The 43,976-nt window shown below is 46.0% G+C and carries 43 protein-coding genes and 2 pseudogenes; 29 read left to right on the forward strand and 16 right to left on the reverse strand.

Features of this window, described 5'->3' with window-relative positions:
• Positions 1 to 194 precede the first annotated feature (194 nt).
• Entirely contained in the window at positions 195 to 2,090 is a 1,896-nt protein-coding gene (gene lnt / locus QT990_RS26800; RefSeq protein WP_445252030.1) for an apolipoprotein N-acyltransferase, read from the forward strand.
• A 231-nt stretch (positions 2,091 to 2,321) separates the two neighbouring features.
• Here the strand turns inward: lnt and QT990_RS26805 are convergent, their stop codons facing one another.
• Complete coding sequence (locus QT990_RS26805) at positions 2,322 to 3,227, reverse strand: bestrophin family ion channel (protein ID WP_333141722.1); 906 nt, start codon at positions 3,225 to 3,227, stop codon at positions 2,322 to 2,324.
• Positions 3,228 to 3,605: 378 nt separating this feature from the next.
• On the opposite strand from QT990_RS26805, the gene QT990_RS26810 reads away from it, so the two are divergent.
• Positions 3,606 to 5,753, forward strand: a complete 2,148-nt coding sequence (locus tag QT990_RS26810) for a DHH family phosphoesterase (RefSeq protein ID WP_333141720.1) — start codon at positions 3,606 to 3,608, stop codon at positions 5,751 to 5,753.
• Here the strand turns inward: QT990_RS26810 and QT990_RS35900 are convergent.
• On the reverse strand, positions 5,700 to 5,819 hold the full coding sequence (locus QT990_RS35900) for a pentapeptide repeat-containing protein (protein WP_445252029.1): 120 nt from the start codon (positions 5,817 to 5,819) through the stop codon (positions 5,700 to 5,702). The two genes, QT990_RS26810 and QT990_RS35900, sit on opposite strands and share 54 nt — an antisense overlap.
• Positions 5,820 to 5,919: 100 nt before the next feature.
• Positions 5,920 to 6,060 carry a photosystem II reaction center protein Ycf12/Psb30 gene (psb30, locus tag QT990_RS26815; RefSeq protein ID WP_333054512.1) on the reverse strand — a complete coding sequence of 47 codons (141 nt, stop codon included), beginning with the start codon at positions 6,058 to 6,060 and terminating at the stop codon, positions 5,920 to 5,922.
• Between the two features lie 349 nt (positions 6,061 to 6,409).
• On the opposite strand from psb30, the gene QT990_RS26820 reads away from it, so the two are divergent.
• The 3 genes from QT990_RS26820 to QT990_RS26830 all read left to right on the forward strand — a co-directional run bounded on the left by QT990_RS26820 (position 6,410) and on the right by QT990_RS26830 (position 7,783).
• On the forward strand, positions 6,410 to 6,778 hold the full coding sequence (locus QT990_RS26820; RefSeq protein WP_333141717.1) for a YkgJ family cysteine cluster protein: 369 nt from the start codon (positions 6,410 to 6,412) through the stop codon (positions 6,776 to 6,778).
• A gap of 163 nt (positions 6,779 to 6,941) precedes the next feature.
• Positions 6,942 to 7,265, forward strand: a complete 324-nt coding sequence (locus tag QT990_RS26825) for a hypothetical protein (protein ID WP_333141715.1) — start codon at positions 6,942 to 6,944, stop codon at positions 7,263 to 7,265.
• Positions 7,266 to 7,495: 230 nt separating this feature from the next.
• On the forward strand, positions 7,496 to 7,783 hold the full coding sequence (locus QT990_RS26830) for a YggT family protein (protein WP_333102770.1): 288 nt from the start codon (positions 7,496 to 7,498) through the stop codon (positions 7,781 to 7,783).
• Between the two features lie 253 nt (positions 7,784 to 8,036).
• Here the strand turns inward: QT990_RS26830 and QT990_RS26835 are convergent, their stop codons facing one another.
• From QT990_RS26835 to QT990_RS26845, 3 genes are all read right to left on the reverse strand, one after another.
• Complete coding sequence (locus QT990_RS26835; RefSeq protein WP_190657424.1) at positions 8,037 to 8,468, reverse strand: hypothetical protein; 432 nt, start codon at positions 8,466 to 8,468, stop codon at positions 8,037 to 8,039.
• A gap of 107 nt (positions 8,469 to 8,575) precedes the next feature.
• Complete coding sequence (locus QT990_RS26840; RefSeq protein ID WP_333141713.1) at positions 8,576 to 9,625, reverse strand: shikimate dehydrogenase; 1,050 nt, start codon at positions 9,623 to 9,625, stop codon at positions 8,576 to 8,578.
• A 226-nt stretch (positions 9,626 to 9,851) separates the two neighbouring features.
• Positions 9,852 to 11,216 (reverse strand): P-loop NTPase fold protein, encoded by a 1,365-nt coding sequence (locus QT990_RS26845; protein WP_333141711.1) that lies wholly within the window; start codon positions 11,214 to 11,216, stop codon positions 9,852 to 9,854.
• Positions 11,217 to 12,251: 1,035 nt separating this feature from the next.
• On the opposite strand from QT990_RS26845, the gene QT990_RS26850 reads away from it, so the two are divergent.
• Positions 12,252 to 12,407 (forward strand): hypothetical protein, encoded by a 156-nt coding sequence (locus tag QT990_RS26850; RefSeq protein ID WP_333465953.1) that lies wholly within the window; start codon positions 12,252 to 12,254, stop codon positions 12,405 to 12,407.
• Between the two features lie 222 nt (positions 12,408 to 12,629).
• Here the strand turns inward: QT990_RS26850 and QT990_RS26855 are convergent.
• A pseudogene (locus QT990_RS26855) lies at positions 12,630 to 13,268 on the reverse strand (phycobilisome rod-core linker polypeptide); the annotation flags it as partial.
• 166 nt (positions 13,269 to 13,434) lie between these two features.
• The gene (locus QT990_RS26860; protein ID WP_333141706.1) at positions 13,435 to 17,142 is read right to left on the reverse strand and encodes a WD40 domain-containing protein; all 3,708 of its coding nucleotides are present in this window, start codon (positions 17,140 to 17,142) and stop codon (positions 13,435 to 13,437) included.
• Positions 17,143 to 17,725: 583 nt separating this feature from the next.
• On the opposite strand from QT990_RS26860, the gene QT990_RS26865 reads away from it, so the two are divergent.
• Together QT990_RS26865 and QT990_RS26870 are read left to right on the forward strand one after the other, a co-directional pair.
• Positions 17,726 to 18,439 (forward strand): hypothetical protein, encoded by a 714-nt coding sequence (locus QT990_RS26865; protein WP_333141704.1) that lies wholly within the window; start codon positions 17,726 to 17,728, stop codon positions 18,437 to 18,439.
• Positions 18,440 to 18,526: 87 nt separating this feature from the next.
• Positions 18,527 to 20,458 carry a S8 family serine peptidase gene (locus QT990_RS26870; protein WP_333141702.1) on the forward strand — a complete coding sequence of 644 codons (1,932 nt, stop codon included), beginning with the start codon at positions 18,527 to 18,529 and terminating at the stop codon, positions 20,456 to 20,458.
• A 376-nt stretch (positions 20,459 to 20,834) separates the two neighbouring features.
• On the opposite strand, the gene QT990_RS26875 is transcribed toward QT990_RS26870, so the two are convergent.
• Positions 20,835 to 23,612, reverse strand: a complete 2,778-nt coding sequence (locus QT990_RS26875; protein WP_333465954.1) for a phycobilisome rod-core linker polypeptide — start codon at positions 23,610 to 23,612, stop codon at positions 20,835 to 20,837.
• Positions 23,613 to 24,267: 655 nt separating this feature from the next.
• Here QT990_RS26875 and QT990_RS26880 point away from each other — a divergent pair.
• From QT990_RS26880 to QT990_RS26915, 8 genes are all read left to right on the forward strand, one after another.
• Positions 24,268 to 25,497 carry a class I SAM-dependent methyltransferase gene (locus QT990_RS26880; RefSeq protein ID WP_333141698.1) on the forward strand — a complete coding sequence of 410 codons (1,230 nt, stop codon included), beginning with the start codon at positions 24,268 to 24,270 and terminating at the stop codon, positions 25,495 to 25,497.
• Between the two features lie 133 nt (positions 25,498 to 25,630).
• The gene (locus QT990_RS26885; RefSeq protein WP_333465955.1) at positions 25,631 to 25,879 is read left to right on the forward strand and encodes a hypothetical protein; all 249 of its coding nucleotides are present in this window, start codon (positions 25,631 to 25,633) and stop codon (positions 25,877 to 25,879) included.
• Positions 25,880 to 26,033: 154 nt separating this feature from the next.
• Entirely contained in the window at positions 26,034 to 26,279 is a 246-nt protein-coding gene (locus QT990_RS26890) for a hypothetical protein (RefSeq protein WP_333141692.1), read from the forward strand.
• 249 nt (positions 26,280 to 26,528) lie between these two features.
• On the forward strand, positions 26,529 to 27,284 hold the full coding sequence (locus QT990_RS26895; RefSeq protein ID WP_333308404.1) for a hypothetical protein: 756 nt from the start codon (positions 26,529 to 26,531) through the stop codon (positions 27,282 to 27,284).
• A gap of 238 nt (positions 27,285 to 27,522) precedes the next feature.
• Positions 27,523 to 27,747 carry a DUF433 domain-containing protein gene (locus QT990_RS26900; RefSeq protein WP_106332354.1) on the forward strand — a complete coding sequence of 75 codons (225 nt, stop codon included), beginning with the start codon at positions 27,523 to 27,525 and terminating at the stop codon, positions 27,745 to 27,747.
• Positions 27,744 to 28,118, forward strand: coding sequence for a DUF5615 family PIN-like protein (locus tag QT990_RS26905; RefSeq protein ID WP_333148274.1), 375 nt, complete (start codon positions 27,744 to 27,746; stop codon positions 28,116 to 28,118). The genes QT990_RS26900 and QT990_RS26905 overlap by 4 nt, the downstream gene beginning before the upstream one ends.
• An 81-nt stretch (positions 28,119 to 28,199) precedes the next feature.
• Positions 28,200 to 28,565 carry a DOPA 4,5-dioxygenase family protein gene (locus tag QT990_RS26910; RefSeq protein ID WP_333301270.1) on the forward strand — a complete coding sequence of 122 codons (366 nt, stop codon included), beginning with the start codon at positions 28,200 to 28,202 and terminating at the stop codon, positions 28,563 to 28,565.
• 151 nt (positions 28,566 to 28,716) lie between these two features.
• A complete protein-coding gene (locus QT990_RS26915) occupies positions 28,717 to 28,911 on the forward strand; it encodes a type II toxin-antitoxin system HicB family antitoxin (protein ID WP_333148269.1) in 195 nt (64 codons plus the stop codon).
• Here the strand turns inward: QT990_RS26915 and QT990_RS26920 are convergent.
• Positions 28,831 to 29,343, reverse strand: a complete 513-nt coding sequence (locus QT990_RS26920) for a hypothetical protein (protein WP_333148268.1) — start codon at positions 29,341 to 29,343, stop codon at positions 28,831 to 28,833. The two genes, QT990_RS26915 and QT990_RS26920, sit on opposite strands and share 81 nt — an antisense overlap.
• 230 nt (positions 29,344 to 29,573) lie before the next feature.
• Complete coding sequence (gene moaA / locus QT990_RS26925) at positions 29,574 to 30,563, reverse strand: GTP 3',8-cyclase MoaA (RefSeq protein ID WP_333148266.1); 990 nt, start codon at positions 30,561 to 30,563, stop codon at positions 29,574 to 29,576.
• A 186-nt stretch (positions 30,564 to 30,749) separates the two neighbouring features.
• Here moaA and QT990_RS26930 point away from each other — a divergent pair, with 186 nt between their 5' ends.
• From QT990_RS26930 to QT990_RS26975, 10 genes are all read left to right on the forward strand, one after another.
• Positions 30,750 to 31,199 carry a nitrate reductase associated protein gene (locus QT990_RS26930; protein ID WP_333148264.1) on the forward strand — a complete coding sequence of 150 codons (450 nt, stop codon included), beginning with the start codon at positions 30,750 to 30,752 and terminating at the stop codon, positions 31,197 to 31,199.
• A 135-nt stretch (positions 31,200 to 31,334) separates the two neighbouring features.
• Positions 31,335 to 32,624 (forward strand): hypothetical protein, encoded by a 1,290-nt coding sequence (locus QT990_RS26935; protein WP_333465956.1) that lies wholly within the window; start codon positions 31,335 to 31,337, stop codon positions 32,622 to 32,624.
• A gap of 497 nt (positions 32,625 to 33,121) precedes the next feature.
• On the forward strand, positions 33,122 to 33,583 hold the full coding sequence (locus QT990_RS26940) for an ATP synthase subunit I (protein ID WP_333145058.1): 462 nt from the start codon (positions 33,122 to 33,124) through the stop codon (positions 33,581 to 33,583).
• A 55-nt stretch (positions 33,584 to 33,638) separates the two neighbouring features.
• Positions 33,639 to 34,397, forward strand: coding sequence for a F0F1 ATP synthase subunit A (gene atpB / locus QT990_RS26945; protein ID WP_006631104.1), 759 nt, complete (start codon positions 33,639 to 33,641; stop codon positions 34,395 to 34,397).
• Between the two features lie 128 nt (positions 34,398 to 34,525).
• Complete coding sequence (gene atpE / locus QT990_RS26950) at positions 34,526 to 34,771, forward strand: ATP synthase F0 subunit C (protein WP_006631105.1); 246 nt, start codon at positions 34,526 to 34,528, stop codon at positions 34,769 to 34,771.
• Positions 34,772 to 34,868: 97 nt separating this feature from the next.
• Complete coding sequence (locus tag QT990_RS26955) at positions 34,869 to 35,354, forward strand: F0F1 ATP synthase subunit B' (protein ID WP_006631106.1); 486 nt, start codon at positions 34,869 to 34,871, stop codon at positions 35,352 to 35,354.
• An 87-nt stretch (positions 35,355 to 35,441) separates the two neighbouring features.
• Complete coding sequence (locus tag QT990_RS26960) at positions 35,442 to 35,969, forward strand: F0F1 ATP synthase subunit B (RefSeq protein WP_333145057.1); 528 nt, start codon at positions 35,442 to 35,444, stop codon at positions 35,967 to 35,969.
• Positions 35,970 to 35,972: 3 nt separating this feature from the next.
• The gene (gene atpH / locus QT990_RS26965) at positions 35,973 to 36,518 is read left to right on the forward strand and encodes an ATP synthase F1 subunit delta (protein WP_333054532.1); all 546 of its coding nucleotides are present in this window, start codon (positions 35,973 to 35,975) and stop codon (positions 36,516 to 36,518) included.
• A 111-nt stretch (positions 36,519 to 36,629) separates the two neighbouring features.
• Positions 36,630 to 38,147 carry a F0F1 ATP synthase subunit alpha gene (gene atpA / locus QT990_RS26970; protein ID WP_333037344.1) on the forward strand — a complete coding sequence of 506 codons (1,518 nt, stop codon included), beginning with the start codon at positions 36,630 to 36,632 and terminating at the stop codon, positions 38,145 to 38,147.
• Between the two features lie 382 nt (positions 38,148 to 38,529).
• Complete coding sequence (locus QT990_RS26975; RefSeq protein ID WP_006631110.1) at positions 38,530 to 39,480, forward strand: F0F1 ATP synthase subunit gamma; 951 nt, start codon at positions 38,530 to 38,532, stop codon at positions 39,478 to 39,480.
• A 296-nt stretch (positions 39,481 to 39,776) separates the two neighbouring features.
• On the opposite strand, the gene QT990_RS26980 is transcribed toward QT990_RS26975, so the two are convergent.
• Complete coding sequence (locus QT990_RS26980) at positions 39,777 to 40,355, reverse strand: Uma2 family endonuclease (RefSeq protein WP_333283876.1); 579 nt, start codon at positions 40,353 to 40,355, stop codon at positions 39,777 to 39,779.
• Positions 40,356 to 40,395: 40 nt separating this feature from the next.
• On the reverse strand, positions 40,396 to 40,698 hold the full coding sequence (locus tag QT990_RS26985; RefSeq protein WP_333145054.1) for a DUF2442 domain-containing protein: 303 nt from the start codon (positions 40,696 to 40,698) through the stop codon (positions 40,396 to 40,398).
• 63 nt (positions 40,699 to 40,761) lie between these two features.
• Between QT990_RS26985 and QT990_RS26990 the strand changes: the two genes are divergently transcribed.
• Entirely contained in the window at positions 40,762 to 41,130 is a 369-nt protein-coding gene (locus tag QT990_RS26990) for a hypothetical protein (protein WP_333145053.1), read from the forward strand.
• A 35-nt stretch (positions 41,131 to 41,165) separates the two neighbouring features.
• On the opposite strand, the gene QT990_RS26995 is transcribed toward QT990_RS26990, so the two are convergent.
• From QT990_RS26995 to QT990_RS27005, 3 genes are all read right to left on the reverse strand, one after another.
• Positions 41,166 to 41,378: a helix-turn-helix domain-containing protein gene (locus QT990_RS26995; protein ID WP_106149042.1), complete on the reverse strand. Its 213-nt coding sequence runs from the start codon at positions 41,376 to 41,378 to the stop codon at positions 41,166 to 41,168.
• Between the two features lie 146 nt (positions 41,379 to 41,524).
• Positions 41,525 to 41,737 carry a helix-turn-helix transcriptional regulator gene (locus tag QT990_RS27000; protein WP_333145052.1) on the reverse strand — a complete coding sequence of 71 codons (213 nt, stop codon included), beginning with the start codon at positions 41,735 to 41,737 and terminating at the stop codon, positions 41,525 to 41,527.
• A 54-nt stretch (positions 41,738 to 41,791) separates the two neighbouring features.
• On the reverse strand, positions 41,792 to 42,004 hold the full coding sequence (locus tag QT990_RS27005) for a helix-turn-helix transcriptional regulator (RefSeq protein ID WP_333102803.1): 213 nt from the start codon (positions 42,002 to 42,004) through the stop codon (positions 41,792 to 41,794).
• 151 nt (positions 42,005 to 42,155) lie between these two features.
• On the opposite strand from QT990_RS27005, the gene QT990_RS27010 reads away from it, so the two are divergent.
• Both QT990_RS27010 and QT990_RS27015 read left to right on the forward strand, forming a co-directional pair.
• Complete coding sequence (locus QT990_RS27010; RefSeq protein WP_333283878.1) at positions 42,156 to 42,644, forward strand: hypothetical protein; 489 nt, start codon at positions 42,156 to 42,158, stop codon at positions 42,642 to 42,644.
• Between the two features lie 349 nt (positions 42,645 to 42,993).
• Positions 42,994 to 43,976 (forward strand): annotated as a pseudogene (locus tag QT990_RS27015) (hypothetical protein); the annotation flags it as partial.

Genomic DNA, 43,976 nt, shown 5'->3' on the forward strand with positions numbered 1-43,976 from the left:
GTTCCACAAAGAGTGAATTTTCTTGTGGAACAGGCCGGAAAGCCTGTTCATAAAAAGCTTATTGAGAATGGTGCAACTTCTCAGTTAAATCCGTTAAATCTGTTAAATCTCGTACACTGCGCGTTGCCGAGCTTCCTTCTTCCCGATCGATCTGATATATTGATTAAGAATTATTATTTTTGGCAATCATCAAAGTGGCGATATTTAACAGGCACAAATTTGAAAAACTCGTGGTTCATAAATCCAAAACATTAGCCTGGGCGATCGCACTTTTCAGCGGCATTTTGATGGCATTGACAACCGCACCAGTAAATGCTTGGCTATTGGCTTGGGTAGCCCTAGTTCCCCTCTGGATTTTGGTTGTTAGTTATGAAAAGCCTCTTCAAGAAGTAAAAAAACAAAAATTCTTCATTCTTCCTGCTTCATTCTTCCTTCTTCCTTTACTCTGGGGAATTGGCTATCACGGATTAGCCTTATCTTGGATTATGGGAATTCACCCGATGACTTGGTTGGGAGTTCCTTGGTGGCCGAGTTTGGCGATCGCACTTTTTTGCTGGGCATTCATCACCCTCTGGGGAGCCGCCTTAGTCGCCGTTTGGGCGTGGCTATTTGTAATTCTCAACTCTCTAACTTTACCCGGCAAAAATCCTATTCATATTCTTAACTCCCCCCCTTTACAAGGGGGGGCTGGGGGGGGTAGCTCCGATCTTATTCTTCTTAACTCCCCCCCTTTACAAGGGGGGGCTGGGGGGGGTAGCTCCGATCTTATTGTTCTTAACTCCCCCCCTTTACAAGGGGGGGCTGGGGGGGGTAGCTCTAAATTTTCAGCATTAACTCGCGTTTTAATTGGCACAGCTTTGTGGTGCGCCTTAGAAAGTATTTGGAGTACAGGTTCGCTGTGGTGGACATCTCTCTCTTATACCCAAAGCCCGCACAATTTAGCAATATTGCACCTCGGTCAACTCTCCGGGCCCAGCGCAGTAACAGCCGCTCTTGTAGCAGTAAATGGCTTAATCGCCGAAGCTTTTCTTGAAGGAAGAAGGAAGAAGGAAGAAGGAAGTTCGGCAACGGATTGTGTAACGGATGTAACGGATGTAACGGATGGATGGAAGCAGGAGAGAGCCCGAGGTAAGAAGGGAGAAGTCCGAGGGAAGAAGTCGGTTGCTTATATTTTGCCTGCGGGTTTATTTTTAGTTTTGCATATTGCAGGCTGGAGTTTGTACAATCGGCCTTTAATTCAAGAGGCGGGAACATCATTAAAAATTGGCATTATTCAAGGCAATATTCCTAACGAGATTAAGTTTGACTCAGCGGGCTGGGGGCGCGCTTTGGAAGGTTACACCACTGGATACAAACAGTTAGCAGACAGGAAAGTCGATGCTGTGTTAATTCCAGAGACGGCTTTGCCTTTTATCTGGACAAACGAGTATCAGCGTTCTACTCTTTCCTTTTACCAAGCTATTCTCGAACGCGGCGTTGTGGCTTGGGTTGGAGGATTCGGACAGCAAGATAATAGTATCACTAACAGCTTATTGGCGATCGATCGCACTGGAGAAATTATCGGTCGCTACGATAAACTAAAGCTAGTGCCTTTAGGCGAATATATCCCTTTTTACGAAATTTTAGGCGGGATTATTAATCGCCTTTCTCCCTTAGATGCTCATTTAGTACCCGGTAATTCTAAACAAGTGTTTGATACGCCGTTTGGCCGCGCCATTGTCGGAATTTGTTACGATTCGGCGTTTGCTGAAATTTTCCGATATCAGGCGGCGAAGGGAGGCGAATTTATGATCACCGCTTCCAACAATGCCCATTACAAACCCCCAATGCTGGATCAACATCATGCTCTAGATGTGATGCGGGCAATTGAAACTGATAGATGGGCAGTTATCGCAACTAATACGGGTTACTCTGCTTTTGTAAATCCTCGCGGCGAGACGGTTTGGAAGTCTGGAATTAATACCTATGAAGTCCGAGATGCTACTATTTATCGGCGGCAAACTCGAACTTTGTACGTGCGGTGGGGAGATTGGCTGACACCTTTATTGTTAGTATTGGCTGGGTTAATGCGGTTAATTGTTAGAAATTAACCCGTAGGTTATACGATTTTAGATTTTCGATACCAATCTAAAATCTAAAATCTAAAATCTAAAATTGTTAGTATTGGCTGGATTAATGCGGTTTATTGTTAGAAATTAACGTTAGTAAAGAGTTTTAGGGTGGGGCGGGGGCGGGTTTATTAAATCTGTTTGCACTGTGAGGATTATTGGTGAACCCGCCCCTACAGTTCACTAATGACTAATGACCAATGATTAATGACTCTACTTATCTTTCAGGTGTTGGTGAACGCTAGGAGATAAAGAAATTAAATCGTCCATATTGCGCTGCATGGCAGCACACATATTGTCCAAAGGCAAATCATTGGCATCGCGCCCGAAGGGATTTTCTATTTCAATGCCGATTTCTTCGATGCCGAACAAAGTAAAACTAATTAAAGCAACAACAGGGCCGGTTCCCCAACCCAAATCCTTCACCATTTGAAAGGGCAGTGCCAAAGAGTAAAGTAACAATAGCTGTTTGAGGTGAATCGCGTAAGCCAAAGGGATAGGCGTCTTCAAAATCCGCTCGCAGCCCCCTAATACATCAATCATAGAGTTGAGCAACTCATTCATACCAGTTAACTGATAAACATCCACGCAATTGCGCTCGTACTGCTCGTGCATATAATCCTCAATCCAAAAGGCAACTTCTAGGGGCGGATTGTTCATCGATTTGAGCTTTTGGTACTGCGCTGGGGACATTAACGGCTCCAACTCTGGATTGACTGATTCTTGCCGTAAGTGCAGTTTCATTGCCACTGCCAAGGCAACTAATAGGCGCAGTGCTGACTTTTTTTCTATGATATCCTGCGGGTCTTTTTCCTCAATTGCTACCCAGATTTGACGAGCCAAATTGCGGATGTTATTGTTTAAAGTACCCCACAATCTGCGACCTTCCCAAAATCGCTCGTAGGCTGTGTTTGTCCGAAAAACTAACAGTAAACCGAGGACAATACTCGGTACAATGCTAGACAAAATCGGCAAGGATACTGGCAAGTTGAAAAAGTACAGGAAGGAAATAAACACCCCAAATCCGCCGCACAGCAAAACGCGCGGCAAAATTGAGGGAATGACAGACCCTCGAACCTGTAATGCAATTTTAAACCACGACGGTCGATCGCCACTCATGCAAGTCTCCTCATTAAATTAGTAGTCTGCGCCCTAGGGCCTGCCGCACAAATGCCTGCTACACTTAGTTCTGCAGCTCCCCTCAGTCTATTTGAGATTCGAGATTTTAGATTGACTCCACAGATAAATGTGGGGGGTTTGAACTTTGGTCTAAAATTTTTTGGTCTCCACGACTGCTGTCGGGGGCTTGTATCCCTATTTGGGTGCGGTGAGAGCTTCCGAAAAAAGCTTTCCTACAAACAACCTTTGGATTTTACCCAAAAAACTCATATTTAGGATCAATCTAAAATCTAAAACCTAAAACCTAAAATCTAAAATTGATTGACTGAGGCACTTAATTCGGTAAGATTAATCATGTATCTTTAAACCTCAGCTTCCGTGCAAGAGCTACCGACATCTGTGCCCCCGCATTTTCACCGATTGCCAAACCAACGGTGGCAAATTTATTCGCCTCAACCACAGCAAGCCGAACAGTTTGCCACTGAAATCGGTTTGTCGCCCTTGCTGGCACAGGTACTGATTAACCGGGGAATCGATTCGCTTAAAGAAGTGCAAGGGTTTATCGAACCGGAATCTCTGGTTTTGCCCGCACCAAAGGATGAGTTTCCCGATTTGGCTGCGAGTGTCAAATTGTTGCGGGAGGCGATTTCGGGAGGGCAAAAAATTGCGATATGCGGCGACTACGATGCTGACGGGATGACGAGCACGGCTTTGTTGCTACGCGCTCTGAGGCTGCTGGGGGCGAATGTGGATTATGCTATTCCCAGCCGGATGCGAGAAGGTTATGGGATTAACGATCGCATTGTAGAAGAATTTCACTCCGAAGGTGTCGCTCTCATTCTCACTGTTGACAACGGAATTGCAGCCTACGGCCCGGTTGCCAGAGCGCGAGAACTCGGTGTCAAAGTTATTATTACAGACCACCACGATTTACCCCCAAAACTGCCGCCGGCAGATGCTATTCTCAACCCGAAATTAATTGCGGAATCTTCGCCCTATCGCGGTTTAGCTGGCGTAGGCGTTGCTTATGTTTTGGCGATTACTTTGGCGATTGATATGCAGAAAGTGGGCGGCTTGGTGAATCCGCTGCTGGAGTTATTTACTTTAGGAACTATTGCGGATTTAGCGCCTTTGACAGGAGTTAATCGGCGCTGGGTGAAGCGGGGTTTGCGGCTGTTGCCTCACTCGCAATTGGCGGGTATTCAGGCTTTGATTCAGGTGGCGGGAGTGCAGCCGGGAAGTGGGGAAAGTTCATCTATTCTCAACTCAAAACTCACGGGCGGGCACGGGGGCACCGCCCCTACTCAAAATTCCTTAAAGCCTGAAGATATTGGTTTTCGGCTTGGGCCCCGGATTAATGCTGTGGGGCGGCTGGCTGACCCTCAAATTGTGATAGAGTTGCTGACTACGGACGATCGCGAATTGGCTCTTAAAAACGCGATGCAGTGCGAACAAATTAATCAGCGCAGGCAGGAGTTGTGCCAGGAAATTGAGCAGGAAGCAATTGCTTGGTGCGAGAAAAGTGAGCTAGACTTGCAGCAAGAACGAGTTTTAGTTGTCGTGCAACCTGGTTGGCACCACGGGGTGATCGGGATTGTAGCTTCTCGGTTGGTGGAACGCTACGGCGTACCTGTGTTTATTGGTACTTTTGAGGATGAGGGCGGGCACGGGGGCACCGCCCCTACAACCTCATCCTCCTCCGTGCCCCCGTGCCCGCCCGCTAAAATTGTCCGGGGTTCGGCGAGGGGAATTCCTGAGTTTAATGTATTTGACGGTCTGAATTTTTGCGCGGATTTATTAACTAAATTTGGCGGACACAAAGCGGCTGGCGGTTTTTCTATGCCGGCTGAGAATCTCGACCAATTCCGCAATCAATTGTCAATTTTTGCCAATCAATGTTTGCAGCCGGAACACCTAAAACCGCTGGTTTCAGTAGATGTGCAGGCAAATTTGGCAGAGATAAATCTCGACATTTACCGACAAATTGATGCTCTAGAACCTTGCGGGATTGAAAATAAGGCTCCTGTATTTTGGACGCCTAATGTTTGCATAACTGAACAGAAAATTGTGGGTAAAGGAGGTCACGTTAAACTAACTGCAACTCAAGATGGAAATGTATCGGCTAGTGTGAAGGCGATTGCTTGGCGTTGGGGCGAATATTTTCCTTTGCCTCGGCGGGTTGATATTGCTTACCGATTGCGGGAAAATAGTTTTAATGGCAAGACATCGGTGGAGTTAGAATTGTTGGGTGTCCGGCTGCCCGCAAGTGTTGCTAGTTCCAGGCCGCCGATGTTCGGAAAAGTTGAGTTTTATTATTGCGATCGCACTTATTCTTGCAGTCTGTCTCCAGCCGGATCGATCGAGGAATTGAGAATTCGCAACTCTCAAGGGCAAGTTTTGGCTGTTGCACCCGGACAAAACATCGGTTTGTTAGGCAACTCCCGCAAGGATGCTAGAGAAGTCGATGTATCTCTACCTTTTTTTGAGAATTTGATTCAAACTGCTAAACACGCCCTCGGTATTTGATAACTCGGTATTTGATAACTCGGTATTTGATAACTCGGTATTTGATAACTCGGTATTTGATAACAAAGCTCGTGCAGCAGGGAAAATTGGCGATCAAGCGTTGTGAATTTTGAATAATTTAAAACTCAAAACTCCCAACTCTCGATCGCCGCCTAGCGTGCTATAATTACAGGTCGCCGCCTTTAGCAGCCAAGAGAAAAATCACGATCGGGCCAGAAAGCACGACTGCTGCGAGTAAAGCTACCTGAACAATGAGTTGGTAGTCTACACCACCCATACCACTGAAAAGATCGGTTATAAAGTCCATTTGTCCTCCTGACTGTAGTGATTAAGTCTAGATTGTTGCATTAGAAAATCCGCTTCTGATTTTACCGGGCGATCGACCATATTTTTTAAGGAACTTTACAAAATTCAACAAAATGTAAACTACGATCGACCTCTCAGTCACAGGAAACCAGGGACTTGATGCCCCTTCCCGGAAAGTCCCCCAATCTAAAATCTAAAATCTAAAATCGAACCGCCCCTTCGGGATATCCGCCTCCGGCGCTGGCAATTGATATACTTGAAGAGCCCCAATCTCCTAAAGTTTGGCATTTTCCACATAATGCTCCGAATCTAAAATCTAAAATCTAAAATCTAAAATCTAAAATCAAACTATGGCTACTTGGCGTTGCGTAAAGCAGTGCGGTGCTTGTTGTTACCTCGACCCAACAGAGCGCCCAGACTTAGACGAGTATTTATCTGAAGAGGAATTAGCGCTCTATTTGAGCTTAGTCGGAGAGGACGGTTGGTGTATCAATTTTGACAGAGCGACGCGAGAATGCGGAATTTATGCCGATCGACCGCGCTTTTGTCGGGTAGACTCAGAGGTGTTTCAGGATATGTACGGCGTTGAGCCGACTGAATTGAACGATTTCGCGATCGAGTGCTGCTTGGAGCACATTGAAGATCTTTATGGCGATCGATCTTTGGAAATGATCCGCTTTAACTCTGAAGTCGGAATTCTCGCCTTACCTGACAACTAACCGAACTTGATGCTCATTAGGCTTTCTCTTTGCGGATGATTTTTCGCGCTGGGCATCTCAATCTAAAATCTAAAATCTAAAATCTAAAATCGTCTGCCGGTTTCTCACCGGGAGAGTGTCAAAATAAACAAATCAAAGAAATATCGCGCAGTTGAGTTGATCCATGAGCAATCGAGAGGGTTTTACAGGGGGATTTATTGCCGGAGCTGCTGTTGGCGGCTTGGTGGGTGCAGTTTTGGGCGCGGTGCTGTCGCGGCGCGCTGCTGAAGCTTTGCTGAGTGAACCTTCAGACGCAAAGACAAGAAAGATCCGCCAGAGGAAAGCCAGCCAACTCGAAGCCGACAGTATGGAAGTAGCAAGGCTGAGTTTAGAAGATAAAATTGCTCAGCTAAATCAGGCAATAGATGACGTGCGGCTGCAACTCGGCGACGTAAACGGGAACGCGCCGGCGCCGGGTGGCGAGGGTTCGATCGCCAACGACTCCTGAATCCCTTTAAAATTTTAGATTAGTCTGGCAGATCGATGCGCGTTACTGACATCTTGCACCATTCTCGCTTTACAGGCCTTTCGGGCCTGTGAAGCCAAGAGTGAATTTTATTGTGGGCCGTTAGTCTTCTAGCCCGCCCGTAAACAGCCTCATGCTCCCCCTCTCCCCGACCTATGCTAAACTTTAAGTTAAAGTGTCTGTAAACTTTACTCAAACTACAAGCAAAATTTATGAGTTCTTCAATAGGCCTTTTGGCAACCACGCTGTCCACATTTCTGCAAATCTATGTAGCCCTGATGATTATTCGGGTGCTGTTAAGCTGGTTCCCTAACATCAATTGGTACGACCCCCCGTTTTCAATTTTGAGTCAGTTAACAGACCCTTACCTCAATCTATTCCGATCGATTATCCCCCCCTTGGGAGGGATTGATTTTTCGCCGCTGATTGCGTTTTTTGTACTGCAATTCGGCTCGGAATTCTTGATTGGTCTTTTGACCAGCTTGCAAACATCCTTGTAGTTTGAAAAGCTTAAGTTTTTAAGCATCGAGCGTAAATTGTTTTGCCGACCTAGCTGCCGACAACTAAATTTTAGATTTGACATTTTTAGATAAACTCCCCGGTTGAAAAGCTGGGGAGTTTATCGTACATGAGAAATGAGAAATTGCCAGCCACTCAACAATCGAAAATCTAAAATCTCAAACTGCATCGCAATTTCACGGCCAGCCAACCCAAAATCTCTTTCTCAGCAATCTAAAATCTCAAATAGTTTCGTTAGCGGCGAACCACGCCAGTAAAACCTGTAGCTTTAAATTGCTTGAGCTTCAAAGGTGTTCGTTGATTGGCGGCAACCGAAATTCTGAGCTGAAAATCGCTAACTCCGGGAGGAACTTCTTCTATAGAACCCAACCGAGTCCGGTTTTGCATCACCGGATTGTCGTCAGCATCATAAATGCGGCCGAAAATATCGGCATTGACAACTGGTTTGCCGGTGCTATTTTCAGCTTTCCCAGTAATCAAAAAGCAGGTAGCTTCCATAGAACTGCCACTGGTGACTGTTCCTTCTCCCATTTCTGCCGGACATTCGCGATAAGAAAGGTCGGAAAGTTTAATCTGCGTCAGAGCCCAAGCAGGTGGAGTGAAGACCAAACTAAAAATTCCGATTAGGCAAGTAGCAAAAAAAAGGCTGATAGCTCGAAATTTCATAAATTGCGGGGCAAGTATATTTTAATTCTCAGCTTAGCGCGAATTGGGCCTCAAATTCCGGCTTATAGGAATTCTGAAAACTACAGCTACTTTTTGAAGAAATGGCATTAATCTAGACCTAAATGCTGTCGCAAGGCTTGGCGCATCACATCAACTGGGACGGATTCTTGATCCAGCCAAATTTTTAAGGCGGCTGCTCCTTGTTGAACTAGCATTTCGAGTCCGTCAATAGCTCGCGCTCCCCGAAGCTGTGCATCTTTGAGAAACTGGGTAGGATTAGGGGTGTAAATTAAATCATAGACGATCGCACTTGCTGAAATTCGATCGATCTCACCAGCCGCAACCGGCGACTTTTCCCCCTGCGGATACATCCCCACAGGCGTCGTGTTCACCAGCAAATCTGCCTGCGAAATTAAACTTGACAAATTATCCCAAGTATGCACCTGCAAATTATGCACGGGCATCGGAGAATTGACCCAACTCTGCTGAAATTCCGCTAAATTTTGTTCGCTGCGGCCGACAACGTGAATCTCTGCACATCCCAATTGAGCGCATCCAGCCACAACAGCTCTCGCCGCCCCGCCATTCCCCAAAATTACCGCTACTTTCTGACTCCAATCGGAACCCCCCCTAGCCCCCCCTTGGTAAGGGGGGGGACAGGATTCAACAGCCCCCCCTTGGTAAGGGGGGGGACAGGATTCAACAGCCCCCCCTTGGTAAGGGGGGGGACAGGATTCGATAGCCGTATTGCCCGTTTCTAAGGGAGAGGTCGCGTCTTTAGCCCCCCCTTGGTAAGGGGGGGTTGGGGGGGGTTGCAGCGGCGCGAGAAAGCCTTCAACGTCAGTATTTGTGCCACACCAACCTTTGTCAGTCAGGTATACGGTATTGACTGCGCCGATCGATCGGGCGATCGGGGAAACTTCCGACAACAGCGGTAGGATTGCTTGTTTGTGCGGAATCGTGATGCTAAATCCCCGAACGCCGATCGCCGCAAATCCTGCAAGAGCAACCTTTAAATCCTCTGGTTTTACTGGAAACGGCAAGTAAACAAAATCGACTCCCAAGTGGGAAATAGCAGCATTGTGCATCGCCGGCGACAGAGAATGTTCGACGGGATGACCAATTACTCCCAACAGTTTAGTAGTGCCTTTAATCATTTTTGTTAGTTGACTGTTGACTGTTGACAGTTAACGGTTGACGGTTGACTGTTGACGGTTGACTGTTGATCGGGCAATACTGTTGACTTTTGTTAGTTTTCATAGCACATCCTGCTACAATAACGCCCTTATTCTTTAGTCCGCTAGAAGTGAACTTCGTTTGACCGAAGAGCGATTTCAACCGTCAACTGTCAACAGTCAACTGTCAACTGTCAACTGTCAACCGTCAACTCTCAACTGTTTCCCGAAACTCTTTGGCGTCAGCCAAAATCGGATTGACATCAAACCAGTAATCCTCGCCGTAACGGTATTCAAACACCCAGAGACTCCGCAGCAATATTTGGTATTTAGTTTCCCCGTTCACAGTTTTGGTAGCGGATACTTGGCGCAGCAATTTCCACTCATCCGGTTCGATCGCCAAAGTAAGCTGGTGGCGGCGCTGGACGATCACATTTTCCAAAGTTTCCCGCGACAGAGGAGGGTCTTGTTTCTGCAGACAGCCATACAGTAGTTGCAGCAAATTGCGGACATGACCCCCGCTGACTCGACACAGGCGATCGAGAGTTTCCGCAGAGTCGAAAACTTTGCCTACCAAAGCATAGCGCTGCGAAGGGTGCACTGTGGGAAACGCACGCGCCAGAACCATCTGCCGCAGCAATTCCACACCCTCAGAGCACTCAGAACCATCGCTCAACTGTACCGGCACCATCGGCAAAACCTTCGGATCTACCCCAAATCGATTGGTCAACTGGCCCAAATCGTTAGAGAAAATCAGCACCAAAGGAATTGTATACACGACGTGGCAATTTAGTCTGGCCAACTGTTCGCCGCGATCGACAAACAGGTATTCCGGCTGCAGTCGCCCCGTCGGTTTCGCGCACAGGTGTATGCGATCGAGATTGTCGATAATTACTACAAGTCCTTGTTTTCCTTGGCGTTTGAGTTCTTGATTAGCCGGCTCCAACAACTCCTTATTCAGTGCATCTAAAATTACGTTAGTTCGCGGCTCCAAATATTGCCTCAACTCCGATCGCAGATTCGGAGCATCTTTCGCCTTAGCAGTAATTTTCCCAATTCCCAGCGCCAGAGAAAACTCTCCCTCCGTGCTGGCATTTATTTCCCCCAAACCAGGGACATTAGCTTCAGCGCTCAAGTCTATTTGAGTTTGAAAAACATCCGCAACCCCTTTGAGCAAAGCTTTAAAACCCGTCGGTTGCAGCTTGATTTTCATTTTCTCAATGCTTTCGCTCACCTGACGAGCAACGCTCAACAAAATGTCAGTGATATCTACATCTGCCATGTCTAAGTCTTTACTCGACTCAAAGTAAACAACATGAAATCCTTGTTGCTGCAATTGAGCTTGCAGCCGCAGCAATTCTGTTGATTTACCAGAGCCGATGTGACCGGTGAATAATTGACAGGTAGGTGCATCCGGGGACAGACGGCTGATGGTGCGCTCCAATTGTTCTACGATTGTGCCGCCCCGCACTGATGAGAAATCGATATAGTATTGTCTGTCTTCTTGATTTGCTACTGCCAGGGTGTAGCTGGGATTGCAGGCGCTATAAAATTTCTGTAAATTTAGTTCCATACCCTGTTCCATCTTTCACAACATTATGCCCTAATATCTTATTCGTTTCGCTACTTTACTAATCAGAACAAGTGGCCCGTTTATTCGGCTGTTTTATTTTGCGGTCAATATCTTGATGTAGCCCATACAATTTTAGATTTTAGATTTTAGATTTTAGATGGGTAATGACTAATCACTATCGGGGTTGGGGTCTTCCCTCCCTGGCTATTCTTTTTTTAAACTTTTATCATCATACGCACTCACCAATTATACCTAATTTTTGCCTACAGGGAATGAAGGGAAATCACTAATACCCGATAACTAGGCAATCGCTGTGTCTGTGCCGATCGCAATTTTGTATATTGAAATCAACGACGAAGATTGGGCGGTAATGTTCTCGCGTCAAAGTGGCTATTTTAGTACGGTTAACCGAATATATAAAGGGCGGTAACTTGCACCATATCCGAGTTCATAAACCAAGATATTGTGTTTTCTCTGCTGAATTGTCCGATAAATTATCCATATTCCGCCTCCGATACAAAAAATCCTTGTTGTCAGTTTGAATAAAAAAGACACGCTAGTATAGAAACCTCCTTGGCGGTTGCTATATCCCCATTAACCGATTAATCATGGCTGTAATTACTAATCCTAAGATTAGCGAAATCAATCAGTTAATCCGCATTTAAATTGCATAGTAAAATAAATTTTTCCTCTTGTGGGGAGTAGGGGTTGGGCAGGAAATCCCGCCCTCAATATACAAATTAAATGCACAACAGCTTAGGAATGAGAATTAAATAACTTCCACAAGTTTGTGGGATGGGCGGGACGCCCATCCCACAATAACAATTAAAATTGTAAGTTATTTAATTCGCGATCCTTAGATCAACAAACCCATATTCTTTTCGTCCTATACTTTGTAGTTTGGTATTCTTGAGTGGCAGTTAGTTTAATTATTTAAATCCTAAATATACTCAGTACGGTCAGAGACCATACTGAATTGCCAACCATTTCTCACGCTTGCCTGCCCGTTATCAAATTTCTCAGTCTCATCAAACTGTGGTTCAATTTAGTCCACAAAGCGTGGACTTCAGCTATGAGACAGGGATTTCAATCCCTGTCGGACTCTCGGACTCATCGATCGACCCCGATCGCACTTTTGGGCGATCGGGTTTTGCTTTCAGTCCGCCGGGGATTGAAATCCCCGTCTCATAGCTAAAGTCGGTTAAAACCGACTGAAGCGCCAAATCAAACGATCGCCCACCTCAGTCCTCATAGCAAGGACTTTAGCTAGGACACAGGGAGTTCAATCCCTGTCGGACTATGGGACTCGCCGATCGATAAACAGCGTAACATCACCAAAAATCCCCCGCTACAGCATTACCGTAACGGAGGATTTTTGTCAACCTACAAAATCAATTTTCTTGCAGTTTTTTGTTAGCTTCTGTCAGTAGCAGCTACTGGTTCAAAGCTTGGAACCACCAACTCACCATTCTGCTTGGTGAGTTGATTGTACAGCCTTTCGGTATTCGGGAAATTCGCCGCAGGCAGAGTCGGAAAGCGACGGTAAGGAACAGTATCCTCACCAAAAGCCTCGGCATATTCAACGCTGTTCAACATCGCGTTGATAAAGCCCTTAATCCCTTTACTTGCCAAGATTTGGTTGTACGTCCGAATCTCCGCTTGATTGCGGGGAGCGCGGCCCAAGAAGTGCTTCGTTCCCAACTCAATCACCTTAGTATTGGGATAAGGTGCGTAGAACTGTTTGACGTACAGCGATGAGCAACCCAAAGCTTCAATGAACTCCTTGAGATTGATTTCATTGTTGCCCAGTTTGCTTTCCAGCGCCGTAAATTCATTCTTCACAACGTAGGGATTCAAGTCGCGTTCAAAAACTTGACGGTAAGCAGCTTGAATTAAAGTTTTCAAAGCTACTTTGTCAGAAGTAGTCGTCAGCTTGAACACCTTAGTTTGTTCGCGCCGCTTGCTGACACCTTGAGCGAGGCTATTTTGTAACTCGAATTCGCCCCGATCGAGCGCAGCGCCCAATTCGATAAACCTCGGAGTTTCTTCCTCAGTCTCGACAGTTTGCTCGACAACAGAACCGCTGCGCGTAGTCACAAGCGAGCTTAACGAAGAGAACCTCTCTTCGTTAAGATCCGAAGAAAGGCAATCGCAGAAGTTTCGAGTTATTTACATTCTGTTACATAAGCGGGTTTATTTACGCCTACCTACTGAAATTTCATAATTGGTTTTCTATCGCTCCTAACGCCTTTAATGTTGCTTTTTGAGGTTCCGTTAATCCGGTTACTCCAGTAATATTCATGCCTTCATATAACCGATCGGGACGGAGAATCTTGAGACATTCTCCTGTTTGAACATTCCACAATCGCAGGGTTTCATCATAGCTAGCACTGGCTAGAATCAGCGGACGATCTGAAGAAACGCCATCACAATGCGGTTGAAACGCAATAGAAATGACCGCTCCTGTGTGTCCTTGCAGCACTCGCAGGCACTGCCAAGTTGTTGTATCCCACAGGCGAATTGTGCGATCGGTACTGCTGCTTGCCATTAATCTACCGTCTGGGCTGAAAGCAATAGAACAAATCGAACTCGTATGTTCCTGCAAAGTAACGCAGCATTGACCTGTATTAATGTCCCACAACTTCAACAAATGGTCATCACCACCTGTTGCCAGCAAGTGCCCCTGGGGATGAAAGGCCGCTGTCCAGTTGCGACTGGTATGACCCTGCAAAGCCATACAACGCTCGCCAGTGTTTGCATTCCACACTCTGACTAACGGATCGTTACTCACGCTTGCTAGGAGATGAGCTTGCGGATGAAACGCGATTGCTAGTACATTCCAATGCCCCCCATCAAATAGGGTTTTAATCGTGGTTTCAGTAGTAATATCCCAGAACCGAATCATTGCATCGCCATGACCCATCACTAAAATATCGCTTTGAGGATGAAAGCCGATCGCTTGCACCCAATGGGTATGCTGGTAAACCGTCTTAAGACGACAGTCAAATGCAGTTTCTGAAGCTTGACTGAGAGTAGAAGGTTGAGCAATTACCTCAAACTCCCACAGGCATACCTTGCCACCCAAATCGGACGTAGCAAACCAGTTTTTTTGGGGATGAAACGCAGTACCCCAAACCTGTATAGTATGTTCTGCTATAACTTTCAAGCAGCGTCCAGTTGCTATATCCCAAATTCTTACTTGACCATTTTCACTGCCACTAACCAGTAGAGTTCCCTGGCTGTTGCAGGCGAGGGTTCTAAAAGCAATCATCTTTCCTTGCAAAGTTCTGGTACATTGCCCGATTGTTGTATCCCAAAATCTGATGGTTCCGTTAACGCTGCCACTGACAACGATCGAACTGTTCGAGAAACAGCCAATTGCGAAGACAGCATCTCCATCGCCTTGCGACAGAACTTTAAGACATCTTCTAGTCCGGACATCCCAGAGGCGAACGGTGCCATCGCTACTGCCACTTACCAAAATGCTGCTATCAGCAGTGTAGCCGATCGCATTTACAGGACCTTTGTGACCTTCCAAAGTATGGAGACAGTCCCCCGTTTCTAGATCCCAGATTTTGACTGAAGAATTTGCTCCACCCGTCGCCAGATGAGTACCGTCAGAATTAAAAGCAACTGACCACACCATATCTGTATGGACAAATGTCTGCAAACATTCTCCAGTCGAGACATCCCAGAGTCTGACTGTTAGTTCGGCCCCAGCACTCGCCAGTAGCCTGCTGTGAGGGTGAAATGCCAACCCAATACCTTGAGCCTGACTGCCTGAAAGCACCCTGAGACATTGCCCGGTTTGGACATCCCACAGTTCGATCGTATTGCCATCTTTACTGCAGGCAACTAGCTTACCGTCTGGGCTAAATATCGTTACTAGCACAGAATTACCAACGAACCAGCTTTGCAGGCATCTTCCTGTTGTGACATCCCACAACTTGACGAGATGATCGTAACCACCACTCACCAGCAATCGTCCGTCTGGGCTAAAATCCAAACCTTTCAAGACTAAAGAAGTGTGGGCTGCTAAGGTAAGCACTCGTTGACCTGTTGCCACCTGCCAAACACAAATCATGCCATCGTTACCGAGCTTTGCGACTAAGGTATTGTCTGGGCTGACGGCAACTGCATTGAGGCTGCCCAGTAATTCGGCAAAGACTGAGTTAATCAAATGGGTATCAGCTAAATTAACTTGTTTAAGCGACACTTGTCGCAAATCTGCTTGACGAATCGTTAAGCCAGAAAAATCATATCCACTCAGATCGGCGTGCAATTGAGATAGTAGATTGATTAAGTTACCAGCTCCATATCCCGATCGGAGGTGAGGTTCTCGTTTCAGGCGTTCTAGCATTGGCTGTAATTGTTGCGCGATCGCCTGTTGAGTGCCAAAATGACCCAACAGTTGAGCAATCAGAGGTTGCACGAGCGCTCGCAGTTGCGCCTCTCGAATGTAATCTTTTGCCTGCGCTTTTAACAGTGCGTAGGTTGATAATAATTGCGGTGCCTGCTGACAAATTTCATCACAAACAGTTTCGATCGACTTCTGTGTCATGTATTCCATGACAACAGGTTGCTGGGTAAATCCTTGAGTGCTGCATTCAATCAGCGATCGCCGCCGCAAGTATTCTAATGCTTCTAGCAGTTTGGCTTTAGAAAGCGCAGGGAAAAAATCATTTTGCAATTCCTGAGTTGTTACCCAGTCTCGATTAATAGCCAGCCAATACATTACCTGTTTTTCTATATCCGACAGACGATTGAATTGCCCATCAAGTAACAACCGAATTCCGTTAAAAACAGCAGTTTTTTCCTGTATAAACGCAGAAATATTGCCGTCAAATACTTCGCTAATCGAGGTGGCGACAATCTTTAAAGCCAGAGGATTTCCCCCATAAAGTTCATTAAGCTGTTGGCGATCGGCATCTGAACCGCTCAAAGACTTACTTGAGAAAATGCCATCGCTTTCTGCAGCGCTTAAACCGATCGTTTGCAGTACCCGCACTAGAGAGATTTCTCCTGCTAGAACCGCAACTTCGTCTGGTTTTTCACGACTGGTAAAGACTAAACAGCTTTGATGGCTGCTCTCGCCAACACGCTGCAACAATTGTCCGTAGCCTTCATACTGAGGTAAATAGTGCCCGGCTCGATCGCCGCTCTGCAAGATCGATTCGCCATTATCTAGAATCAGCAGACAGCGATGTTTTTGCAAGTATTGCAATAAACGAGAAGTTTGTTCGTAAGTCGATCGAGGCAGCTCAATGTCTTGTTGCTGGGAAAGTATTAGAATTAGGTCTTTGAGCAAGTCTTCTAGGGGAGGCGCGTTCCGCAGCGATCGCCACACAACAAACTCGAAGTGTTCTTGAATCTGCTGGGCCAGTTTTACTGACAGTGCGGTTTTGCCAATGCCACCCATCCCTAACAGGGCGACTAATCGACAGCGCTCCCGCACTATCCACTGGGTTAGCTTGCCTAATTCTTGAGTGCGTCCGTGAAAAATGGAGACATCGATCGCTTCTCCCCAATCACAAAGAGGATCCACATTGAGGCAGCCGATCGCAGTGGCTGGTGTTTGGGCAAGGCTAGCTTGATGGTCAGCAAGAACAGGAGCATTTTTTTGTTTTTCTGTGTCTTGTCCCTGTTGTTGTGCAATTATTTGTCCGGCCGCAAGGCGTTCTATACAAGCACGAAAGCTTTTCTTCGTTACAGATTCGCCAAAGGCAGTTGATAAACGTTGCCATAACTGGGGTGCAAAGGTACGGCTGAGGTAGCTGGCAGAGTAGTTAGTTGTCTGTGCGATCGCTTCGTAGGTTTGTCCCAACCACGCACCTCTAAGCAGCGCAATTTCCATAGCAGTCAGAGGATTGCCCGTGCGATTTTTCACCAGCCGATCGACCCATTCAAGTCCGTGTTCCAGCTCCATACTTTATCGATAAAAGTATTAATTGTTACAAAAATTACCTATCGAACAATATTTCCTTTGAAGCTTACCAAATAATTTACGAATTTCAGCTATTGACAGGAAACGGATTTTGTGAATTGCAATGCGGTTAAATTTTTTGGACTCTAACCGACTGCCAGAAGTTGGCTCAAACTCCTTTAAGTTCAACAGTTTGGCTGTGGCAGATACCCTGCACGAACTTGCTCTGTGGAAAATCGATCTGTAACGCGAAGTTTATCTATCGACATGAAAGCCTGAATTCGAGATGCTGGTACACATGATGCAAACAACACCTTGCATTAGATTGAGAATAAATCGAATTAGAAATCAGCCAGTCCCAAAAATTATCGTATCCTATCGTGTAGGCGCGAGCGACCGCAATAACTATGCTTCGTATTCTGGACTTTAACCCGCACTATCCTGCTGCATAAAGTCCGCACTACAAACAGTTTTTGTTATGGTAATCGATCGGACACGAGCTCGGTTATCTGCTTGCTAAAACTTGCCGATAATTGCAAATATTTGTGAGGCTAAACCGATGAAATTACAAAAATCAATCCTAACAATGAAAGCAAAATTTGTTTCTACAGTCATGGGAATTTCACTGTTAAGCGTACCGGTGCTGTCTGATATTACCAATGCCCAAACCCCATCACCCGCCCTGCAAACCGGATTGCAATTTCAAGCATCTGAGGAATTCAATGTCGGTGCAGTAACTACTTTATCTGTCACTACAACTTACCAAGTAGACTCAGGCAAGTGTGTCGGTCAGTTCTACCACCCTAATATGGAGACTCACAGCCGCACCCACGAAGAGCTAGTCTTCGGGAGAGCAGCCTTCATTTCCCAAACTACGCCACCCGCTCCAGGGTTGCGCGTTACTATCAGAAATGTCACCCCCGGGATCGATCGCAACCCTTCTCCTTATACCGATCGCGGATACGATAAAGCTCCAATGTCGCAAGGATTTAAAGTGTCTTTTGACATCACACACAAGGGTAGCTATTTAGCCGTACAACCTGGCAATAACGACTTTTCCTATGAGATAAAACGCGGTAATACCATCATTGAATCCGGTACTTTCACCGCCAGAATCGAGCGCAGAAATCAAAGCACCACCCGCAACGAAAATTTCAGTTGGAACATGGGCTTTGGCTTAAATGACGACAAAAAGCGGTGTCAACAACAGCCTGCTTCCCAGCAGAATGGCTTCCCAATGCCGCCCCTCGATTGGCCGCATAACATCCCAAGAGATTTGTTTAGGGATATGAAGCCGTAATTAAACGACTAAAAAGCAAATGCACCGACAGCACCTAAGTGATGTCTAGTTTCGCGTGAAAAGATTTTGGAATTTGGCATAACTTCTATGAACATCGATCCTGTAAATATCAACTTATCTACTTTCCTCGATCGCCACAATCTGCTGCTAGCCAGTAACATGAAAAGCCAGATCGCGCTGCCCAACAATTTCAACGATTTGATGGCAAGATTCAACCATGTCAGCGATGCAATAAACAATCAAAGTGGCGATCGCATCAATGGACTTAGCGATAATGACATCCTGTTGGGCGATGTCGGCAACGATACGATTTGGGGGAATGCTGGCAGCGATTTGCTCGCGGGCGACGCGGGGCTAGATGTATTAATCGGCGGGACTGAGAGCGATATCTTCGTGTTGGAAGCCCAGGAAGGAACTGATATTCTCACTGACTTTAATCTTAACGATCGCGATCGGCTCGGTTTAGCTGCGGGGTTAACCCTTGATGAATTAATCGTTTATCAAGGCACAGGCGACAACAGCGACAGTACATTAATTAGCACTAAGACTGGGAATTTGCTGGCAATTATCAAAAACACCAGTGCCAGCGCGATCGACAATTCAGCCTTCCTCACTTTAAAACCTCCTGGATCTGTAACCAGCCTCGGCGATCGGGCCATGCGATCGGATGTAGCGCGCGATCGGTTTAGAGTAGACGGCACCGGCGTTAAAATCGGGGTGTTATCTGATAGTTTCAACAAACTGGGTGGAGCCGCCAAAGATATTGAAAGCGGCGACTTGCCTGCAACAGTCAAGGTGTTATCAGAATTTGACCATAAGTCCCTCGCACCGATGGATGAAGGCAGAGCTTTGCTGCAAATTATTCACGATATTGCTCCAGGAGCTGAATTGTTATTTCACACAGCCTCTGCAGTCGGTGAGTTTAACAGCGCTCTAGAATTCGCCAAAGCAAATGAAAGGGTTATAGCTGACGGAATTCATGCCCTGGCAGCACGGGGAGCGCAAATCATTGTAGATGATGTCAGGGTTCTATCTGAACCGATGTTCCAAGATGGCATCATTGCCCGAGCGATCGAAGAAGTAGTCAAACAGGGAGTTTCCTATTTTACTTCAGCAGGTAATTCTGCTCGCCATAGCTATCAAAGTGCTTTCAACTCGGCTGGATTTGTGCCAGGTTTCGGAGAACTTCATGACTTCGATCCGGGGCCTGGGGTAGATATCTATCAAAACATCACGCTAAAGACAGGTGATTCCTTCGACCTCTCACTGCAATGGGACTCACCTATGGCTAATTCAACTAACGATCTTGACATTTACCTGCTCGACAGCACCAAACAAAAAATATTAGGCAGCCGCACATTGTCAAATGTGGGAGGAGATCCGATCGAGTTTTTTAAATTCTCCAATGATGGTTCCTTTGGCTCCAATTTATTCAATCTCATGATTGCCAAGCGATCGGGTGCTGCTCCCGGTTTAATGAAGTATATAGCGGGCGGTTCCGCTACCTTCAAAATCAACAATTACAACACCAATAGTTCAACTGTATATGGCAATGCGAATGCCAGAGGAGTCGCAGCAGTCGGGGCTGCCTCTTATTTTCTCACTCCTGAATACGGTGTAAATCCTGCAATATTGGAAAAGTTTTCTTCGGCTGGTGGCACTCCTATTTTGTTTGATGAAAAGGGCGATCGTCTATCTAAACCTGAGTTGCGCCCGCAGCCGAGTTTCGTCGCTCCCAACAATACCAATACGACGTTCTTTGGCAACGATATTCTGGAAGATGCTGACAGTTTCCCCAATTTCGCGGGCACATCTGCAGCGGTTCCTCATGCGGCGGCAGTTGCGGCTTTGATGCTGCAAGCAAATCCCTACTTAAGCCCAGCGGACATTAATAGAGTCCTAGCGCAAACGGCTTTGGATATGGACGATCCAAACACGCCCGGTTTTGATGTTGGATTTGACTTGGCCAGTGGATATGGTTTGATTCAAGCCGATCGGGCGATCGAGCTAATTAGTTAAAGGTGTTCGGTTGTAGGCATTAGGTAATAGCTATGAGGTGATAGAGTTCGGTTGTAGGTGTTAGGTTTGAGGTGTGAGGCTATTTTCGCAAGTTGCCGAAATTAGCATTTCATATCATCCCATCAGCGTTTATCCGCGTTTATCCGCTAAGGAATGAGAATTAAATAACTTAGAATTTTGATGGTTCTTGTGGGATGGGCGTCCCGCCCGTCCAGAAAGGGCGGGCTATAAGCCCAACCCCTACTCCCCACTTTCCTTGTGTAAATTATTTAATTCGCGATCCTAAAATCTGCGGTTGCAAAAATCCCCCGCTACAGCATTACCATAGCGAGGGATTTTTGTCAACCTACCAACTCAATTTTCTTGCAGTTTGTTGTTAGCTTCTGTCAGTAGCAGCTACTGGTTCAAAGCTTGGAACCACCAACTCACCATTCTGCTTAGTGAGTTGATTGTACAGCCTTTCGGTATTCGGGAAATTCGCAGCCGGCAGAGTCGGAAAGCGACGGTAAGGAACAGTATCCTCGCCAAACGCCTCGGCATATTCAACGCTGTTCAACATCGCGTTGATAAAGCCCTTAATCCCTTTACTTGCCAAGATTTGGTTGTACGTCCGAATCTCCGCTTGATTGCGGGGAGCGCGACCCAAGAAGTGCTTGGTTCCCAACTCAATCACCTTAGTATTGGGATAAGGTGCGTAGAACTGTTTGATGTACAGCGACGAGCAACCCAAAGCTTCAATGAACTCCTTGAGATTGATTTCATTGTTGCCCAGTTTGCTTTCCAGCGCCGTGAATTCATTCTTCACAACATACGGGTTAATGTCGCGCTCAAAAATTTGACGGTAAGCAGCTTGAATTAAAGTTTTCAAAGCTACTTTGTCCGAAGTAGTCGTCAGCTTGAACACCTTAGTTTGTTCGCGCCGCTTGCTGACACCTTGAGCGAGGCTATTTTGTAACTCGAATTCGCCCCGATCGAGCGCAGTGCCGAGTTCGATAAACCGAGGAGTTTCGGGCGTCTGAGCTTGGACATTTTGCTCAGCGATGGAACCCGATCGCATCGTCCGCATCGACAAACCACCGGGAGTCACATAGCGCTCGTAGGGAACTGTATCTTCCCCGAAAGCTTCGTTGTACTCCATGCTGTCCATGATGCTATCGACCAGCGCGTAGAAACCCTTCTTGGCGCAAATGTCAAAGTAAGCGTTCATTTCCTGACGGCCATAGGTAGGGCGTCCCAGGAGTCGGCGGTGAATGTACTCGATCGCCTTACAAACGTAGAGCTTGCTCCAGTACATATTGCGGAACACGTCAGACTTCGCCAACATCCGAATAAACTCGCGCATCGGAATCTCGCCGTTTTCCAGCTTAATTTCCGCTACCTTTTGGCGCTGGCCGTCGAACACATCGCGACCGAACACTTGCAGGTAAGCTGCCCGAATCACAGCTTGGGTGGAACTTTCGGTAAATTTGACACTGGAAGCATTGCTGTAGCTGCTAGAGACACCGCGGGCAGTTTTCTTGGAAGCAACATAGTTGCTCGGTAACTGGTCTAATTTAAAGACCTTGGGGCCCAGAGAACCAGGAGCAGCACCGCGAGCAGCCGGATTGCTCAACTGATTGTCAATACCTGCACCTTGACGGATCAGGATGCGGCGAGTGTCTTTGCCGAAGGGAGCCGGACGGCTCTTGGGGTTGCGAGTTTCTTTGGGGAAAATCGCGCCAAACTGAATTTCTAAGGGGTCATTGCCAACACCGTAAACGTGCTGGTCTGGCAGAGGCTGGGTGTAGCCGGCAAACAAGGTGATGAACTGAGGAACCTTGCGGAACGGAGCGCTGAAATTGAACAAATCAATTTGCGGGCCCCAGTTGCGACACTCCTGAGCTTCTTGGCCCAAACCGCGCAGGTAAGGCACTGTTTCTTCGCCGAAATAGTCGGAATATTCCTGGGAATAAACCATCGCGTCTACGAGGGCTGGCAGGCCGCCTTTGCTGACGATCGCAAAATACTTGCTAAATTCCTCCCGCGAGCTCAAACCGCGGCCGAGGAAGTGGCGGGCGGCAAGTTCTACAGCGCGGCTGTTGACAAACGGCTCGTAGAATTGCTGACGGTACAGAGGAGATTTACCCAACCGGCGAATAAACTCTTTCATCGAGATTTCGCCATTTTTGACCTTGGATTCCAAGTCAGAAATGCTTTGGCTGTATGCGCGGGTAATATCGCGCTCGAATACTTGGCGGTAAGCTGCTTTGATTACTTCTAGCTTTTCAGCCGAAGACAGACCGGTTTTCATGACGAATTTCGATCGGCGCTCGGCTGCGTTGAAGTAGATTTGAGGCAGTTGCAGCCCTTGCTGGTCGTTGCTTTCGCGCTGCCGCACCTTGTCTGAAGGTGTGGGAGCTTTGAATTCGGTAATTGCTACGTCGAAATACTGTCCGACGATCGCCGCGGCCTCTGCATTGTTTCGGAAATAGCCCAAAGATGCTGCCTTCATTTCCTGCATTGCCACAATTGTGGCCGCCGAAGAGCAAGCATTTTCGATGATTTCCCGCAATCCGCGCACGTTCACCGAAATAATGTTCGGGTCGCCAGCTACGATCGCGTAGGTGATGTAGCGCAAAAACCAGCTCAAATCCCGCAGAGATTTGGTCATGTTGCCCGGGCCGTAGCGCGAGACATTGATCGGCTGAAATCCTGCTGGGATTGGGCCGCTGTAGCCGCCACCGTTGCCAGAAAATAGATTTCCTAGCCCCAAGAAACCACCGCCACCGCCACCGCCGTTGCCGCCACCTGCGCGACCTTCAACGTAGGTAACAGTTCCCAGTTTCATGCCTTCAGAGACATTCCCCGATCCGGCGCGAGCCGCACCTGCTACAGCCATCGCAGGTTCTTGTGGTCTTTCCAAAAATGCCAGCGGGGAACCGCCGGTAAAAATCCGGTTGGCTGCGCGGGATACTATCAGTTCCGAGTTTTTGGTCAGCGTCGCAGAGATATCGATCCGAAGAGCCCCTGAACTGAAATAACTTGCCAGTTCGCTGAGTTCGCCCCGCTGTAGAAAGCGGTCTTGCTGTTCTGCTTGCGAAATTGTTGCGACCGGTACAGTTTGATATAGTTGCGGACGCGCAACCGAGCTTCCACCACTTGCTTTTACAGTCATTAGACTCCTTAGCTCCCTATCTAAATCGTTGCAGCATTTAACCAGACTAACCTTGCCTTCTCATGCAGGTCAAAGTAGGTATTTTTGCTTTGTTTACTTTTTGCCTTTACCTGTCACGAGGTTCGGGCGCGCTTACTTTCTTAGATTAAAATGTTTTGGTTTCATCTTTCTGCCTGCGGGGAAATGTCCGATCCGAAGGCAGGCACGGGGTACTCCCTCCGCTGCACTCCGCCGGCATACCCGTGGAAAAAAAGACTCGGCAGGAGAGTTGCCTTTGGGCGATCGCAGCCAGTGCCTTGAATTAAAGGAAAAGAAAATCAAAAATTTTCTTCTGCCTGTTTCGCGGCCTCTTGCTCTCTGGAAAGACGCCTCCGCTTTACTCGACAGTTCAGCGGTGGGCTATTGACAGTCCTTGTTTGTTAAAAAGCCTGTCGAGATTTATTGTATAGATTTAAGAGAGCTTATATGAGAAAAAATGATAAGTTTTATTACGCAGAAGCTGTCAACCGATTTTAGATTTTAGATTTTAGATTTTAGATTGAAGAATCGACCCCACCGATAAATCCGGGGGGCGCGGATCAAATTGCTGTCGGTCAGTGGTCAGCGGTCAGTTGTCAGTCCAATCCCGAATCCCCAAGCGCAACAAATGTCACCTATGGATACTACACCCGATATCAGTGCTGCCGTGCGGCGGCTGTACGATACTTTCCCTTTCCCGCCCGATCCTTTGTCCGATGAACCGCCCCCTGGGTACAACTGGCGCTGGAGTTGGCCTGATGCTTACAATTTTTGCACTGGCCAAAAGCCGCCCAAACTCGATATTCGGATTTTAGATGCTGGCTGCGGCACTGGTTCGAGCACTGATTATCTGATTCACCTCAATCCTGAAGCTTCGGTAACGGCGATCGACCTGAGTGCGGGTGCTTTGAAGGTAGCACAAGAACGCTGTCGCCGATCGGGAGCGCGGGAAGCTGATTTTCGCCACCTCAGCTTGTACGATGCCGCCGAGTTAGAGGGCGAGTTTGATTTGATCAACTGCGTCGGCGTGCTGCACCACTTACCCGATCCGATCCGGGGCATTCAAGCGCTGGCGGCGAAGTTGGCCGAGGGTGGTTTGATGCACATTTTTGTGTATGCTGAGCTCGGACGCTGGGAAATTCAACTGATGCAAAGGGCGATCGGACTTCTCCAAGGCCCCCAAAAAGGTGACTATCCCGATGGTGTGAAAGTCGGTCGTCAAATCTTTGCTTCTTTACCAGAAAACAACCGTCTTGTCAAGTACGAGAAACAGCGTTGGGCAGGAGAAAATCAGCGGGACGAATGTTTTGCTGATATGTACGTTCACCCGCAGGAAATTGATTACAATATCGAGACTTTGTTCGAGTTAATTGACGCTTCGGGATTGGAATTTATTGGTTTCTCAAATCCGGGATATTGGCAGTTAGAAAGACTTTTGGGGAAAGCGCCGGAATTGATAGAAAGAGCTCAGGGTTTGACGGAACGGGAGCTTTATCGATTAATTGAGTTGTTGGATACGGAAATCACTCATTACGAGTTTTTCTTGGGCAAAAAGCCTGTTAATAAAATTGATTGGTCGGACGATAAGGCACTTTTGGCGGCAATTCCTGAGTTGAGTGGTTGTATGCACGGTTGGCCTAGTCAACAAGTGTTTGATTGCAACTACCAATTGCTCAATTTGTCAAGTGCGGAATTTGAGTTTTTGCAAGGTTGTGTACCCCCCCCAGACAGGGCGGGCACGGGGGCACCGCCCCTACAAGGTGGTGGGAAGACTGTTGGGGAGATTTTGGCGGATGTGGAGATGGGATTGGATGAAGTGCGATCGATCTTATCAAAACAGCTAATTTTGCTAACACCGAAATTATAGGGCTTTTTGATTATGTGAACGAACCGCGAAGACGCGAAGTGCGCGAAGGAAGAACTGTATCTCTTTCTTCGCGTCCTTCGTGCCTCGCGGTTCATTTAATCTTAAATCTGGCACCATTCTCAATTAGCCTTTTATGAACAGGCAAGATGCCTGTTCCACAAGAAAATTTATCTTTTGTGGAACGGGCATCTTGCCCGTTCTTGAGAATGGTGCAACATCTCAGTTCACTCTTACTCGTTTACTCGCTTTCGGTAAAATCCGAAATGGATTGACACAGGCCCCCGTCTGCGGCTACGCTTTGAAGTTAGAGGTTGCTTTGCTTGTAGAGGAAGTAGCCCGCGTCGCCCAAAAATCTAGTTGCACTGCCCAAAGCTGCTGGTAACAGCAATGGACAGCTAACCGCCAAACTGTACAAGGCAGTCTGGAGGCTAACGGAGTATCTTAACATCCTCTGTAGCCGCCCTGCTATGTGTTGAAATGCGGGGCGGCTGGGTTTTTGGGTTTTTCTAGAAAACCCAAAACCAGGAGAACATATTATGTCACAGGAATTCTTGCCTGACGACAACAAATTTGCACGGCCAAATGACGACTCAGCAGCAGAATCGGAACAGGATGTGGTGTGTGTAACGGTTACAGGTTCGCCCAAGGGTGTCAGGGAAACCATACTCACCTTGTACCGCCTGGGATTTGCACAAGTCGGCGATTGGAGTCAGCTACAACGTGCAGCCAATCCGAAGCAGGTGATGAGTGTGCTGATTCGCCGTCGGAAGCGCAAAGCATAGGTGTTTGCTCGTTCCCAGGCTTGAGCCTGGGAACCAGTTAATTAAGAAGACCAACAAATATCAGGCACGTTACTTTACTAAATCAGGATAAGAGCATATCTTAATTTAGAGGCTGAAACCCCTTTAAAAAAGCTAGGCGGGGAAAGGCACATTTCCCCGCCTAAGCCTTGTAACCATTGGAAAACTGATGTTGTGTTACATGAACACTTTATGTGTTATGTTAACTTTTTTGAATATTTGAGAGGCATTATGGGAGAAGCAAAACGAAGAAAAAAAGCGCGTGGTTTAGGAAAAACGTCTACTACACAACAAATCTCAACATCCTCAAACATTTTTTATAGGACTCTTCACCAAATTTCAGAAATTGAAGATGTTGAGTTTCAACAAGCTCGTGAAAATTTACCATATTTAGCGTTACTGTGGTCTGCTCTGGTTACTTTTCACGATCATATTGACAATTACACATTATTAGGAATTGTAGATTTTTGGCAAAACTACTGGGAAAAAGCAGCATATTTATTAGGTGCAATAGAACTTAGCGAGCATCGACATCTATTATGGGTAAGTAATATAAAAACCATGAGATTAATGATTTTAAAAAAGTTAGAAAAATATTTAAAAAACGATAACCAATATTTTTTAGAACATGGAACCACACCTTTTTCATCTATGGCTGAAACGACAATAGAAGTAGCACTGGCTATGTATCGTCCCACCGATTGTATTATTTACTATGGGAAAAAGTTAGCAGTTTATAAAGGGTACGATAGTATAGACTTACAAGGAGAATTAATGATAGCTGTTAAACACGTTATCGGATGCTGGAGTCTTTATCCTTTCCCACAGACATTGAGTGTTCCTTTTTCTGATTACAAACAAGCTAAATTAGCATTGAAAAATTTTCCTACATCATTGAAAGGTGAGTTAGTGCATTATCATTCTAGTAAACTTGCGAAATTATTGGGATTAACAATTAATGGTAATTACGCCTATTTAATTAAATAACGTCGATCGGACTGCCGCCAATTTTGGAGTCTTATTGGTGGAAAACCCTACTAAATTCGGCAGACATCAAAGCCTGCCTTGCTTTTGCCACAGACCATGAGAAAACTGATCTGCCCTGGCTACTTTCAACGACAGGGTTCTTTTTTTCTCACTACTTGCTCAAACCTGAAATCCTGACCTAAACAAACCAGGATTATTTACAGGTATAATTACGCTTATTAGTACAAAATATTGCTTTATGGACTACCACGACATCATCACAATTGAACCGGGAAAACGCAGTGGCAAACCATGTATTCGGGGAATGCGAATCACCGTCTACGACATCTTAGAATATCTCGCCGGTGGCATGACGGAAGCAGAAATTCTGGAAGATTTTTCAGAATTAACTTCGGCAGACATCAAAGCCTGCCTTGCTTTTGCCGCAGATCGTGAAAAAAAGTTATTTGTGGCATCCCTGTGAAACTACTGTTGGACGAAAACCTCTCAGACCGAATTCTTCAGAGAATTATCGGTTTGTATCCCGATTCTGCTCATGTCAAGACCCTAGGACTGACAAATACTGATGATGCAGAAATTTGGGAATATGCAAAGGCAAATGATTTTGTGATTGTTTCCAAAGATTCTGACTTTCATCAACGGAGTTTACTTTACGGTCATCCTCCCAAATTTATTTATCTCCGTGTTGGCAATTGCTCAACATCTAAAATTGTTCAAATTATGCGAGATGAAATCGACATCATTAGTCACTTTGGAGATAGAGAAGCAGAGAGTATACTGGTATTGTCCTACCATGAAACCAAAAAAGCAAAGACTGAGGACATATCAACTTAAGGAGTTTACAGGAGTGAATAAAATATCCAGCAAGTTAAGCTAATATAAAATTGTTTATCTCTGCTCAATAATCCACTGAAAATGATGAAAGAAGACACCCTCAAAATCGTTGGTTTTCATGGACATATTTACTTCGACGCTGATAATCGCGATGCCGCAGCGCGTGTACGAGAAGGATTGACTCAGTTTGAGGTGCAGCTTGGGCGTTGGCATGACAAACCCATTGGCCCCCACCCCCAAGCAATGTATCAAGTTGCCTTTTTACCAGACCAATTTGGCAAAGTCGTTCCCTGGTTAATGCTGAATCGTGAGGGACTCAATATTCTCGTTCACCCTGAAACAGGCGACGATGTGGCAGACCACACGAAACATTCTTTGTGGCTAGGAGAGAAACTAGAGTTGAATGTCGAATTCCTGCGACCTAGGACAGGCAATGCCAGCTTATGATCGATCCGCGCGCAAGGCGAGGGCGTTACTCCAGACTGACTTATCGCTGATAATAGATAATTAGCCGCCGATTTGAGACATGGTGCGGCTGTAATTTCCTGTATTTACTAATAATAGTTATAATATCCTTAACAAATGACTGAATAAATGTATGAAAATTAGAGCAATCATCCATCCCGCCGAAGAAGGTGGCTATTGGGCTGAAGTTCCCGCACTTCCTGGGTGCATTACCGAAGGAGATACTATGGAAGAAGTGGTGGCTAATTTAAAAGATGCGATTGAAGGTTGGCTCGATGTTGCTAATAGTCGCGTAGCCTCGATCTTTACCCCACTCTATCCAAGCTGATGCAATCTGTTTTACCCTTCCCCTTTGTTCCGGTTTAATGGGATTTTCACCTGTAATTTCATTCAATGCAGCTAACCAGTAAAGGGAATTTTTTTTCAGTTCCGATAGCAACAGCGGCACGACTTGAGAACCCATATTAATAATTTCCTGATATGCAGGATGCTGAGACATTTGAGCTGTCGAAGACATTCCCCCAACTTCACTCTGCCATTCCGTAGCAAGAGTATAAAATTTGTCAATTACCTCGATCGCAATTTCAGCATTTTGACTGCAAATATCTCGATCGGTATTTGCTGCAGGATTTTCTCGTTGCGCGATCGAGCTTTCAATGTTCATCAAGACTAATTCTTCGATGGATACATTCATCTGGGCAGCAACTTTTTGTAGCTTCAGCATCAGCCGGTCTGAAATGGCGATCGAGATGGTGTTCATCTGACTTACAAAATTGGATGATGTCTTAAGTGTACCAAATAAATTATCGATACAGAGTTGACAAAGATTGATCGCCCATTTTTTCCCAAGTATAGCAGTCGCTAAGGCGCTTTGGTCGTTGGGATCAGGAGCCGGGTAGTTGTAGGTTGGGTTGAGGAACGAAACCCAACTTGTTACCTCCAGAGAGAGTTGGGTTTCGCTTCGCTCTACCCAACCTACGAATAATTAGATTACCCGCCGATTTGAGACATGGTTCGGCTGTAATTTCCTTGAGTAGTTCCCGAATCTCGCTGCTTGAAATTAATCTCCGGTTTAATCTCTAATATCTGCTGCACTCGATCGCGCAATTCAACCGTAGACACCCCATTCCGCAAAGCAGTTTTTAAGTCAATTTGCCCCGTTTCGTTCAGCAGACAAGGCCGCAGCCACCCGTCAGCAGACAAACGCATCCGGTTGCAGCGATCGCAAAAACACTCGGACATTTGGCTGATAAAGCCTAAAGTGCCCTTCGCCCCCGGAATTTGAAACACATCCGCCGGCCCATTTCCGCGCACTCCCGACTCGGCTAACCCGTATTTGTCGCTAATTTGTTGCCGCAATTCTGCCGAAGCTACCCAACCTTTATCGCCAAATAAATCCCCATTGCCGATCGGCATAAACTCAATAAATCGAACGTGCCAATTCCGGTTAATAGTTAATGCAGCCAAATCCAATATTTCGCTGTCATTCACACCGGGAATTACCACAACATTCAGTTTCAGCGGGTCGAATCCTGCTTGATAAGCCGCTTGAATTCCCTCCCAAACCTGCGTCCATCGCGATCGTCCCCGACTGCCTATTATTTTATCAAAAGTCTCCGGTTCCAAGGAATCCAAACTAATATTAATCCGGCGCAAACCAGCATTGTAGAGATTTTCCGCCATTCCCGCCAGCAAAAAGCCATTAGTTGTCATTGACAAATCTCGCGTTTCCGGCATTGAGGCGATCGACCTCACCAATTCCACCACCCCAGGCCGCAGCAGCGGTTCCCCACCCGTCAAGCGAAACTTAGTAAATCCCACGGGTATAAAAACTTCCCGCAGCAGAGTTAGCAATTCCGAGTGAGTTAACAACTGCTGCTGCAATACATAGTCCAACTCGCTACCTTCCGGCATACAGTAGAGACAGCGGAAGTTGCAGCGGTCTATCAAGCTAATCCGAAGGTAGTCTACGGTATCCATGTCAATAGTTTGTAATATTATTTAATTATAAATGCTGACTCGATTTTCTGCAATTATTGATAGAGAGCAATAAACCTGCATCAATTTCTTTTCACCTTCCCCCCCCTCTCTTACTCTGCGCCCTCTGCGCCCTCTGCGGTTAATAAAAAAAATCTCATTCACAACTAAAATAAACTTGCTAACTATATGTTTTTTGAATTTGAAGCTGATTTTGTGGAAGCTTTGCGCTGTATCCCCATGCAGGTACGTCTCAAGTTAGATACTTGCGGCATTAAATTAAAGTTGCAGGATTGGAATCATTTTAACCAAGCAGAACGTCAAATGCTTGTAGAGAAACCTTGCTTGACAGAAGCAGAAATTATCGATTACCGAGAAAAGCTAAATCAAATATTAATTCAACAGACAGGCAAACCGGGAACTGATTTGGCGGTTGATGAAAATCCTCCGTGGATGGATGCTGCAACTGTACCGGAGTCTGTTTCTGCAAAAGCGCAAGAGCTCGGCGTGACAATTACTTTGCCACAGTGGGCGAGTTTGCAGCCACTACAGCGATTTGCTTTGATTAAGCTTAGTCGATCGAGCCACGAGAATAAAAACTTTCTCCCCGCTGTTCGAGAGTTTCAACTTATTGAATAAGTATATGGTAAAAAGTTTGTAGCCAGGGCGAGCAATCGCTGAATGTAGGTTGTTGGTTGGGAACGATTTATTTACCATATCCCCTCATTTTCAGCGGAAATAGAACTCCTAAGTACCATTTACTTTCAAGACACCATGTCTAACAATCCTCAGTTTTTTAGTCCACTGCCCTACTGGGCTTTCAACAATCCATCAGCAGGAAGTGCCATCAGCCCATTTAGCCCAGTTAGGTTCACTTACTTTTATTTGGAAGACTTTGAAGACGGCGCTTTAAATACACCGGGTGTTACTGTTCCTGAGTTTGCCACAACAAATATTGCAACAACCTTCAGCGACTCGGTGGACGGCGATGACGGTGTTATTGATGGTCAGGCCAGAGGAAACAGCAGCAGCTTATTCTCGAATTTGAGGACTAGCAGCTTTACCTTCAACTTTTCCGCTAATGCACTTGGGGGTCAATTACCAACCCATGCTGGAATTGTCTGGACGGATATTGGCAGGAATGGTGGCGGCACACCCCTGTCTGGCGACCTGTTAAATAACACGTTATTTGAGGCGTTTGGGCCATCGGGAGAATCTCTGGGGGTTATCGGTCCCTTTTCGCTGGGTGATGAGAGTATTTCGCGTACAACCTCAGAAGATAGATTCTTAGGAGTGGTCAATCAAAACGGGATCTCATCAATTCGATTGTCCATGCCCGGTAAAAATAACTGGGAAGTCGATCATCTTCAATATGGTTTCACACCTGGAACCATTTCTCCTTCCCCCTTGGGCCCCAATGGCCTCTTCTTCAACCTCTCAACCAATGCCGATAACTTTACCATCGATCCAGCTCTAGTCGGCAATCTATTGGTTCAAGGTTTAGATGGTAACGACTTGATCCAAGGCTCGCCATCGGTCGATCGGGTAAATGGCAATGCCGGCAACGATACTATACTAGGAGGCGACGGCAACGATACCCTCTGGGGCGGTCGCGATAACGATCGCATCGATGGCAACGCCGGCAATGACATTCTCGCTGGAAACCTCGGAAATGATACGCTCTCTGGCGGTTCGGGTGACGACCTCATACGTGGCGGACAAAACAACGATGTGCTCAATGGAGGAGAAGGTAACGACCAATTGGTAGGTGACTTAGGTAGAGATATTCTGACAGGTGAAGCTGGAAACGATCTGTTTGTACTGCGGGTGAATGCAGCGGCCTCCAATGTATCTGAAGCCGATGTTATGGCGGATTTTACGGCGGGTCAAGATGCGATCGCCCTCACCAACGGACTTGCATTTGCAGGAATTGCCTTAGATGCTTCGGGTAGCAATACAGCGATTCGGATTGTTGCTACCGGACAAATTTTAGGGGTTGTTACCGGAGTCCAACCTGCTGCTCTAAGCGCAGCCAATTTTACCACGTTGAATGGGGACTTTTAACTGTTATCAGTTATAGCAATCCTCAAGCTGAATGCGGTGAAGTAGTTTTCTGAAGACGACTGCAAGAAGACTAAAAATTATAGGATTTCAGTCGGTTTTTAACCGACTTGTGCTATGAGACAGGGAATTAATTCCCTGTCGGTCTTCTGGACAATCCGACAGCCCGACAATCCGACAGCCCGACAATCCGACAGCCCGACAGTCCGACAGGGGGTTGCAAACCCCTGTCTCATAGTGAAAGTCGTCGGTCGCCGACTAAAAATGATGATGCGTTCAGTCGGTTCTGCCTGGTAACGCAGATAGGCGAGAAGAGCCTCCAATTTACCCTTCGCCACGCGAGGCAGAGCAAGAGTGACATCGGTTCCCAGGCTCTTCCTAGAAACCAGTAAAGTAAAAAATATGATTAATTTTATTTTAAGTATTGTTACCGCCGCGTGGTATGATTTTTCTGAGTTTGCAAAGCACTCGCCTGCTACCTGCATTAGTTTCTGAGCTTCGTGAACACGCAAAACACACCCACCGAACCCACACCAGCAACCGAGGATATTCCTCAAGCTGGCACAGTCTCGACAGTCTCGACAGTCTCGTCCGAGACAACGAATCCCATGCAAGACTTTTATCGCCTCCAACAAGAGTTGTTGGCGTACACCCTTGCTTTTACGGCGATTATTTTTATCTCCGTTTGGATTTTTTACTCGCTCAATATTGCCCTGAATTATTTGCTTGGGGCGAGCACAGGTGTGGTTTACTTAAAGATGTTGGCTAGAGACGTTGAACGAATCGGCAGCCAAAATCAGCGCATCAGCAAGACAAGGCTCGGTGTGTTTTTAGCGGTGATGATAGTAGGAACACAGTGGAATCAGCTACAGATTTTACCGATATTTTTGGGATTTCTGACTTACAAAGCTGCGCTGTTGGTTTACGTGATCCGAAGTGCATTAGCACTAGACTACAGGTAAGTCAGGCAATTCGAGCAAAACTCAACTCATCGATTTGTATGGGGAAGCCCGTTGAATGGCAATGCTTGACGTTCTAAACACCTTTAATCGTTTCCCCCTCGCCGAATTGGAAGTTGGCCAGCAGTTGTACTGGCAACTCGGCAATCTGAAAGTGCACGGGCAGGTTTTTCTAACCTCGTGGTTTGTAATTGCCGTTTTAGTCGTAGTTTCGATTTTAGGAACCAGCAAAATCCAGCGAATTCCCAGCGGAATGCAAAATTTTATGGAGTATGCGCTGGAATTTATTCGGGACTTGGCTAAAAACCAAATTGGGGAAAAAGAATATCGCCCTTGGGTACCGTTTATTGGTACATTATTTCTGTTCATCTTTGTGTCAAACTGGTCTGGTGCTCTAATTCCTTGGAAGCTGATTAAGCTGCCATCAGGCGAATTGGGAGCTCCTACCGCTGACATCAACACGACGGTAGCATTTGCACTGCTGACTTCTCTAGCATATTTTTATGCAGGTCTCAGCAAAAGCGGCTTGGGGTATTTCGCCCACTATGTTGAACCGGTGCCTTTCATGTTGCCGTTCAAAATCATAGAAGATTTCACTAAGCCTCTGTCCCTAAGTTTCCGTTTGTTTGGCAACATTCTTGCGGACGAATTGGTGGTCGGAGTGCTAGTCTTGCTAGTGCCTTTATTTGTTCCTCTGCCAGTGATGGTTCTGGGACTATTTACGAGTGCAATTCAAGCTTTGATTTTTGCTACCTTAGCCGCCGCCTACATTGGTGAAGCTCTAGAAGGCGGTCACGGCGAAGAACACCACGATTAACTAACGATAAACGGCGAAGAATGAAGGAGGAAAAAGAAAAATTCTGAACTCAAACTTCCTCCCGTAAAATCGGACAATTCTCTAGACTATCTGTTCTCAATTTTGTACTTTAGATAAGGAAAATCATCATGAACCCAACAGTTGCTGCCGCTTCCGTAATTGCCGCCGCTTTGGCAGTAGGTTTAGCTGCAATCGGCCCTGGCATCGGTCAAGGTAATGCAGCAGGTCAGGCTGTAGAAGGGATTGCCCGTCAGCCGGAAGCAGAAGGTAAAATTCGCGGCACCTTGCTGTTGAGTTTGGCGTTCATGGAAGCGCTCACAATTTACGGTTTGGTCGTAGCCCTAGTGCTGCTGTTTGCCAACCCCTTCGCATAATAATTTGAAATTTTAGATTTGAGGTTTTGGCGATTCTAATCCAAAATCTCAAATCTAAAATCGATTAAGCGAATTAGATGGAAGCCGTCAAAAAATCATGATGCACTGGACAGTATTACTAGCAGTTGAAGAAGCGGCTAAGGAAGGGGGACTGTTTGATATAGATGCTACGCTGCCTCTGATGGCGGTGCAGTTTTTAATTCTAGTCGCAGTCTTGAATGTAATTTTTTACAAGCCGCTCAGCAAGTCAATTGACGATCGCGCCGATTACATTCGCAACACTCAAGTCTCCGCCCAAGAACGCTTGGCAAAAGCTCAGCAACTAGCGCAGCAGTACGAGCAAAAACTGGGAGAAACTCGCAAACAGTCTCAATCAGTAATTGCTGCTGCTCAAGCTGATGCCCAAAAAATTGGGGCAGCAAAAGTAGCTGAGGCTCAACAAGAAGCTCAAGTCGCGCGAGAAAAGGCTGGGCAAGAAATAGAGCAGCAAAAGCAAGAAGCAATGCGCTCACTAGAACAACAAGTAGACGCGCTCAGCGGCCAAATTCTCGAAAAGCTATTAGGGCAGTCGCTGGCCAAATAGCGAGACAGAAGAGTTTTAGATTTTTGAGGGAATCTCAAATCTAAAATCGCTTCACCCAATCTGCACGCGCAATTATGGAAGAGTATCATGGGGACTGTTTTATTGCTAGCCACAGAAGCTAGCGGCGAAGGTGGTTTCGGTTTAAATTTCGATATTTTAGAAACCAACCTGATTAACCTGGTCATTATTATTGCAGTGCTGTTTTATTTCGGGCGCGGATTTGTAGGTAAAATCCTGACAGAGAGGCGTTCGGCCATCCAAGAGGCGATTCAAGAAGCAGAAAAACGCCAAAAAGATGCAGCAGCAGCTCTAGCAGAGCAACAGCAAAAACTGACTCAAGCGCAAGCAGAAGCGGAACGAATTCGTGCCGCTGCTGAAGAAACTGCCAAGAAAGCAAAAGAAACAATTCTAGCTCAGGCAGCGCAAGACGTTGAACGCATGAGAGCAACAGCAGGTCAAGAGTTGGAAGCGGAGCGGGAAAGAGCGATCGCCCAACTGCGATCGGCGGTTGTATCTCTGGCATTAGCAAAGGTGGAAAGCCAGCTAAAAACTAGCTTGGACGACGGCGCTCAACACCAATTAATCGATCGCAGCATTGCGTTACTGGGAGGCTAAAACGTGAGTACAGTCAGCACAGAAGTCTTACAGCCTTACGCATCTGCCTTGATGTCACTGGCTCAGTCCAACAATCTCTCAGAGAAGTTCGGCGAAGATATTCGTTCCTTGCTGAGCCTGCTAGAAGGTTCGGAAGACTTGCGTCAATTTTTAGCCAATCCGCTGGTAAAACCGGATGCTAAAAAAGCCGTAATTGGGCAAATAGCGGGTGAAGAAATGAGCCCCTTGATGCACAGCTTTCTGAAGCTATTAGTAGACAAAGGAAGAATTCTTTTTTTAGAAGGGATTGGCAAACAATACTTGGCAAGGCTCCGAGAACTAAACCAAACAGTATTGGCTGAAGTTACATCGGCAGTCCCGCTTTCAGACGCTCAACAGCAGACTGTTCGCGAGAAAGTGCAGGCGATGACCAGCGCTAGAAGCGTAGAAATTGAAACCAAAATAGACGCAGATTTAATCGGCGGTGTGGTAATCAAAGTAGGCTCTCAAGTAATTGATGCCAGCCTGCGGGGACAATTGCGCCGTCTAGGAATTCGCTTGAATTCCTGAGAGTTAATAGCTGATGACTATTAGCTAATTTAATTAGCAGTTAACGGTTGGTAGTTTTGAACAACTGATAACTGACAACTGACAACAAACAACTGACAAAAAACAACTGACATGGCAGCAATCAGACCTGACGAAATTAGCAGCATTATTCGCCAGCAAATTGAGCAGTACGACCAAGACGTAAAAGTCTCTAACGTCGGTACTGTTCTGCAAGTAGGCGACGGCATTGCTCGGATTTATGGCTTGGATAAAGCTATGTCTGGGGAATTGCTAGAATTTGCCGACGGCACCGTGGGCATTGCACTGAACCTCGAACAAGATAACGTGGGTGCAGTGTTGATGGGCCAAGGCCTCGGCATTCAAGAAGGTTCGGCAGTTACTGCTACTGGCAGAATTGCTGAAGTCCCCGTGGGTGAAGCAATGTTGGGACGGGTAGTTGATGCTTTGGCCCGTCCGATTGACGGCAAAGGAGAAATTAAAACTACTGAATCTCGCTTGATTGAATCTCCGGCACCGGGGATTGTTTCTCGCCGTTCAGTTTACGAACCCATGCAAACAGGAATTACCGCTATTGATGCGATGATTCCGGTGGGAAGAGGACAGCGGGAACTGATTATCGGTGACAGACAAACCGGTAAAACTGCGATCGCGATCGACACGATTATTAACCAAAAATCGGAAAACGTGATCTGCGTTTACGTAGCGATCGGTCAAAAAGCTTCTACAGTAGCTAACATCGTCAACGTCCTGCAAGAAAAGGGCGCGATGGACTACACGATCGTAGTAGCAGCCAACGCTAGCGACCCCGCAACACTGCAATACTTGGCTCCCTACACAGGTGCTAGCTTAGCCGAGTATTTCATGTACAAAGGCAAGCACACTTTGGTCATTTACGATGACCTTTCCAAACAAGCACAAGCTTACCGCCAAATGTCTCTGTTGCTGCGCCGTCCTCCCGGTCGCGAAGCTTATCCCGGAGACGTGTTTTACCTGCACTCTCGCTTGCTAGAACGCGCTGCTAAATTGAGCGACGATTTGGGCGAAGGCAGCATGACTGCTTTGCCAATTATCGAAACCCAAGCTGGTGACGTTTCTGCTTACATTCCGACGAACGTAATTTCGATTACCGACGGTCAAATCTTCCTTTCTTCTGACTTGTTTAACGCTGGTTTGCGTCCGGCAGTAAACCCCGGTATTTCGGTATCGCGGGTAGGTTCGGCGGCTCAAACTAAGGCGATGAAAAAAGTAGCCGGTAAGGTGAAATTGGAATTGGCGCAGTTTGAAGAACTGGCAGCATTTTCTCAGTTTGCTTCTGACTTGGATAAAGCTACTCAAAATCAATTGTCGCGCGGTCAGCGCTTGCGGGAACTGTTGAAACAGCCGCAAAGTTCGCCTCTGCCGATGAACGAACAAGTGGCTGTAATCTATGCCGGTATTAACGGCTATATGGATGACATTCCAGTGGAAAAAGTCAGCAAGTTTACTGTTGGTTTGCGCGACTATTTGCGGACTAGCAAGCCGAAGTACGGCGAAATTGTTCAAGGCGGAAAGGCTTTGACTGATGAAGCTGAGAAGCTGCTGAAAGAAGGCATCACTGAATACAAGCAAAGTTTCTTGGTTTCTGCGTAATTAGTCATTAGTCATTAGTGATTAGCGGGTGAAATTGTTAGGGACACGGCTCTTGGAGTGTCCCTAGATTAAGGACACGGCATTGCCCATTGGTGTCAAAAAACACGTTAAGCCCGCAGTCCGACAGGGGTTAAAACCCCTGTCTCAAAGCAAAAGTCCTCTGAAGAGGACTGAAGAAATTATTAGTCCTCTTCAGAGGACTTTCGCTATTAGACAGGGACTTCAGTCCCTGGCGGGATTTCGGCTTAAGTTGACACGAATGGGCAGTGCCGTGTCCCTACGGTGGGTTAAAAAATGCCGTTTCTCGATCGCGCACAAGCTTAAAAATTGATGACTAGGAACTAAGAACTCAGAATAAAAGCTAAGAAAAAAGGAGAAAGTTATGGCAAATCTGAAAACTATTCGCGATCGCATTAAGTCGGTCAAGAACACTAAAAAGATTACAGAAGCAATGCGCTTGGTGGCCGCTGCAAAGGTGCGCCGCGCTCAAGAACAGGTGACTGCTACTCGGCCTTTTGCCGATCGACTGGCAGAGGTATTGTACGGTTTGGCGGAACGCTTGCAGTTTGAAAACCTGGATTTGCCGCTGCTGAAAAAACGCGAAGTGCGATCTGTGGGACTGTTGGTAGTTTCGGGCGATCGGGGTTTGTGCGGCGGCTACAACAGCAACATCATCAGATACGCCGAAAATCGCGCTAAGGAAATCAAAGCTGAAGGCTTAGACTACAAATACGTGTTGGTAGGACGCAAAGCTACTCAGTATTTCCAGCGCCGCGAACAGCCGATTGATGCTACTTACGCTAACTTAGAACAAATTCCCACAGCACCGGAAGCGGCACAAATTGCTGACGAATTGCTTTCGTTGTTCCTGTCGGGAACTGTGGACAGAGTTGAGCTAATTTACACCAAGTTTGTGTCGCTAATTAGTTCGCGTCCGGTAATTCAAACTTTGCTGCCCCTCGACCCCCAAGGTTTGGAAACTCCCGATGATGAAATCTTCCGCTTGACATCGCAAGGCGGACAGTTTCAAGTATCGCGCGAGAAGGTTGCTTCACCTACGAAGAGCTTGCCCAGAGACATGATTTTCGAGCAAGATCCGGCGCAAATTCTGGAGGCTCTTTTGCCCTTGTATTTGAACAACCAATTGCTGCGGGCTTTGCAAGAGTCTGCTGCTAGCGAGTTGGCAGCGCGGATGACGGCGATGAATAATGCTAGTGAGAATGCTAGCGATTTGATCGGTAGTTTGACGCTGACTTATAACAAGGCGCGGCAAGCGGCAATTACTCAGGAAATCCTGGAAGTTTGCGGCGGTGCTGAGGCTTTGAACGGTTAGGTTAGGGTTGACAATTTGTTAATTTTATGGTATGCGTCTGGGGGAACTCAGGCGCTTTTTTTTAGTAAAAATACAAAAAAATTCGACGATCTAAACTTACCTTGAGATATCCCACATTCCGCACGGAGACTGTCACAATCGGTTTTTTCGGGAGTTGGATCGAAAATTAAGTTTTTTTTTTATACAAAGATACCGATCACTCGTGGCAACGATCGGCAGTTTCAGGCGATCGAATAACCAAAATTCGTAGTGTGCCAGTTGGGGGTGCGGAATGTGGGATGTATGGTGGCAATAATTTACCTGTTCATTAGTTGAGAAATATGGATGGTAAGATCGGGAAAAGCAAGGGGTTCAATGGTGCCCGTTCGGAAAGTATTTCGCTGCTGGTAAAAATCGCCTTCCGGGAAGCGAAACACAATTAATTGTCGATCGCGCAGGTTAACAACCCAATATTCTTGAATTTCGGCTGCTGCATAAATCTTGCTTTTTTCCTCTAAGTCTTTAGTCAAACTGGAATCAGCATATTCAATCAGCCAAAAAATGTTTTCTGGATATGGGTGATGTTCCAGATAGATATCGTTGAGAGGTTGAACGACGGCAATATCGGGTTCTGGTTCTGAGTTATTTGGCAGAGTAATCGGTCTGGCTTCGCGAATTTGGGCTCTCGTAGATAATGCGACTCGCAATCGGTTGGCAAATCGATCGCTAAAATAAGTATGCGCCGTTCCTTCGGGTACCATTTCGACTATTACTCCATTTAGTAATTCGACTTTGCGATCGTTTAAAATGCCGGCTTCGATCATTTTATGGTAGTGATCTATTGTCCATTTTGCTGTAGTTAATGTCATCGCGATCGCTCCTTGCTTATATCTCACTATGACTTTTTGCTGAATTAACTTATTTTAGGCGATATACTCAGGTTCTATCGGATTTTTTACGTTCTTCTAACCACCGCTGAAATGACTTCTTACTTTCTCCAGATGGTTTACCGAGAATAATATTTTTGATGCTAATGTCTTCGTCAATATCAGGCCAGTGGATTCCATCATTTCCACCAATAAATCGCCAATTATTGCGTTCCTTTGGTGTGCTATGCAATAGCCTAGGATACCAAGCTAAAGGAACAGAAATAGTACGACCATCGGATAGATCGACTGTTAGCGCGTCGTCTGTAACAACTACGTTTTGTGCTTGGGGGATTTCTAGCAACTCAACCATTAAAAAAGTTATTATTTCAGGATATGTGGCAAGATTACCAAGATTAAAGGAAAGGGAGGAAAAATGGCCAAAAAAATCTGGATTGTCTACAAAACCGAAAGCATGAGTGCTCCCGGCTGGGAACAACGTCAGCTTATGCCGAGGGGCGGTCTCACTAATATACTTTGGGAAAATTGGACTTGGGAAGAAAACCCAGAAATTCCTCAAGTAGGGGACAAAACCCGCGATTATGAAAATTTATCTGACCCCGGTAATGGAGTCACCCACGGGAAAGATGGAGATTGGGTAGTTACTCGCGTTCAGCAGTTTTCTGCTTCTGATACTGAGGAGCGAATTGTGGTGTGTTACTGTTCTTACCAACCTGTTACATCGGATTGGGAAGCGCTACAACAAAGCGTGTCTGTCAATCAGATGCTAGCAACTGTCGAGTAATATTGACTGGATAATTAGTTCGTAAAAGCGATCGCTCACTCCTGCACAATTTCCACCAAGTCTTCAATCATCACATCAAAGGTTCGGGCCAATTTGTGTATGGAAATGAAGTCAATGGTGGACACTCCCGGACAGCGGGCGTAGTGTCTGACGGTGCTGTAAATTACTCCCGATCGCTCTGAAACTTCTTTCAGCGTCCAACCTTTCTCAGCAGCGAATTCTCTGACTTTTAGCCTGACTAAACCCATACTTGACAAATGATGGTGTACCATCATAGGATAGTTTTATCCCAAAAAGCGATCGCCCCAAGGTCTGCACAACTGACGGTCGATCGCCGATTCAAATCCCTTGAAAAAGGATTTATCTATGATATTAGCCTGGTTTCAGCCAAAAGCTACTCTTTGACGACCTCAACCAAATCTTCCACCATCACGTCCAAAGTACGTGCCAACTTCAGCAGACAAGTAAAATCAACCATTGCCATTCCCGGAGAACGTGAATAGGTGGTGAGTCTGCTGTAAATGACTCCCGATCGCTCAGACACCTCTTTGATCGTCCAGCCCTTCTCAGCAGCAAATTCTTTAACCCGCAATCTAATTAAACCCATTGACAAAAAACTAGATTTACTCTGGGATAAAATTTTATCGTAAAGAGTGATCGCTCACTCCTGCACAATCTCATACAAATCTTCGATCAACACATCAAAAGTCCTCGCCAACTTGTGCAAGGCTGTCACGTCAACTGTTGCTAATCCGGGCGATCGGGCATAGGTTCTCAGCGTGCTGTAGACTACGCCCGATCGCTCTGAAACCTCTTTGATCGTCCAGCCTTTCTCAGCAGCAAACTCTCGAACCCGCAATCTAATTAAACCCATAACCTCTTGACAGATGATTGATATAAGTCATACAATTATACTGTAAAAAGCGATCGCCCCTAGGCCTGGAAAACTCAAGGACGATCGCCTATCAAAGTTCAAATCCCATCAACTGGGATTTATTAACCATCTGAAATTCCCATCAAGTGGGATGTACCAACCATTGAAAATTCCCATCAAGTGGGATGTACCAACTATGTTAGCAAGCTTTCGACCAAAATCAACCCCCAGACACAGATTGAGCCGGTTTGTGACGAAAGAGGCGATCGCGCGGCTGCTGAAAATCAAGGTAGAACAAATATATCGCTTCGAGTGCTGGGCGCATATCCTGTACGTGCACGCTAAAGGGATGAGTCGGTTTGTGAGTTATGCCGACTTTCCGCCAGTTTTGGGAGTGGAATCGCCCTCTGGTTTAGATTTTGGTTATTGGAAGCGCCGGATAGCGAGTCAGAAAGAGAGACACGCGCCGGATTTTTGGGTGGATTTCTATGCGGATAGATTTCAGAAAGCTGTTTGTGTTTCTGAATTGTTGGAGTGGGGAAATTTGGTGGGGGTGATTAAATTGATGTTAAGTGCGATCGCCCTGGAGTCGCTGCGAAAGGTTTATGCACAAGAGAAATCTTTGCTGGAACATTTCTAAATGCTGTCTGAACTCTTGTCCCCCCCTTGTTAAGGGGGCTAGGGGCGATCGCGCTCCCTTAGCCCAATTCTTAGCCCAAGTCAGAAACGCAGGCAATGAGGGGGCGAAGGTTCGGCTATTCTTTGAATTGGCAGAGAAATTTTGCGATCGCGTTGGTGAAGGATAGCAAGAAGGCGGTTCTAGGACTTATCACAGAAGTCAGAAGGCAAATTCAATAATTGCATTTTACTTATGACTCCAAAACCGCTATAATCTCTTAAGAATATGTTTTTTCACTAAGATGGTTGTGTTTTGACTGTCTTGCGAGCGCCAATATAATTATCAATTTCCCAAAAAACGATTAGACCTTATGCCCAATAGTCCCATTCAAAAAATTCTTTTCGGAAGCCCCGGAACAGGCAAAAGTTATAGAGTTGAAAATATAATAATTCCTGATGAGTTGAAGATAACTGACCAATCAAATATTATTCCAACTGTGTTTCACCCAGAATACACCTATGGTGATTTCATGGGTAAACTGATGCCATTAACTGACGATAGTGGCAAGGTTGAGTATAAATACTACTCAGGACATTTTTTAAAAGCACTAGCTAAAGCATACAAAAATATAATAATAAGCTGTATTAAGTATGAAAAGGATAAAAAAGAAGTAACAGAAGAATACAAGCAAGAAATCGGAAAAACCCGTCAAGAAGATTTCTCTATCGAAGAAAGGTCTACTCTAAAACAAAAACATAGTAAGATAATCAAACAACCCGAAAATGTTGTTTTGGTCATTGATGAAATTAATAGAGGTAACTCAGCAGCAATTTTTGGTACTGTATTTCAACTTCTTGATAGAAACAAAAACGGTTGGTCACAATATCCAATAACAATTTCAGATTTAGAAAAAACTGGATTGTTGCAAGCAATAAGCTTTAAACAATATTTTCTTTCTAAAGACAAGGGATACTCATTTGAGTATGATGGAGATTCTTGTAAAGAGGAAACTTACAATAAATATCTTGACTATATTTTCAGCGATTTAAGCGAAGAAAAAAGGGTTAGACTTCAAGAATGCAAAATTAAATTGCCCCCAAATCTATCATTCTTGGCTACCATGAATACGTCTGATAACTCAATCTATTTCATGGATAGTGCCTTTAAACGTCGTTGGGATTGGGAGTTTGTAAATATTGAGGATGACAACCAAAGAAACGTAGTGTCCAGCAAAAGAGTAAAACTTTACAACAATGATACTTGTGCATGGAATGATTGTAAGGATTCAGGTCTGAAATTCGGGAATGAGGTCAGGCATAGGAAAGTAGTCACAAGAATGGGCAGAAAGAGCCT

This window comes from Microcoleus sp. T3_B1 (genome assembly GCF_036700445.1).
Taxonomy (GTDB): domain Bacteria; phylum Cyanobacteriota; class Cyanobacteriia; order Cyanobacteriales; family Microcoleaceae; genus Microcoleus.

What these genes read in the sequence shown, in the direction of transcription:
- QT990_RS26805 (WP_333141722.1), bottom strand. Translation starts at nt 3,227, where the DNA reads ATGAGTGGCGATCGACCGTCGTGGTTTAAAATTGCATTACAGGTTCGA.
- psb30 (WP_333054512.1), bottom strand. Translation starts at nt 6,060, where the DNA reads ATGGACTTTATAACCGATCTTTTCAGTGGTATGGGTGGTGTAGACTAC.
- QT990_RS26820 (WP_333141717.1), top strand. Translation starts at nt 6,410, where the DNA reads ATGGCTACTTGGCGTTGCGTAAAGCAGTGCGGTGCTTGTTGTTACCTC.
- QT990_RS26825 (WP_333141715.1), top strand. Translation starts at nt 6,942, where the DNA reads ATGAGCAATCGAGAGGGTTTTACAGGGGGATTTATTGCCGGAGCTGCT.
- QT990_RS26830 (WP_333102770.1), top strand. Translation starts at nt 7,496, where the DNA reads ATGAGTTCTTCAATAGGCCTTTTGGCAACCACGCTGTCCACATTTCTG.
- QT990_RS26835 (WP_190657424.1), bottom strand. Translation starts at nt 8,468, where the DNA reads ATGAAATTTCGAGCTATCAGCCTTTTTTTTGCTACTTGCCTAATCGGA.
- QT990_RS26840 (WP_333141713.1), bottom strand. Translation starts at nt 9,625, where the DNA reads ATGATTAAAGGCACTACTAAACTGTTGGGAGTAATTGGTCATCCCGTC.
- QT990_RS26845 (WP_333141711.1), bottom strand. Translation starts at nt 11,216, where the DNA reads ATGGAACTAAATTTACAGAAATTTTATAGCGCCTGCAATCCCAGCTAC.
- QT990_RS26860 (WP_333141706.1), bottom strand. Translation starts at nt 17,142, where the DNA reads ATGGAGCTGGAACACGGACTTGAATGGGTCGATCGGCTGGTGAAAAAT.
- QT990_RS26865 (WP_333141704.1), top strand. Translation starts at nt 17,726, where the DNA reads ATGAAAGCAAAATTTGTTTCTACAGTCATGGGAATTTCACTGTTAAGC.
- QT990_RS26870 (WP_333141702.1), top strand. Translation starts at nt 18,527, where the DNA reads ATGAACATCGATCCTGTAAATATCAACTTATCTACTTTCCTCGATCGC.
- QT990_RS26875 (WP_333465954.1), bottom strand. Translation starts at nt 23,612, where the DNA reads ATGACTGTAAAAGCAAGTGGTGGAAGCTCGGTTGCGCGTCCGCAACTA.
- QT990_RS26880 (WP_333141698.1), top strand. Translation starts at nt 24,268, where the DNA reads ATGGATACTACACCCGATATCAGTGCTGCCGTGCGGCGGCTGTACGAT.
- QT990_RS26885 (WP_333465955.1), top strand. Translation starts at nt 25,631, where the DNA reads ATGAACAGGCAAGATGCCTGTTCCACAAGAAAATTTATCTTTTGTGGA.
- QT990_RS26890 (WP_333141692.1), top strand. Translation starts at nt 26,034, where the DNA reads ATGTCACAGGAATTCTTGCCTGACGACAACAAATTTGCACGGCCAAAT.
- QT990_RS26895 (WP_333308404.1), top strand. Translation starts at nt 26,529, where the DNA reads ATGGGAGAAGCAAAACGAAGAAAAAAAGCGCGTGGTTTAGGAAAAACG.
- QT990_RS26900 (WP_106332354.1), top strand. Translation starts at nt 27,523, where the DNA reads ATGGACTACCACGACATCATCACAATTGAACCGGGAAAACGCAGTGGC.
- QT990_RS26910 (WP_333301270.1), top strand. Translation starts at nt 28,200, where the DNA reads ATGATGAAAGAAGACACCCTCAAAATCGTTGGTTTTCATGGACATATT.
- QT990_RS26915 (WP_333148269.1), top strand. Translation starts at nt 28,717, where the DNA reads ATGAAAATTAGAGCAATCATCCATCCCGCCGAAGAAGGTGGCTATTGG.
- QT990_RS26920 (WP_333148268.1), bottom strand. Translation starts at nt 29,343, where the DNA reads ATGAACACCATCTCGATCGCCATTTCAGACCGGCTGATGCTGAAGCTA.
- moaA (WP_333148266.1), bottom strand. Translation starts at nt 30,563, where the DNA reads ATGGATACCGTAGACTACCTTCGGATTAGCTTGATAGACCGCTGCAAC.
- QT990_RS26930 (WP_333148264.1), top strand. Translation starts at nt 30,750, where the DNA reads ATGTTTTTTGAATTTGAAGCTGATTTTGTGGAAGCTTTGCGCTGTATC.
- QT990_RS26935 (WP_333465956.1), top strand. Translation starts at nt 31,335, where the DNA reads ATGTCTAACAATCCTCAGTTTTTTAGTCCACTGCCCTACTGGGCTTTC.
- atpB (WP_006631104.1), top strand. Translation starts at nt 33,639, where the DNA reads ATGGCAATGCTTGACGTTCTAAACACCTTTAATCGTTTCCCCCTCGCC.
- atpE (WP_006631105.1), top strand. Translation starts at nt 34,526, where the DNA reads ATGAACCCAACAGTTGCTGCCGCTTCCGTAATTGCCGCCGCTTTGGCA.
- QT990_RS26955 (WP_006631106.1), top strand. Translation starts at nt 34,869, where the DNA reads ATGATGCACTGGACAGTATTACTAGCAGTTGAAGAAGCGGCTAAGGAA.
- QT990_RS26960 (WP_333145057.1), top strand. Translation starts at nt 35,442, where the DNA reads ATGGGGACTGTTTTATTGCTAGCCACAGAAGCTAGCGGCGAAGGTGGT.
- atpA (WP_333037344.1), top strand. Translation starts at nt 36,630, where the DNA reads ATGGCAGCAATCAGACCTGACGAAATTAGCAGCATTATTCGCCAGCAA.
- QT990_RS26975 (WP_006631110.1), top strand. Translation starts at nt 38,530, where the DNA reads ATGGCAAATCTGAAAACTATTCGCGATCGCATTAAGTCGGTCAAGAAC.
- QT990_RS26985 (WP_333145054.1), bottom strand. Translation starts at nt 40,698, where the DNA reads ATGGTTGAGTTGCTAGAAATCCCCCAAGCACAAAACGTAGTTGTTACA.
- QT990_RS26990 (WP_333145053.1), top strand. Translation starts at nt 40,762, where the DNA reads ATGGCCAAAAAAATCTGGATTGTCTACAAAACCGAAAGCATGAGTGCT.
- QT990_RS26995 (WP_106149042.1), bottom strand. Translation starts at nt 41,378, where the DNA reads ATGGGTTTAGTCAGGCTAAAAGTCAGAGAATTCGCTGCTGAGAAAGGT.
- QT990_RS27000 (WP_333145052.1), bottom strand. Translation starts at nt 41,737, where the DNA reads ATGGGTTTAATTAGATTGCGGGTTAAAGAATTTGCTGCTGAGAAGGGC.
- QT990_RS27005 (WP_333102803.1), bottom strand. Translation starts at nt 42,004, where the DNA reads ATGGGTTTAATTAGATTGCGGGTTCGAGAGTTTGCTGCTGAGAAAGGC.
- QT990_RS27010 (WP_333283878.1), top strand. Translation starts at nt 42,156, where the DNA reads ATGTACCAACCATTGAAAATTCCCATCAAGTGGGATGTACCAACTATG.